Here is a 57,671-nt window from a genome sequence, read left to right as displayed (position 1 = left end):
AATCATCTGATCTGATCTCCGTGCCCTATGCGTTCTACAAGGATTATCAGGACCCTGAACCATTTGCGATGGGCGAAGGACTGACCTCCAAGGTGATACTGTCTGGCAAACCCCTGGTTTTGGGCTCGAACGAGCAACACATCGAGTTGGGCGCTCTCATGCCTACGGAGGAGGACAGGACCGAATCCTACCTGGCTGTGCCGATCATCGCCGGAGACAAAATTCTGGGCGTTGTCAGCGTACAGAGCTACGAGAAGAATGTCTTCAATGAAGATCATGTGCGTCTGTTGCAGGGACTCTCATCGGGCATGGGCGTCGCCATAGCCAACGCCCACCTTTTCGACGAAACCCAGCGACTACTGAAGGTGACAGAGGACCGCGCAAAGGAACTGGCCATTCTCAACAGCGTCGGCGAGGCGATGACGAAGTCGCTGAATCTGGACACGGTTATTCGCCTCGTGGGCGACAAAGTGCGAGAGGCCTTCGGCACAGAGGTCAGTGAAATTCTGTTACACGATAGTGAGTCCGGCCTGGTCCATGTCCCTTATGCCTACTTTAGGAAGTACCGAGTCATCGAGCCATTTCCAATAGGCATAGGAGTGTCGTCGAAAATCATCGCAACAGGTAAGCCATTGGTCTTTTGCACTCGGGAGGAAGGAATAGAGCTTGGCGCTTATTTTCCCAACGAAGTGGATAGAACCGCATCTTACATAGGCGTGCCGATCAACTCCGGTGAAAGAACACTGGGTGTCGTCAGTGTACAGAGCTACCGGAAGAATGCCTTCGACGAAAACCACGTTCGCCTGCTGCAGACGGTCGCCTCCAACATGGGCGTTGCCATTGCCAATGCCCGCCTGTTCGACGAGACTCAGCGTCTCCTTAAGGTGACAGAAGCCCGCGCCGCCGAGCTGAGCGCCATCAGCACCGTCAGCCAAGCGCTCATCGCCGAGTCGGAACTCGAAAGCACGATCCAGTTGATCGGCAACCAGATGCAGGAAATCTTCGACGCCGATATCGTCTACGTCGCTCTGCTTGACCCGGAAACCAACCTAATCCATTTTCCCTATCAGTTTGGCGAGGCCTTCACCACGCTCACCCTTGGCGAAGGGCTGACAAGCAAGATCATAGAGACTGGCGAGCCGCTGCTCATCAACCAGGATGTGGCAGAACGCGGCGCTCAGATCGGGGCGACCCCCGTCGGCAAGGATGCCTTGTCCTACCTCGGCGTTCCGATCAAAACGGCGCAAGGAACGCTTGGAGTTATCAGCGTTCAGAGTACTACGCGGGAGGGCATTTTTACCGATGACTCGCTCCGCTTGCTTTCTACCATTGCAGCCAACGCCGGCGCTGCCCTTCATAACGCGCAGCTATTCACCGAACTCAAACTGCTGTCCCTTGCGCTGCAACAGGCAAAGGAGGCGGCCGAGGCGGCAAATGAGGCGAAGAGTTCTTTTCTGGCGACGATGAGCCACGAAATCCGCACGCCAATGAACGGCGTGATCGGAATGAGCAACTTGCTGCTTGGTACAAACCTTGACGCTGAACAACGGGAGATTAGCGAGACCATCAGCCACAGCGGCGAAGCACTGCTAACGATTATCAATGACATACTCGATTTCTCCAAAGTTGAGGCCGGCAAGCTGGAGCTCGATCCAAGGCCCTTCGAACTGCGGGAATGCCTTGAGAGCGCAATTGACCTGGTAGCCTCCAAGACCGCGGAGAAGGGGCTCGACCTAGCGTACCTGGTGGAGCCCGGTACGCCTGACGGGATTGTCGCAGACAGCACCAGACTGCGGCAGATTTTGCTCAATTTCCTCAACAATGCTGTGAAATTCACCGAACGGGGTGAAATTGTACTATCGGTGACAAAAGTTCTGCCCGGAGCTGAGGGCGCGGGGATAGCCCACCGCGGAAGCGAAAAGGGCTTGTGCACCCTGCAGTTTGCAGTACGCGATACCGGTATCGGTATTCCCGAGGACCGATTGGATCGCTTGTTCAAGTCCTTCAGCCAGGTCGATGCTTCGACGACGCGGCGCTATGGCGGAACCGGACTAGGGTTGGCGATTAGCAAACGCCTGGCAGAACTGATGGGTGGGGAGGTATGGGTGGAAAGTGTTGAAGGGTCGGGTACGACATTCTTCTTCACGATCCGCGCTGCCGTTGCGCCCGCTCCCAGGCAAGCGCAAATGTCTGTGGCTAAAGTTGAACTCGCGGGTAAGCGGTTGCTGATCGTTGACGACAACGCAACCAACCGGCGCATCTTGTCTCTGCAGGCCCAATCCTGGGCAATGGTACCACACACAACTGAATCGCCTCTCGACGCATTGAGGAGGATTTCAAGCGGCGAAAATTATGACGCCCTCGTGCTCGACATGAACATGCCCGAGATGGACGGCATAGAACTGGCCAAACGATTACGTGGGCTTGGTCAAAGCGGTGACCTTCCACTGATATTGCTGAGTTCCCTCGTGCCCCTTGATGAGAGAAACAGGGCGGATATTGAGAGTATCAAATTTGCGGCCATGCTTCCTAAGCCGATCAAGCCCTCGCCACTCCTCAATGCTTTCATGTCGGTCTTTGCCGAGGCTTCGACGCGTTCGACCAAGCCTGATCAACCCAAGGGGCCATTCCTCGATAGCGAAATGGCGACAAAATTGCCGCTTCGGATCCTGCTGGTTGATGACAACATCACCAATCGGAAGATTGGCTCCAAGGTGCTTGAACGGCTTGGCTACAAGGTAGATTTGGCGGTGGATGGAGAGACGGCGATTTCGTCATTCGCCAAGGGACAACACGATGTCATCCTGATGGATATCGAGATGCCGGACATGGACGGCCTCGAAGCCACAAGGTTGATCCGCTCATCAGGCTCCGGGGATTCGCTGCAGCCTTTCATCGTGGCGCTTACCGCCAATGCAATAGCCGGGGACCGCGAGCGGTACCTGGAAGCTGGAATGGATGATTACCTAAGCAAGCCGCTGCGAGTGGAGGAGTTGGTCGCCTCGCTGAAACGCGCGCCCAAGCACAACTGACGACAAAGGTCTGGTCATGGCTGTTGCACAGGAAGCTCTGGACAAGCTCCTTGATCTCATAGGTGGGGATCAAGACTCTCTGGCCGAACTCATTGAGAGTTTTCTGAATGAATCCCCGTTGCTCGTCGAGCAGATGCGCCGCGCTGCAGAATCCGGCGACCGTTCAGGCCTTGGACGGGCTGCCCATACACTGAAATCGAGCGCACGGGACTTCGGCGCGAACCAGCTTTCCGCGCTTTGCGAGGCGATGGAAAAATCCTGCCGCGATGGTCTGCCCAGCGGGGCCACGACGGAAGTGGAACTCATCGCGGGCGAGTGCGACACGGCGAAACAAGATCTCAGCTCGCGCCTTGCCGATTTGAAAAGAGGGGGATCAGAATGAGCATAGTATCGGAGACTCAACCACCTGAGGCTCGCGCAACTGAGGCTCGCATACCTGAGGGAGCGCGCGTCCTCATAGTCGATGACTCAGGCACTGTGCGCCTGAAACTCAGCAAAGCCATCCAAACGCTCGGCCATGAAACAACAGCCGTCGCGAGCGGCAAGCTGGCGCTCGAACAGGTTGCCCAGAATTCATTTGACCTCGTTCTCCTTGATATAGTCATGCCCGAAATGGATGGTTTCGAGGTGCTCAAGGCCCTCAAGTCTTCGCGAGCCACTCGCGATCTGCCGGTGATCGTCATTTCGGCGCTCGATGAAGAAATGAGCAGCGTGATAAGCGCCATCGAGCTTGGCGCGGAAGACTTTCTGCCAAAGGACTTTGAACTCGCTCTACTCAAGGCACGTGTTGCCACCTGCATCGAGAAAAAAAGACTCCGCGACGTTGAGACGGAATATCTGCGGCAGGTGGCCAAGCTGACCAGGGCGGCCGCCACCTTGGAGACCGGGCGGTTCAATCCTTCGAAGCTTGGCATCCGCGATTTGGCAAACCGTACAGATGGTCTCGGCAAGCTCGCCACCGTGTTCGCGACAATGGCCCAGAAGGTCTACGAGCGAGAGCGAAGGATGCGGCAGAATATTCGCACGTTTCGCGGCGCTCTACTGCTGCTGGCATGTGGTGGGTTATGGGGAATCGTCGTGCCACTTTCTAAGATGGCTTCGCTCGTTGAGGCTCATCCGGTCGGATTGGCAATCTTCATTGATATCATCGGAGCTGTATTCTGCATCGGGATTAGTGTGAAGCGACAGACAATGCCGAGCCTCAAGGATCTCACGCGAGCGGATTGGAAGTTCATCCTTGGTTTTGCGTTCATTAGCTCGGTGATCAACCAGGTCCTGGTCTATTGGGTGGCAAGCAAGCTCCCAGCTTCTATCGTCTCCATTGTCATCGTGCTCGAGGGATTTGCTGTCTTCTTGTTCGCCGCTCTGATGCGGACCGAAGCTCCGAATTTGAAGCGCTTTTTAGGGCTTGGATTGGGTCTCGTCGGCATCTTCATCATTCTCCTCTACGGAGAGCCCGGAGAAATGGCCACCAGTTGGGTGTGGCTTGTCATTGCTCTTGTAGTCCCGGTCACTTATGCGGCCGAGGATATCTATCTCTCAGAGTCCAAGCCCGCCAACATCGATAACGTTGCCCTGTTCGGCATCACGCTCGTTGTCTCGGTTCTGATGCTGATCCCACTTGCCGCTTTTTATCAGGACTTCATACCGTTTGATCTATTGGCCGGTCGGCTTGGCGTCATCGTCTTGCTGATGGCTGCCGCCGGCAATTTGGCGATGCTGCTCTTCATTCTGCTGATCTCCAGCACTGGTGCTGTCTTCGCCAGCCAGAACGCCTACGCAGGGACAGCAGCCGGCATATGCTGGAGTATGCTGTTGCTTGGAGAGGCGATACCAGCTCTGACCTGGGCCTCTCTCGCACTGGTCGTCATCGGTCTCCTGATGGTCGAGCCCAAGCAGGAGGCCGAGGAAGAACCCCCGGTGCTCGACGACTCGCTGGAGGAATTTGTGCCGCGGCTTGATCTGCTGCCGTTACCCACCGAGTGAAAGATCGGAGGCCGATAAGTGATGCGCCCGCAGTCAAGCTGACAAGTGGCTCATGGCAGTTGCTGCCGCCCAGGTAAGCAGGTTGGATGCGCAGGCGGCTCTCTGGGCCAGTCATCCCGAATCCAGACCTTCGGCTTCCGGCCCCCTATCAAAACGCACAATGTGTCGCCAGTTGGCTTCCCCAGTCCGCGTTAGCCGATCCTCCTGTTTCATGCGGGCTGCCAAGTAGTTATCCCCCTCATTAACCATTCGTTAACCATTTCCTCGCTAGCGTTTACCTCTCAGTAAGGATTCGCCAGCCGTGACCTTTGCCGCCCCCCTCGAGGCCAAATCCATTCGCTTTCGGGCCCGTTCCTTCGTTGCTTTCACATTAACCCCGGAAGTGCCTTTGGCGGCTTGGCTGGAGGGGCTGGACCATTGGATCGGCAACTCGCCCGGCTACTTTGCCGGGCGCCCGGTGCTGCTCGATCTCAACGCTTTGAAGCCCGCGGCGAGCGAGATCGCGGCGCTGGTGGCGGAGCTTGGGACGCGCGGCATCCGGATCTATGCCATCGAGCTCGAAGGCGCTTCGCTCGGCGCCGAACTGCCGCCGCTGCTCGTCGGCGCCAAGGAGGCGACGACGGATGGGCTGTTGCCCGGCCGCAAGGGGGCTGGGATGGCGCGGGAGGAGGGTTCCGGCAGATCGGATGGCAAGGCCGAGGGCAGGGCGCCAGACCACGGTATGGAAGCGAGCGCGGATGCTGGCAGCGATGGCAAAGGCAAGGCTGGCGCAAGCAAGGCGGGCGAAAGCGAGCGGCACGCCGCACAATACGATTCAGGAACGCTGATGATCAAGTCGCCGATCCGTTCCGGCCAGACGATCATGCATGCGCATGGCGATGTCGTCGTGCTCGGCTCGGTTGCTTCCGGTTCGGAGATCGTCGCCGCCGGCTCGATCCATGTCTACGGCACGCTGCGCGGGCGCGCTTCGGCGGGGGCGCTCGGCGACACCGGCGCGCGCATCTTCTGCCGCAAGAACGAGGCCGAGCTTCTGTCGGTCGACGGCTGGTACGTCACCGCCGAGGAAATGGAAGGCGTTTCGCGCGGCAAGCCGGTCCAGGCCTATCTCGAAGGCGACGGGCTGCGCGTCGAGCCGCTTCGGTGAGCGGCCGGGATTTCAGTACCGGGCGGCCTGCCAGGACAACAACAAACCAACAACAACGGAGGCATTTTTCATGGGCAAGGTAGTGGTGGTCACCTCGGGCAAGGGGGGCGTCGGCAAGACCACCTCGACGGCGGCCCTCGGTGCGGCCGTGGCCAAGACCGGCAAGAAGGTGGCGCTCGTCGATTTCGACGTCGGCCTGCGCAATCTCGACCTGATCATGGGCGCAGAGCGGCGGGTGGTGTTCGACCTCGTCAACGTCATCCAGGGCACGGCCAAGCTGTCGCAGGCGCTGATCCGCGACAAGCGGCTGGAGACGCTGTTCCTGCTGCCGGCCTCGCAGACGCGCGACAAGGACGCGCTGACCGAGGAAGGCGTCGGCCAGGTCATCGAGAAGCTGCGCTCGGTGTTCGACTACGTGTTCTGCGACAGCCCGGCCGGCATCGAGCGCGGCGCGCAGCTCGCCATGCGCTTTGCCGACGAGGCGGTCATCGTCACCAATCCGGAAGTGAGCTCGGTGCGCGATTCCGATCGCATCATCGGCCTGCTCGACGCCCGCACCATGCGCGCCGAGCAGGGCGAGCAGATCGCCAAGCACGTGCTGGTGACGCGCTATGACGCGGCGCGCGCCGCGCGCGGCGAAATGCTCTCGATCGACGACGTGCTGGAAATCCTGTCGGTGCCGCTGCTCGGCATCATCCCCGAGAGCCAGGATGTGCTGCGCGCCTCCAACCTCGGTTCGCCGGTGACGCTGTCGGAGCCGCTCAACTCAGCCGCCCGCGCCTATCTCGACGCCGCCAAGCGGCTGGAGGGCGAGGATTTGCCTGTCGTCGTTCCCTTCGAGCGCAAGGGCTTTCTCGACCGTCTGTTGGGAAGGAGGGCGGCATGAACGTGTTCGACCTCTTCCGGCGGCGCTCCAGCGCGCCCGTGGCGCGCGAGCGGCTGCAAGTGCTGCTGGCCTACGAGCGCCGCAACCGCAGCCAGCCCGATCTCGTCTCCATCCTGCGCGAGGAGATCATGGCCGTCATCGCCAAGCACGTCCAGATCGACCAGGATTACCTGCAGGTATCGATGGACCGCGGCGAGACCATGTCGACGCTGGAAATCGACATCCAGATCCCGAACAAGAGCGCCGCGCCAATGGCGATCTCGGCCTGATCTTCATCTCCCCCTGCTGGGGGAGGGTCGATCCGCAAAGCGGACCGGCTGCGGCTGCGCCAGCACTGCCAGGAGCGGGTTCGTCGCCCCGCCTGGCGAGATCCAGGTTTTCCAAGGCCGCGGCAATGGTTGCTCGCGGCCCAAAACCCCTCCATTGTCCCGAACTGTCGTCCCCCAAAAGGGGGGCTTCCCCTGCGCAATCGGTGCATGTAAGGATATGTTAGCAACTCGTTAAGTGCCAGTTGGGATATGCGTAAGGAGTTCGGGCATGAACTTCAAGGCCCTGATCAAGCGTGCCGAGGACGTAGACAAAGCATTCCAGGAACTGCAGATCGAGGTGGCCGACGCGCTGGATTCCAGCCTGAGCGCCGAGGACCGGGAGCCACCAGCCGGCGACGACGTCCCGGATCCCGCGGCAAGTCTTTACGACGCGCCGCCCGAAGCGAACGCGGCAGATTCGGACAGTGCGGATGATACGGACAGTCCCGGAACCGCTCCAAGACTGACGTCCCATACCCAGACCCGGCTGGCTGCATTAAGTGCCTTCGAAGGGCTCTTCCACGACGCCAGGGACTATCTGGAGGAGATCAACGGCAAGTTGTCGGAGATCGCGACGTCACACCATCTGACACGCGAATTCCTCAACATCCTCCACAGCGACATTCTTCGCGCCAACGAGCTGGAGCTGGCGAATGCCGGCCTGACCGCGGACCAACGAACGCTGTCGGAAAAGCTGCACGACGCGACGAGAAAGCTCCGCGAGCGCGAAGGCGCTTTCGAAGTGCTGCAACAGCGCGAGGCAAGCCTGGTTCAGGACAGGGAGGCGCTTCGTTCAGCGCTTGCGGCGGTAAGGCTGGAACTCGTGGAGACAGCCAATGCGCAAGCAAAACGCGAAGCGGAGTTTGGCGACATCGCCAAGCGGCTGACCGCCAGGACGGTCGAGGCCAACAGGCGCCTGCGCGAGAGCAAGATGCTGCGGGAAAAACATGTCAGCCTGTCGATCGATCTCGACAAGGCGCTGAAGCGGGAATCCCAGGCGCGCCATAGGCTCGACGAACTCTCGACGATCCATGCCAGCGAAGCCGCGCGGCTTGCGGAACTGCTGGCCGCGCTCGGCAAGAGCGAGAAAGAGGAGATGCGGCTCCAGAAGTCGCTCGAGGCCGCGCAGGCGAAGCTGTCGGAAGTGACAGAAGAGGCCCGCATGATGGACGGCGACAGGGAAGCCGAGCAGGCTCGCAGCCAGGCGGAAATGCGCGGGTTGCGTTCCGAGATGCAGGACCTGCAATCGCGGCTGGAGCAGGCCTCGAACGAGAACAGCGACGCTGCCGCCGAAATCGCCAGGCTCAAGAGCAACCTGAACGACGCCCTGACCGAAAAGAAAGTCGCCGACGAAAGATTGTCCGCGCTCACCAGTGAGAGCGAAAACGACAGGATGAGCCTTTCGAAAGTGAACGCCAATCTTTCGCAGCTCACGCTGCAACAGGCATCGGAACAGATACAGCTCGACGTCCAGAAGCAGGAATGCGAGGATCTCAGAGCCGAAATCGTGTCACTCAACGCCAGGATCAAGGAGTTGCTGCCCTACGAGCGCCTCCACAAGGCCACTAACGGCAGGCAGCACGAGACCGTGGTCGAGATTACCGGCGCTGTGGCGAAGAAAGCCCGTGCAGCGGGCAGGCGGCGCATCCCCAGGAACCTCCGCGCGACACCGTAGCTCACTTCGCGCGATGTGCTTCCGCTCCCGCTTTGCCTGGGAGAAAGGGAAGCCGCGATCCTTCGCGCCCGCTCTGTCCTGCTGGCGTATCAATCTCACCACCCCCGCGTCCAATCACACCGCCTCGAACACCACAGTCTGCGCCAGCCCGCCGCCCCGGCGGTTCTCCAGCGTCACCGTTCCCCCGTAGCGCTCGATGATTTCCTTGGCGATGGCGAGGCCGAGGCCGGCGCCCGGGATGGATTGCTGGCGGCCGGGGTCGACGCGGAAGAAGGGCTCGAACGCCTTGTTGATGAGATCGGGCGGAATGCCGGGCCCGGTGTCGGAGATGCTGAGCACGGCGCGCCTGTTCGCCACGGCAAGGGCGATGGTGCAGGCCTTGCCGTGGGTGGCGGCGTTGACGATCAGGTTGCGCAGCGCCCGGCGCAGGCCGAGCGCGCCGGCCCGCACCGAAACCTTGTCGAGGTGCCCGACCGACACGGCACGGCCGAGCGACACCATCTCGGCTTCGATGTCGCGCACCATCCTCTCCAGATCGACCGGCTCGACGGCATCCTGGTTCACCTCTTCGCGCACCAGCCTTATGGCGCTGTCGGCGATGCGGTCGAGCTCGTCGAGGTCGTGGAGCCATTTGTCGCGCTCCTCATCGAGGAATTCGGCGCGCAGCCGCATGCGCGTCATCGGCGTGCGCAGGTCGTGGCCGGCGGCGGCGACCAGGCGCATGCGGCTCTCCATAGCGGTCTTCAGCCGGGACGAGAGCTGGTTCAGCGCATGCGCCGTCGCCTTGACCTCGGCCGATCCCACTTCCGGAACCGCCGCCAGCATGCCGTCCGAGCCGATCTTGGAGACGGCGGCCTCCAGCATTTCGAGCGGCCGGATCAATACCGAGGTGAAATAGACCGAGACGGCGGTGGCGCCGGCCACGATCAGCGAGATCCACCCGGCCAGCACCAGCCACTCCCGTCTCGGCGGGGTGATGTGGGGAACCTCCATGATCGCCCAGCGATTGTCGGGCAGGCGCACCGAGGCGAGATGGGGCTCGCCGGCTTTCTCGCTGACGACGGCCGCAATGTCGAGGCCGCGGCGGCGCAGCAAGTCGCCGAGCATTGCCGTCTCTTCGCGATCGACCTTGCCGCCGGCCGGATGGTCGCTCATCTCGACCCGCAGGACGTCCGGAAGCGGGCCGGGCAGCAGCCGCACCATGAGTTCCATCTGCTGGGCGACCCAGGGCATGGTGAGTTCCGGCGGCGGCCCGCCGCCGCGCACGCTGATGACGGCGGCGGTCGCCAGGGCGACGACGCCGACGATCGAGGCAACCAGCAAGAGGATAAGGCGCCGGCGCAGCGAGTTCACGCCTGGCCCTCCACCGTCTCGACGCGCGCGGTGAACTGGTAGCCGCCATTGCGCACGGTCTTGAAAAGCGGACCGTCGCCGGTGTCGGTGAACTTGCGGCGCAGCCGGCTCATCAGCACGTCGACCGAGCGTTCGAGCGGGTCGCGCTCGCGGCCTTGCGTCAGATCGAGCAGCTGATCGCGCGACAGAAGCCGGCCGGGGCGGTCGAGGAACACCTGCAAAAGGTCGAACTCGGCGCCGGTGAGGTCGATCGCAGCGCCTTGCGCGTCCGTCACCTTGCGGGTGTCCGGCTCCAGCCTGTGACCAGCGAAGCGGTAGATGCGCGGGCGCGGCGGGGCGGGCGCTTCCTCGGGCGCCGAGCGCCTCAGCACGGCGCGGATGCGGGCGGTGAGTTCGCGCGGATTGAACGGCTTGCCGAGATAGTCGTCGGCGCCGAGTTCCAGACCGATGATGCGGTCGACATCCTCCTTCAGCGCCGTCAGCAGGATGACGGGAATGTGCGGCTTGCGATCACGCAAGGCGCGGCAGATGTCGAGCCCCGAGCCGTCCGGCAGCATGACGTCGAGCACGACCAGGTCGAAGTTGCCCGAGGCGAGCCTCTGCTCGCACTCGCGCCGGTCCGCCGCCACCGAGACACGAAAGCCCTGGCCGTCGAGATAGCGGCCGAGCAGCGTCCTGATCTCGCGGTCGTCGTCGACGACGAGGATATGGGGTTGTGAGTGCATTGCGGGTGACCTTGCTTGGCGCCGACTATAGAGAGAGCCGCGCCCGAGCGGCATGGAAAATTGCAACGCAATGTTTCCGGCCGGGGCGCGGAAACATTCGGAAACAAATTGCCCTTTTGCGGAAACCTTCGTCAACACGCCGACGCGAAGCAGACAAAGACGCTTCCTATCCTCATGGCCATCCGAAGCATGTCGGGCTGACGGCCCGCTGTCTCAACGCAACCTTGTCCAAGTCCCGGTCGGCTACATCTTATGAACGATACCCAGCGCTGCCCGGCCGGTTCCTGGCGGAACGATCCGATGCCGGCAGCCAGGCGGCGACCGAAACTCCAGCCGAAAGCTCACTCAAGTCATGCCCATCCAGTCTTGCCAGTCTCTTCTGCCGGCCAAGCCACGCCGGCTCGCGCCCTGGGGCGCGATGCTCGTCACGATCGTTCTTCTGGCGGCCTGTTCGCAGGAGCAGGGCCAGCCTCCCGCGGGCATGGGCGGGGTCGGCAAACCGGAAGTCGGCGTCGTAACGCTGCATCCGCAATCGGTCGCGATCACGGCCGAATTGTCGGGACGCACGGCCGCATCGCTGATCGCCGAGGTGCGCCCGCAGGTGAACGGCATTATCCAGCAGCGCCTGTTCAAGGAGGGCAGCGAGGTGGCGGCGGGACAGCCGCTCTACCTCATCGACCCGGCAAGCTACAAGGCCGCCTATGACAGCGCGGTCGCGGCCCGGCAGAAGGCGGAAGCGGCGGTGCCTACAGCGCAGGCCAAGTTCGACCGCTACGCCGGCCTTTTGAAGCAGAACGTTGTTTCCAAACAGGATTATGACGATGCCGCCGCCACGCTGGCGCAGGCACAGGCGGATGTCGCCTCGGCCAGGGCCAGCGCGGAAACCGCGCGCATCAGCCTCGACCGCACCTCGATCACCGCTCCCATCGCCGGCCGCATCGACAAGTCGACACTGACGCCCGGCGCGCTGGTCACCGCCAACCAGGATACGGTGTTGACCACCATCCGCTCGCTCGATCCGATCAATGTCGACGTCACGCAGTCGAGCACCAACCTGCTCAATCTGCGCCAGGCGATCTCGGAAGGGCGGCTGAAGTTCAGCGGCCCCAATGTCAGCGTCAAGCTGAAGCTCGAGAATGGCAGCATCTATGCGCAGACCGGCAAGCTGGAATTCGCCGGCGCCAATGTCGACCAGAGCACCGGCACCTTCGCGCTCAGGGCCGAGTTCCCCAATCCCGACCGGCTGCTGCTGCCGGGCATGTATGTGCGGGCGCTGGTCGAGGAGGGCGTCGCGCAGAACAGTTTCCTGGTACCGCAGCGCGGCGTCAGCCGCAACACCAAGGGCGAGCCGACGGCCATGGTCATCAATGCGCAAGGCAAGGTCGAGACGAGGGTGCTCGCCGTGCGCAACAGCGTCGGCAACAACTGGCTGGTCGATTCAGGCGTCGGCGACGGCGACCGCGTCATCGTCGAAGGCATGCAGCTCGTGCGCCCCGGCGGCGATGCGACCGGCGTCGAAGTGACGATCGACGAGGCGACCGGCGAGATCAAGGACCGCGGGCAGACGTCGGCGGTACCCGCTCCCGCCAATGGCGCCGGCGGCCAGCAACCGGCGCCTGGCGCCTCGACCGGGAACTGAGCCGATGTCCGCATTCTTCATCAACCGGCCGATCTTTGCCTGGGTGATCGCCATCGTGATCATGCTGGGCGGCCTGCTGGCGCTGACCACGCTGCCGATCTCGCAATACCCGCAGATCGCGCCGACCACGGTCAATATCAGCGCGACCTATCCGGGCGCCGATGCGCAGACGGTCGAGAATTCGGTGACCAAGGTCATCGAGCAAGGCATGACCGGCATCGACAATCTCGACTATATGACGGCGACCTCGACCTCGACCGGTTCGGCCTCGATCACGCTGACCTTCACCAGCGCGGCCGATCCCGACACCGCACAGGTGCAGACGCAGAACAAGCTGCAATTGGTGCAGTCGCAGCTGCCACAGGTGGTGCAGAGCAACGGCATAACCGTCTCCAAATCATCGACCGGCTTCCTGATGGTCATCGGCTTCGTCTCCAGCGACGGCAAGATGAACTCGACCGATCTCGCCGACTATGTCGACGCCACCATCAACGACACGCTGAAGCGCGTCGAAGGTGTCGGCTCGACGCAGCTTTTCGGTTCAGGCTATGCCATGCGCATCTGGCTCGACCCGGACCAGCTCGCCAAATACGCGCTTATGCCGAATGACGTCGCAACCGCGATCGAGGCACAGAATACGCAGGTTTCGGCCGGCCAGCTAGGCGGCCTGCCGGCGCGCAAGGGCCAGCAGCTCAACGCGACGGTAACGGCCAAGAGCCGGCTGCAGACCGCCGAACAGTTCCGCAACATCATCCTGAAGAGCCAGACGGACGGCTCGCTGGTTCGCCTCAACGACGTCGCCACCGTCGAGCTCGGCGCCGAAAGCTATACGACGCAGGCCAACTACAACGGCAAGCCGGCGGCGGGCGTCGCCGTCAGCCTGGCGACCGGCGCCAATGCCATCAGCACGGCCGAAGCGGTGCGCACGACGATCAACCGCCTGAGCTCGACTTTCCCGCAAGGGGTCGAGGTCGTCTATCCCTACGACACCTCGCCCTTCGTGCGGCTGTCGATCGAGGAGGTGGTCAAGACGCTGGCCGAGGCGATCGTGCTGGTATTCCTGGTGATGTTCATCTTCCTGCAGAACCTGCGCGCCACCATCATCCCGACCATCGCCGTGCCGGTGGTGCTGCTCGGCACGTTCGGCGTGCTGGCGCTGTTCGGCTATTCCGTCAACACGCTGACCATGTTCGCCATGGTGCTCGCCATCGGCCTTCTGGTCGACGACGCCATCGTCGTCGTCGAGAATGTCGAGCGCGTCATGCAGGAGGAAGACCTGTCGCCGAAAGAGGCGACGCGCAAGTCGATGAACGAAATCACCGGCGCGCTGATCGGCATCGCCACCGTGCTGTCGGCGGTGTTCGTGCCGATGGCTTTCTTCGGCGGCTCGACCGGCATCATCTACCGGCAGTTTTCGGTCACCATCGTCTCGGCAATGGTGCTGTCGGTGCTGGTCGCGCTGGTGCTGACGCCGGCGCTTTGCGCCACCATCCTGCGGCGGCCCAAGGACCATGCGACGCAGACGGGTCCATTCGGCTGGTTCAACCGTGTCTTCGACCGCGGCACGACGGCCTACCGCGACGGCTCGCATGGCATCATCAAGCGGGGCAAGCGCTTCCTCGTCGTGTTCCTGGCCATCGTCATCGCCATGGGCTGGATGTTCGCGCGGCTGCCGAGTTCGTTCCTGCCGGAAGAGGACCAGGGCATATTGATCACCAGCGTGCAGCTGCCGGTCGGCGCGACGCAGGACCGTACCGAACGCGTGCTGACAGAGGTGACCGACCATTATCTCAAGGAAGAGAGGGACGCGGTCGAAGGGGTCTTCACCGCCTCCGGCTTCGGTTTCGGCGGCGCCGGTCAGAATGTCGGCATCGCCTTCGTGCGGTTGAAGGATTTCGACCTGCGCAAATCGCCGGCCTTGGCGGCGCAGGCGATCGCCGGCCGCGCCATGGGCGCCTTCGCCAGGATCAAGGATGCGCAGGTGTTCGCGCTTGCTCCGCCCGCCATCCAGGGGTTCGGCAACACCAACGGCTTCGATTTCTACCTGCAGGACGTCAACGGCACCGGCCATGACGCGCTGATCCACGCGCGCAACCAGCTTCTCGGCCTTGCCGGGCAGAGCAAGGTGCTGGCCAACACAAGGCCCAACGGCCAGGAGGACCAGCCGCAATTCTCCGTCGATATCGACCAGGAAAAGGCGAGCGCGCTGGGCGTCAGCCTCGCCGATATCAACAACACGCTATCGACCGCCTGGGGCAGCGACTACGTCAACGATTTCATCGATCGCGGACGGGTGAAGCCGGTCTATCTGCAAGCGGCTCCGAATTTTCGCATGCAGCCGGAAGACCTGAACAAATGGCAGGTCCGCAACTCCAGCGGCGCCATGGTGCCGTTCTCGGCCTTCGCGTCCAGCCACTGGACGTTCGGCTCGCCGCGGCTCGAACGCTACAATGGTTCGGCGGCGGTCGAGATCCAGGGGGCGGCGGCCGCGGGCGTGAGTTCGGGCGCTGCCATGGACGAGATCGACAGGCTGATGGCCGAGCTGCCCGCCGGCTATTCCCACGAATGGACCGGGCTGTCGCACCAGGAGCGGCTTTCCGGCAATCAGGCGCTATCGCTCTATGCGATCTCGACGCTGGTCGTGTTCCTGTGCCTGGCAGCGCTCTATGAGAGCTGGTCGATCCCGTTCGCAGTCATGCTTTCGGTGCCGATCGGCATCTTCGGCGCGCTGTTGGCGGCAAGCCTGTTCGGCCAGACCAACGACGTCTACTTCAAGGTCGGCCTGCTGACCACGATCGGCCTCGCCGCCAAGAACGCCATCCTGATCGTCGAATTCGCCATCGAGCGGCAGACGGCCGGCATGGGGCTCGTCGAGGCGACGCTGGAAGCGGCACGACAGCGGTTGCGGCCGATCCTGATGACGTCGCTGGCCTTCATCCTCGGCGTCACGCCGCTCGCGATCGCCAGCGGCGCCGGGTCGGGCGCGCAGAACTCGGTCGGCATCGGCGTCATGGGCGGCATGATCGCGGCGACGGTGATCGGCGTGTTCCTGGTGCCACTGCTGTTCGTCACAGTGCGCCGCATCTTCAAGGGCAAGGCGGCCAAGCAGGTTTCCGGGCAGGATACTGGACGGGATACAGGCGAGGCGCTGGCAACGGCCAACCAGCAATAAGGTGCTGCAAAGCCGCGTCCTTTTGGCGACCAACTACATCGGCTGGGACGGTGCGGTCGACAGCGCCAGACCCGAGATCGTCGACGTCAAGACCGGGCCACGGCTGGCCTCGAAAGTGGCGCCTTGAACGATGTTCGGCTCACGGAAGCGGCTGTCCCGTCGTGCTTTAGCGGGTTATCGCTTATCAGCCCCTGACGCCGAGCCCGTGCCTGTCATGCAGGGCCGGCGGCTCGGCGCGGCCTTCGTCGTCATCGGCATTGCGCGCCGCCGGCGGCTTCGCGAACACGGCAGCGCTGTCACTCGCCCGATGCGGGGCGTTCAGTCCGATCTGGCCTGCGGCGAGCTGCGCGAACTGGGCCCGCGAGGAGACCTGCAATTTGCGATAGATGTTGTTCATATGAATTTTCAGCGTGCCGTTCGAGATGCCGATTTCGAACGCGATCTGTCCGCCTGGCTTGTCGGATGCGGCCAGTACGGCAATTTCCATCTCGCGCCTTGTCAACCGCTGCGAGAGCTTCTGCCATTTGATGCGGCGCGACGCTTCGACTTCGAGGGCCTCGCCGACGATTTCAGCGGGCAACCAGTGGCCGCCGCCGGCGACCAGGCGGATACAGTTCAGCAGCGTCCCGACCGGGGCCTCCTTCAACACGATGCCGGCGATGCCAGCCATGACCGCATCGTAGAGCTGACCTTGCGATGCGCCGGCCGTCAACAGCACGCAGCGCGTGGCCAGCGCCTCCTTGCCGAGTTCGACGGCAACGTCGAGCCCGCTGAACCCCGGCATGTTCAGGTCGATCACCGCGACATCGGGCGGCTCTTGCCGGATCATCGTCAACGCACTCCTGCCATCCAGCGCCGATCCGACGACCCTATAGCCGGGGGCGCCGCCAATCAGGTTCTCAAGGCCATGCAGGACCAGCGGATGATCGTCGACGATGAATACCGTGGTGACCATCGTCAGTCCTCTTGAAGCCCGATTGCCGGGGAGGGCGGAAGCCTGCCGCCATCGCTCGGAATGGCAGGAAAGGCAATAATGCCGCCGGGCGTTAGGTACGAGCCAGGCATGGAACGGCCGGGTTTCAACCGCAGCGGCCGCCGGACAGCAAAACGCGATGCCGGATCAGGGCCGTTTTCATCCAGTCGAGGCGACGGTCGCCTATGCTCGATCTCGAACAATTTTCCTCCTCCCCGGAGCGGACATGGCCCAGCAGCGCCTTGCGCCCTGATCGCTTCCTGGACGGCAACGACCTCGAACGCGGCTCGCACCTCCTCATGCGAGAGCACATCCCAGCAGCAGCATCGCGCTTCCAACAAATATTAGCAAACACTAAATGAATTCCAGCGCTTTGCCGGCAGCAGAGGTATCGGCGCCGGAGTGAAAGCAGGCGCGATGCCGCGGCATCATTGCCAGTCTGTCGCTCTGTGATATTACGGAAATGTTGGCAATATCCTCCTCAACCAAGTAAAACTCGAAAGATGTTTCGACAATTACGACATAATTCAAATTCTGATCCTTATTATGTTAGCTTTCTACGACGTTAAATTTGCCCTCCCATCTATAACCACGGTTATATGGACGGACCATTTGCAACCTGCGTAATATGGTTAGGGGAATATTAAGGCTCAGGCGATCGGTGTCGATCGCGCGAGTCTGGGGTGTGGGGCGTGAGCGTGACAGGCAGTTCGACGGCATGTGGTCTGTCATCAGGCAATAGTTGGCGAAGCGAGTTCAGACCTCGCCGCCGTGTCGTGGGTTTCCAAATTCGCCCCCCTTCTTTCACCAAAGCGCTTGCTTGTCGGCATGCCGCGTCCGCGGACGCGGCTCGAAGCTTGTGATCAACCGGGGTAGACGGCGGCGGCTCGACCGCTGACCGGACAACAATGTGGAGGAAACGACAGTGGCAGATCTGGGCGATGGCGTCATTCTCGAGGCAACGACCATTGGGTCGGGAACCGGCAATTACGATTCCTTCCTGCGGCTGCAGGCGACGGGTATCGAGGAGGGCTTCAATACCGATCAGAACGGCAACGTTCTCGACAACAAATCGTCCTTCACGAACGACCTGCAATACGGCGATATTCAATCAATCAGTATCGGCGGCGTCGACTACATCGAGTTTCGGCTGGACCTCAACGAGAGCAACAATCAGGCAAACGGCGACATCAGCCTAACCGGGCTGGACATCTATCTTTCCGGCACTGGGGCGACCCTTGCCGACTACACTGCGGACTTTGCAGGATTTACCTCCGTCTTTCATCTGAGCGCCGACCAATTGCTGATCGATGCCAACCATGGATCGGGAACGGACGACTATCGGGTGCTCATCCCGGTCAGCGTCTTTACGGCAGCCGGCGCCACAGCCGGATCCTATGTGACGCTGTTTTCCAGCTTCTCCGGTTCCAATGGCGGCTTCGAGGAGTGGCGCACCACGACGGCGCCTGGTTCCGTTCCCGATACTCCTGGAATCGGCATCGACAAGGTCACGATCGACGACTCGGCAATTGGCGATGACCTGACGGTGTTCGCCGGCGAGGCGATCAGCTGGCAATATACGGTGAGCAACACCGGCAATGTCGCCCTGTCGAACATCTTGGTAACCGACGACCAGGGTGTGCTTGTCTCCGCCGTGCTGGGGGTCGACCACCAGCACAATATCGGCGACGTCAACAATGACGGCAAGCTCGACACCACCGAGACCTGGACGTTCACGGGCAGCGGCACGGCCATTGCTGGCAACTACGCCAATATCGGCCACGTTTCCGGTTCGGCCGGGGCGGTTAGCGTTACCGACGATGACGGCTCCAGCTATTTCGGCGCCGATCCGCATATCACGCTCGACAAGAAGACCAACGGCGCCGATCACGACCTCAACCTCTTCCAGGGCCAGCCCGTGACCTGGACCTATGATGTCAATAACGACGGCAATGTCGCGCTCAACAATATCGTCGTGACCGACGACAACGGCACCGCGGGCACCGGCGACGACATCCATCCGCTGGCGATCCTCAGCGGCGGCTTCAACAGCGGCGACACCGACATGGACGGCGTGTTCGACATCGGCGAAACCTGGCATTACCAGGCGACGGGCATCGCGCAGCTCGGCAGCTACGTCAACAATGCCACGGCCGTCACCGATCCTTATGTCGACACGGCCGGACATTCACGCACGCCGACCAGCACCGATAGCAGCGACTATGAGGGTTTCTCCAACAAGGCTCTGACCCAAGGTTTCTGGGGCAGCCATGCCGACGCATGGGACAATATCGCCGGCAACGAAGGCAATCCGACCAAGAGCACGGTCGCCAGTGGCGTGCTGTCCGGTCTCGACGTCAACCCGAGCGTGGACAATCCAGCCACTGCCGGTGTCGACGAGAGCAAGTATCTGTTGCTCGGGGATTCGAACCACAATGGGCTGGTCGACGACGCCCATGATCTATGGATTTCGATCGCGTTGGCGAAATCCATCGAATCGAGTTCGACCGGCGGCGATGCGCGCCTGATCATGTTGCAGCAGGCAATCGCCACCCAGCTCAACATCGACAATGGCGTAACGCAGCCCAACGACCTGATCGACGAGGCCGTGACGTGGCTTAAAGGGCAGGGCGCATGGGCCGGGCTTGGCGTCAATGTCGACGCCAACAACGACGGCTTCATCGATACCAACGCCGGCGGCACGGCGCTGGCGGGCAGTGCCGTCAAGACGACCACGAATGCCTGGATCAAATATGTCGACGTCACCGATCCGAGCTCCGGCATCACCGACTGGAGCAACGGCAAGGAAGCCGACGGCGAGGGCCTGAAGAACGCATTGATGTGGTTCAACCAGGATCAGCTGGTGACGTCCGGACCAGGCGGCCATGTCGCTTGGTTCGATGGAACCAACATCATCGACGAGCATCTCAACACGCTCGATCAATTCTGGCTGACGTTGCATGAAGTGGGAGGCCTGACAGGCATCGCCTGAGGCAGGCTTCCGGCCTTCCAGCCGGGTGCTTGCCGCAGCGCTGCCCGCGCGAACTGGCATGGGAAGTGGCTTCATCTTCAGCTCGAAGCAGGCAAGGGCCAGGTCCTTGGGTCTGGTCTTGATTGCCTGCGCCGTTTTTCCTGGACTGGGCGGGGTGCTGCCGGCATCGCCGGGTGTCTGGCTGCTCTGCCTGGCGCTCGCGGGGTTCGGCGGCCTTCTGCTGTTTCGTGCACGCAGCCGCACTACCGAAGAAACCGGCCGGGGTGCCGGCGTTGCGCCGACGGCGCGCGGGGCCGCCAACTCCGGTGCCCGGCAGCAGGGTTCGGAACTTACGGCGGCGGTCAAGTCCTGCCGCTCGGCATTCCTCGCCATCGCCCTGTTCAGCGGCGTCCTCAACGTGCTGATGCTGTCCAGCTCGATCTACATGCTCGAGATCTACGATCGCGTGCTGCCGAGCCGCAGCATGCCGACGCTCATCGGCCTCAGCCTGCTCGTCGCCATCCTCTATGCCGGGCAGGGCGTGCTGGATTTCATTCGCGGCCGCATCCTGGTGCGCGTCGGCGGCGCCCTCGACGAGGCGCTCGGCGCCCGTGTCTATTCCAGCGTCCTGAGGCTGCCGCTCAAGATCGGACGCAATGGCGACAGCATGCAGCCGGTGCGCGACCTCGACAGCGTGCGCACCTTCCTGTCGGGCACCGGTCCGACCGCATTGTTCGACCTGCCCTGGCTGCCGCTTTATCTGGCCATCATCTTCATGTTCCACATGGTTCTCGGCCTGACCGCCCTGGCCGGGGCAATCGTGCTGGTGCTTTTGACCGTCTTCGCCGAGCGGCTGACGCGCAAGCCGGTTACGTCAGGCACCCAGACCGGCATCATCCGCAACGGCCTGACCACGACCGGCAACCGCAACGCGGAAGTGATCGCGGCTCTCGGTATGGGCGGCAGGATGGCCAGGCGATGGGAGGACGCCAACCGCGACTATCTCGCCGAGCAGCGCAGTGTCAGCGACATCGCCGGCGGCTTCGGCGCTGTGTCCAAAGTGCTGCGCATGCTGTTGCAGTCGGCCATGCTCGGTGTCGGCGCCTGGCTGGTGATCGAACAGCAGGCGACCGCCGGCGTCATCATCACCGCATCGATCCTGAGCGGCCGCGCACTGGCCCCCGTCGACCTGGTCATCGCCAACTGGAAAGGTTTCCTGACGGCGCGGCAAGGTTGGCAGCGGCTGACCCGGATTCTCGCGGCGTTGCCGCCGGACGCCGCGCCGATGGCGATGCCGGCGCCGAGCAGCCACGTGTCGATGCAGGCCGTCAGTGTCGCGGCACCCGGCACGCAGCGGCTGCTGATCCAGGACGCCGGTTTTGCCCTTGAGGCGGGGCACGCCGTCGGCATTATCGGCCAGAGCGGTTCCGGCAAGTCGACGCTGGTGAGGACGCTTGTCGGAGCCTGGCAGCCCGCCGCCGGCAGGATCCGGCTCGACGGTGCCGACCTCGATCAATGGTCGCCGGAGGATCGCGGCCGCTTCATCGGCTATCTGCCGCAGGACGTCGAGCTGTTCGCAGGCACGGTCGCCGAGAACATCGCGCGTTTCGAGCCCCACGCCGATCCCGCCTTGATCATTGCAGCGGCCAGGGCGGCCGGCGCGCATGAGCTCATCGTCGGCTTCCGCGACGGCTACGAAACCCAGATCGGTGAACTTGGCGAGGCCGTCTCCGCCGGCCAGCGCCAGCGCGTCGCGCTGGCGCGCGCGCTCTATCGCGACCCGTTCCTGGTGGTGCTCGACGAGCCGAATTCCAACCTCGACGCCGAAGGCGAGCAGGCGCTGTTCCAGGCGATTTTCTCGGTGCGGCAGCGCGGCGGCATCGTCGTGCTGGTGGCGCACCGGCCGAGCGCGCTCGGCACGGTCGACTTCATCCTCGCCATGAGCCAGGGCCGCGTTCAGGCGTTCGGCCCCAAGGACGAGATCCTGGCCAAGCTGTTTCCGCGGCCGCAACCGGCGGTAGCCGCCGTGCCCCGGCTCAGGCTCGCCGGCGAAGAGCCAACGGCGCCTGGCGCGCAGGCGGGCGAGTGAAAGGAGGAAGGATGTCCGGTTCTTCCCATCAATCCATCCAGCGCTACATGCGCCTGGGCCTCGTCGCGGTCGCGCTGCTGGTCGGCGGCGTTGGCGGCTGGGCCTCGCTGACCCGGATTTCGGGAGCGGTCATCTCGTCGGGGGTTCTCGTGGTCGATTCCCACGTCAAGGACGTCCAGCATTCGACCGGCGGTATCGTCGGCGAGATCGCCGTGCGTGACGGCGACCGTGTCGAACGCGGCGCGCTGCTCGTTCGGCTCGATTCCACCATGCCGGCGGCCAATCTCGCCGTCGTCACCAAGGCCCTCGATCAGTTGTCGGCGCGCCAGGCGCGCCTCGAGGCCGAACGCCAGGGCGCCGACGCCATCGTTTTCGCCAAGGATATTCTCGATCGTCGCGGCGATCCGGCGATCGCCGAGATCATTGCCGGCGAGGAACAGGTCTTCGCCACCCGGCGGGCGGTTCGTTCCGGCCAGAAGAGCCAGTTGCGGGAGCGCATCCTCCAATTGCAGAAGGAGATCGGCGGCGACACGGCGCAGGCGGATGCCAAGTCGCACGAAATCGCGCTCGTCGAGGACGAACTGGCCAGCATACGCGCGCTGTGGACGAAACGGCTGATCTCCATCGACCGCCTGACGGCGATGGAGCGGGAGTCGGCGCGGCTCGACGGCGAGCGCGGCCAGTTGACGGCGGCTTTGGCGCAGGCTCAGGGCAAGATCGCCGAAATCAACTTGCAGATCATCCAGATCGACCTCGAACTCAGCACCGACGTCAACAAGGATCTGCGCGAGATCGACGCCAAGGTCGGCGAACTGACGGAACGCAAGATCGCCGCCGAGGACCAGCTCAAGCGCATCGACATCCGCGCGCCGCAGGACGGTGTCGTACAGCAGTCCATCGCCCATACGATCGGCGGCGTCATCACTCCCGGCCAGACGATCATGCAGATCGTGCCCGACAGCGACAGCCTGGCGGTCGAAGCCAAGATCGCGCCGAGCGATATCGACCAACTCTGGGTCGGCCAGCCGGCGGCGCTGCGCTTCTCGGCCTTCAACCAACGCACCACGCCGCAGATCAACGGCACCGTCGAACGGACCTCGCCGGATACGACCACCGACCAGCGCACGGGCATCAGCTATTACACCGTACGCATCTCGACGACGAGCGCCGAAGTCGCGCGCCTTGGCGAGCTCAAGCTGGTTCCAGGCATGCCGGTCGAATCCTTCATCAAGACCGCCGACCGGACGGTGATCTCCTACCTCCTCAAGCCGCTGGAGGACCAGATCAGCCGCGCCTTCAGGGAATGAGGATCGCAACCTTTCGATCTGCTTTATCGGGATGAGCGGCATAGTCGATACCGCAAAGCCGGCCGTGCCCCATCAACCCGTCGGTGCTGCCTCACGACGGGCAGGCAGGTTGCCCTTATTTCCTCTGCCCAGGCGCGTTCGCGCCGGGCGGCATGGAGGATGAAACCAAGTGACATCGACGCCGGTTATCAGTCGCGAAGCGGCGCCATTGCCCGTCGCTGCCTTGATGGGCGCCATGGTGTCTATCCAGATTGGCGCCACCTTTGCCAAGGGCCTGTTCCCGCTGATCGGCGCGCAAGGGACGACAACGCTGCGGCTAGTGGTCGGCGCGCTGATGCTGATCGCGGTGCTGCGGCCCTGGCAAATGCGGCCCTCGCGCGCCACCATGCCGTGGCTGGTCGCCTATGGGGTGACGCTATGTGCGTTGAACTTGTTGTTCTATGCCGCGCTTGCGACCATCCCGCTCGGCATCGCGGTGGCGCTGGAATTTTCCGGGCCGCTGCTGGTGGCGACGCTGACCTCGCGGCGTGCCAGTGACTTTGCCTGGATCGCGCTTGCGGTTGCCGGGATCGTCTTGTTGTCGCCCTTCGTCCGCTCTCTCCAGCCGCTCGACCCGGTGGGCGTGATGCTGGCGCTGGCGGCGGGCGGCTTCTGGGCGCTCTATATCGTGCTCGCCCAGAAGGCGGGCGCGGAGCTTGGCACCCGCACCACGGCCTATGGCATGGCGATCGCCGCCGTGCTGGTGCTGCCCTTCGGCGTGGCGCAAGCCGGAACCGCGCTGCTCGCGCCGTCGATCCTGGTCAGCGCGCTCCTCGTCGGACTGTTTTCGAGCGCGCTGCCGTTCTTTCTGGAGATGGTGGCGCTGACCCGGATGCCGGCCCGCATCTATGGCACTCTGACCTGCCTTGAGCCCGGACTGGGCGCGCTGGCCGGCTTCCTGTTCCTGCACGAAAGCCTGACCATGCCGCAACTGGCCGGCATCGCCGCAGTGATTACCGCCGCCTTCGGCGCGGCGCTGACATCGAAGCCGCCGGTGCCGTCGCCGGAGTAGGGACGGTAGACAGGCTCATGCCGCGAAGCCGGTTCGGCGTTCTCCCTGGCCGCGAGCGATCCGGCCGTTCGCTGTTTCGTCGTCAGAACTTCACGCCGAGATTGACCTTCGCGCCCTGGTCGACCGTGCCGCCGCCGAACTGGCCGGTATAGGACAAGCCGAGCGTGGCATTGGCCGACATGTTCAGGTCGAGACCGGCCTCGACCACAGCCGCGTCCCTTGCGACAGGCACGCCGGCGATGGTGAAGAGATCGCCGCCGGCAAAGGCGAAGGTGGAGGTCGGCGTCGCATCGCCGAAGGCATGGCGCCAGCCGAGCATGCCGCGCGCCGTCGCCCTGATCTCGCCGAGGCCCAAATCGGTGGAAGCACGCAGGCCGAGCGTGGTGAAGGTGGCGTCGGTGGTCGAGCCGGCACTCGTCAGCGCCGCGGCGCCACCCGTTTCGCTGAAGCCGTCGGTATGCACGCTGACATAGGCGAGATTGGCGAAGGGTTCGAACTTGAAACGCCCGGTATCGGCCTTGTAGGCGAGTTCGCCGAAGACCTGCGCGGTGCCGGCATCGTAGTCGGCCGACAGCCCATCCGTGAATCCGCCGAAAGCGACGGCGCGTTTGGTCGAGAGGCTGTTCCAGCTGTAGGCCGCACCGGTGCGGAAGGCGATGGCGCCCCAATTGGTGCCGCCATAGAGGCCGAGATGGTAGTTGTCGCTCTTGCCCGAGGAATTGCGATCGTCGGCGTCGAAGCTCGAATGGCTGTAGCCGCCGATCAGGCCGACGCGCCAGCCGCCGACCAGCGTGTCGGCGCCGGCCAGCAGGCCGCCGGTCGAGCGGTCGAAGGCGGCGGCGTTGCCGTCGCTGTCGGTATTGCTCCACGAACCGAACGCCTGGCCCCAGACGGCGAAACGATCGGTGTCGGCGGCGACCATTTCAGGCCCGCCTTCGCCATAGGCCATGACGGGCAGGGCAGCAGTGCCGCCGGCCTCGCCGAAGGCGGCGCTGATGCGGCTGGTGGCGGCGTCGCGGATGAAGCGGCTGTCCTCGATCAGCATTCCCTTGGCCGAGGCGTGGATCTCGCCCGAGAGCTGGTCGAAAGCCGCCTGGGCTGTTGCTGCGTCCGGCAACGCAAAAATGGCATCGTAGAGCGGATCGCCGCTGCCAAGACTTTCAGCGCCGCCGCCGGTCGCGATCTGGTTGGGCGTCAGGCCGACCGAGGCGAAGGTGTTTTGGACAACATCGAGATAGACGTGATTGAGGTCGTAGCTGTCGACCAGGCCGAGGAAAGCCGACCCGGTGTTGCCGCCAATCGTATATGTCCCGGTGACGCCGCCATCAGCTTGCAGCACCGTGTAATGCGTGCCCACTACATAGGGTGCGCCGTCGAGTTTGACCACGTCGATTAGCGCGCCGCTGTCGATCGTGGCGGCGCCCGTCGCATGGAGGAAGTCGGAGGTGCCGGTCGAGGTCAGCTCGACCAGGTAGATCGAGCCCGCCGCCTGGTCGACATTGCCCGCGACATTGAGCGTGCCGATCGAATTGCCCGGTGCGATGATGCCGCCCGACTTTGCCGCGATGCCGCCCACCGTGCCGTTGCCGCCCAGCATGCCGCCGGTGATGGTCACAAGCGAACTCGCCAGCGATCCGTTCACGGCCAGCCGTCCGCCGCTCACATTGGTGGCGCCGGTGAAGCTGCTCGAATCGGCCGTCAGGTTGGTGTTGCCGGCGATCTGGTTGATCGTCCCCAGTCCGCTGATCGTGGCATCGAACGCATAATTTGTATTGGTATGGTTGAAATTGAGCGCGCCGGTGCCGAGGCCGAACTGCAGCGTGGCCGAGTCGAGGATGCCGGCGCCTATCGCCGCGGCGCCTGCCGCGCCGCCGATGTTCAGCGTGCCGGTCGAGCCGGCCTGGCCAGCGATCACGGTAGCGAAGTCCACCAGAGCGGTGCCGCCGTTGGACAGCGTCACCGAAGCCGTGCCGCCGACACCGATCAGCAGGTCGCCGTGCATCTCCCACAGCGAAGTCTGGCCGTCGACCGTTGCCTGGGCCGTGGCGTCGGCACCAATCGCCATCGCGGTGATGCCGCCGGAGGCGATGCCGCCATTGGTCACGGCAAGAGTGCCGCTTCCAAGACCGCCAAGGAGCAGCCCGTTCTTGTTGGTCCATTTCGAATCCGTGCCGTCGACGGTTACCGCGCCAGCGCCTGTTGCTCCCCCGCCCACAAAGACGGAATCAGCATCCGCTGAACCGCCGTTCGTGATGGAAAGCGTCGCGTGACCGCTCGAGCCTACGGTAAGACCGTCATCGGTGCTCCAGGAGGATCCTGGCCCGTCCACCGTCACGGTCGCCGTCGCGGTATCGAACTCGCCGAGCATCGCTGCCTGGTTGAGGACTTGGCCCTTGTTGGTGATCTGGAGCGCCCCTGCGCCCTTGAAGCCGACAAACAGGTCGCCGGAATTCGTCCAGGTCGATCCCTGTCCATCGACCGAGACCCCGCTGGACGAACCGATTTCGAGCGCGACATAGCCACTGGCGTTGCTGACAGCGCCGCCGCTTGAAATCGTCAGCATGCCGCTCCCGCCGTAGCCAACAACGAGATTTCCGCTGTTCGTCCAGGAGCCCGCGCTGTTGATCTCCGCAGTACCGATCGAGCCGGCGTCATAGCCAAGGTAGCCCGAGTCATTGCTGACCTTGCCGCCGTTCGAGACTGTCAGCGTGCCCTTGCTGGCACGGCCGACGTAGAGATTGCCGTTATTCGTCCACTTCGATCCCGTACCGTCGACAGTCACCGCGCCGGTCGAACCCGCCGTATTGCTGATATAGCCCCAGTCATTGCTGACAACACCGCCGTTGGTGATCGATAAAGTGCCGTCGCCGAGATCGCCGACACCCAGGTTGGAACTGTTGGTCCAGGTCGAGCCGGCACCGTCGACGAAGACCATGCCGGTCGAGCCTGCCTTCGCGCCAATAGCCCCCCAGCTGTTGCTGACAACGCCGCCTTGGAGGATATGCAGAGCGCCATTGCCGAAATCGCCGACGATCAGCGATCCGCTGTTTGTCCAGGTTGAGTTGTCGACGATTACGATGCCCGTCGAACCCGCCAACGCGCCAACATAACCTGAAGCATTGCTGACCTTTCCGCTGCTCGAGATCATCAACGTGCCTGTCCCGTCGAGGCCGACGGACAAATTCCCGCTGTTGGTCCAGGTCGAGCCGGCGCCATCGACCGTCACCTTGCCGGTTGAATCGGTGCTGTAGCCCACTATGGCATCAGCATTGCTAGCCACACCGCCGTTCTTGATTTCCAGCGCGCCGTCGCCATCATGGCCGACATAGAGCGTTCCATTGTTTGTCCAGGTCGCATCATCGATCGTCGCCGAGCCGGTCGAACCTGAATACAGGCCGATGTAGGCGCTGTCGCTGCTGACCTTGCCGCCGCTGGAAACCGTCAGCGCGCCAACGCCGGAACTGCCGATCGTGAGGCTACCAGTGTTAAGCCACGTCGAACTCCCGCCATCGACCGTCACCGCACCATTGGAGCCTGCATGCCAACCGATGGTGCCCGTGGCATTGTTGACCGCACCGCCATTGGTGATGTCCAGCGTGCCGTCGCCAAATTCGGCGATATAGAGGTCCCCACTGTTGGTCCATGTCGAGCCGAAACCGTCGACCGTCACCGTGCCGGTGCCGTAGCCGTAGCCGACATGACCCCCAGTGTCGCTGACAGCGCCGCCGTTCGAGATCGTCAGGGTGCCGTTGCTGTTGTTGCCCAAAGCAAGGAAAAGGTCCGAACTGTTGCTCCAGAGCGAGCTTGGTCTAACGACGCTTACCTCGCCGCTTGCGTCCGAAGCGTAGCCGAGAAAGCCGGCGGTGTCGGCGAGCGTGCCGCCGTTCGTAATCGTTAGCGAGCCTGAGTAACTCGCAATGGTGCCAATAAACAGACGTTGCGCAACTGCGTTCGCCGCATCTATCACGGCCGGATGTGGGAACGTCGGATCGAGAATAACATCGTCGCTCGATGTCGGAACGGTGGCTGGGCTCCAGTTTCCGGCGGTAAACCAATTCGTGGAGGCAGCGCCGGTCCAGGTCTCGGCTGCTTTGGCGGCGATTGGCTGACCAAGACCGACCAGTGCGGTCGAAGCCAGCAACAGATACTTCATCCCCGTCGCCTTGCGGCCTGCAAATGTGTTCTGCGGCATCCAAACCCCTGACATGATAGTCGTTTCACCCTGAGGCTGACATGTCATTGGAGCCCGGGCTTGTCTTGGGCAGGGCCGCACTGGAATTGGACTGGAGCGAAGTGCCGTATTTTTCCGCGCACTGTGGCAGTTTGGCGCCATCGACCGCCGCGGGATCTCGGCTTTTGACGGAGAGGAATCGGAAAGCGCGTGTCCGGCTTCCGGGTATCCAGATCTACCTGACGCTCGTCGGCGTGTAGCCGAAGCGGCGGCGAAAGCAGCGATTGAAGTAAGACACGTCGCTGAAGCCACTGATCATGGCAATTTCGCTGACGCGCATCTCGCCGTTCTGTCTCTGCGAGAGCATCCTGTGGGCCCTCTGCAGGCGCAGTTCGAGAACGCGCTCGGAGAAGCTGATACCCGTCTCCTGCAGGAGATCGTGAACATAGCGCGCCGATAGGCCGAGTTCTTGCGCGACGTTTTGCGCCGAGATGCCGGGGTTGGAAAAGTTGTCGGCGATCTTCGCCAGCACCGCCTGCAGCCTGGCTGCCGGCAACCCCCGCAAGCCGGCCAGTTCGGCAGGCTCGCCCTTGGCGCCTGTCACCAGGCCGATCAGGTCGACGATCGTTTCCGTCGCGTGTGCGATCAGATCGGGCGAGACGAGAGGGCGGCCGGTTTCAAGAAGTTGGCAATAACGCTTGAGAAGATCGAGAGCTTCGTTCTCGGCGCCGATCTTCAACGCCAGCCTGTCGTCGATCTGCGGGAAGGCCTGTGCGAGGACAGCACGGGGGACCACCACGTTTGTCCACATATTGCTGTCGGCGCCGGCCATTTTCAGCGCTTCCGATGCCGTGACCAGCACCGCTTCTCCTTGCCCGACACCATAGTCGCGGCCGGCCTGCGCGCCGGTCAACAGCGTGTCGGATTTGTTGATCAGCAGGAGATAACCGTCATTGCCGTCATCGGCGATATTGCTGGCCTTCCTCGTTGCGTGCTTGATCGTTCCGGACATCTGGCCAAGAACCAGTGATCCGACAGCCGTGGCTTCGATCGCGGCTTCGAAAGGCAGCTTTTCCGATATGCCGTATTCGACCGACCAAATCTGCGCGACATGGATGTCCTGCCAGAGGGAAAATCGATCGCTATCATTGAGATGCGACGGCAGTTGAGCCGATGAAAACACCGTCTTTCGCGACAATCGAACACCCCGATAACCCGCAGCTTCAGAGAATATCGAAACGAAATGTTTCCTGATCCTGGAACATTGATCGTTTGGCGTTCAACTGATCGAATTAAATATATAATCCAGTATGATCAGGCATGGCGTCACCCGGAAGTATGACGCGGCGAAATCCTTGAGGTGAGATCGACCTCTTTTACAACGAGCGGCTGCCCGCCATCCGGGGAGGTGGGCACGTCAGGAAACAGGGGGCGTGGTGGAGAGACTGAGCGGCGAAGTCCTTTCTTCGATCATCGGCGATATCTACGATTGTGTTTTGAATCCGGAAGGCTGGGCCGGGGTAATGACCCGGATCACGGAGGCCGTCGACGCGGCCTACACCACCATCGCGCTTGCCAGCACTGCCGGCAACCATGGCCGCTTCGCGGCTCAATCGCCCTGGGATCCCGTGCAAATGCGCGTGCTCCAGGAGGACTATGACTTCGACGCAATTCCCGGACTGAAGGCCGCGGTCGTCGGCGACATCGACACGCCCGTCGCGACGCTGTCGCATATGAGCGAAGCCGAACTTCAGCAGACGCCATTTTTCCAGAATTGGGCCAAACCGCAGGGATTGCGCGAAGCCTGCATCACCAAATTCGTCCATACGCCGGACCGGATCGGGCTGATGGGCTGCACCACGCGGGCCGACAGGGGCATCATCTCAGCGGAAGAACAGCGCTTCCTGGCATTGCTCTCGCCGCACCTGCGCCGTGCGTCCTTGATTGGAGATCTGCTCGATCAGGCTCGCGTTGCCGCCAATTTTTACCGCCAGGCGCTGGATCATCTCGCCGTCCCTGTCGTGCTTACCGGCGCGAACGGAGCGATCCTGCATGCGAATGGGGCTGCCGAACGGATGTTTTCGGCGCAAGGTCCCATTCTTTCCAGGAACGGCCTGCTCCAGGCGCAGAACCCGGCGACAGCCCGCGCCTTGCTGGAGGCGATCGCCGGTGCCGCGAGCGAGGATGCTGCGCTCGGCTCTCGCGGCATAGGCCTGCCCATTTCGGGCCCGGGCCAGCCGCCCGCCGTCGCCTATGTATTGCCGCTGACCGAGGGAACCGCTCGCGCGGCTTTCCGGCCGGCCTGTGCCGCGGTCTTCGTTTCGACCACGACGTCTTCTTCTCCACTCCCGGAAGCCGTTCTCACCGCGCTGTTCGACCTTACGCCCGCGGAGGCGCGGGTCCTGCTGCGCATCGGCGGCGGATTGTCCGCGTCGAAGAGCGCGCTGGCGCTCGGAATCGGCGAAAACACCTTAAAGACCCACCTCAACCGCATCTTCGCCAAAACCGGCACGAGACGCCAAGCCGATCTCGTCAAACTCGTTTCGGACATAGGCACGCCGCTGGCAGCTCAGCAAAGCTGAAGGCGCCGATCGTCGGGGGACTCGACATCCTCGTCGATGCGCGCCTGATAAAACGCCCCAGCCGTAGCGGGAATGTCGTCAGGCTCGGAAGCCGGGCAGTGCCAACTGGCTGTCATCGGCTGCGGCGAACGCATGGCGGCGCCGATCGACTGAGGCTTAACGGCCACACCGGCCGAAAAAGCGCGGCATTGCATTCCAGGACAATTCGCGTGCGGCCCAGCCCAAGACGTAGCCGGCGGACAATGCGACATCGGGGCGACGACAACACCGGATCTCCGCGAGATATTGTGGCGGGGACCACAACATTCTCGGGGCGGCAGACAAACATGAAAAAGATTCTACTCGCAACGGCCTTCATTCTCGCGCCGGTCGGCATGGCATGCGCGGCTGACATCAACGAGGTTTCGCCTGTTGCCGGCTACGATTGGTCCGGCCTCTATGCTGGCGTGGACGCCGGCTATGTGGCCGGAAAATCCAATCTTTTCATCGCCGACGGCTTCGGCGGCGGGGCGGACCTCAACAGTTCGCTTGATCCGAACGGTTTTGTCGGTGGCATCCATATCGGCGCCAATTACCAGATGGCGAACAGCTTCGTGATCGGCGCCGAGGCTGACATCGCCTACAGCAATGCCGATGGACTGACGCCTCTCGATACAGGTGGCGGTGGCGTCAGCGCGCTGCTCAAGAGCGAACTCAAATGGTCGGGATCGGCGCGGCTACGGGCGGGCTATGCGTTCGACCGGACCTTGCCCTACATCACCGCCGGCGTCGCAGCGGCCAAATATGAGGTGACCGCGATCAGCGCTGGCGCCGGTGGTGAAATACCGTTCCACGACGAGAGCCATGTCGGCTGGACGGTTGGAGCCGGCATCGAGCATGCCTTCACCGACAGATGGATCGCGCGAGCCGAATATCGCTACTCGGATTTCGGCAGCCAGGACCTGTCGTTGGCAGCCGGTCTACCCACGGAGACGAATGTCGACCTCAAGGCGCACGATATCCGGGTCGGACTCAGCTACAAGTTCTGATCCGCGGACCTGACACCCCTGCGCCGGAGTTTCCACGCGGGGGATGCAATGCTTTTGGGGCAGCGAACGAACGATGAAAACCATTCTTGTGGCGATGGCCTTCGTCCTCGTGCCGGCCGGCCTGGCATGCGCGGCGGATGCCACCGAGGTTCTGCCGGTCGCCGCCAGCTACAGCTGGTCGGGGGGCTATATCGGCGCGCAAGCCGGATACGCCTGGGGAGACGCAAGGGTCGGGCAGACCTTTGCGCCGGGCAGCTTCGACGATTATGGCTGGGGTTACGGTTCGTCCGGCGGCTTCGGCGGGCTGTATGCCGGCTATGCCAAGCAGTTCGACGGTGGACTGGTTCTTGGCATCGAGGGCGACTACAGCTTCGCGGGCGTGAAGGACACCACGCACTATCGGGCGCTCGGCGTCGACGATCCAGACTTTGGCGGCGAGCTGGAGCTGGATTCGGTTGGCTCCCTGCGCCTACGGGCCGGCTACGCGATGGATCGGTGGTTGCCATTCGTCACCGGCGGCCTGGCGGTGGCAAGCTATAAGCACGCCACTGTCGACATTCCCGGCGGTCCCTACGCCGACATCAGCGATACCGTAACGGGCTACACGCTGGGTGCCGGCGTAGAATACGCCGTTACCGACAATTGGCTGGTTCGCGGCGAATACAGGTTCGCCGATTTCGGCCGCCATACGTCTCAGCGCCATATGATCGACAATGGCGCTCCCCTCAATCCGGACGCGATCGACCTGACGACGCACGATATCCGCGTCGGCATTGCCTATAAGTTCTGACCGTCAAAGCTGCCGATCTCCGGCGCCGGGGGAGATCGGTCGTCATTCGGCCTTCCCCGATCGCCGCCGTCGGACCCCTCATGGACTTCGCTGAAATGGAACCCATATTGAGTCCATGGAGCGTTGAGCGTGTCCTTCGCGCGGGTGGCCCTTCTTGCCGTGGCCTTTGTCGTCGCGGCCGTCGTTTCTCCCTTCTCGTCGGCCGGGAGCGAGAGAATCGCGCTGAGCGTCGCCATTGACGGCGCCATCGGGCCGGCAAGCACCAGGCAGTTCGAGGAAGCGCTCGATGCCGCCGTCAAGCGGGACGCAGCAGTCCTCATCCTGAAGCTGGACACGCCCGGCGGGCTGGTCACCTCGATGCGCGAGATGATCGCCGACATCCTGGCCTCGCCGGTGCCTGTTATCGGCTATGTCGCGCCGGCCGGCGGCCACGCGGCGAGTGCCGGCACCTACATCCTCTACGCCACCCATGTCGCGGCGATGGCGCCGGGCACCAATCTCGGTGCCGCGACACCGGTCGAGATGGGCGGGCTGCCGTCGCTTCCGGGCGGCGAGGAGGACAACGGCCCGACCAAGGACCAGAAGGACGCCACCGGGCGGCCGGCGGGCGACGCGATGATGGCCAAGGTCACCAATGACGCGGTCGCCTTGATCCGCTCGCTGGCCGAACTGCGCGGACGCAACGGCGACTGGGGCGAGAAGGCCGTGCGCGAGGCTGCAAGCCTGTCGGCCAACGCGGCGCTGCAGGAACATGTGATCGATTTCGTCGCTCGCGATCCGGCAGAGTTGCTGCTGCTGGCCGATGGGCGCACCGTCGATGTGGCCGGCAGGAAACAGGTGCTGGCGACAAAGGGCCTACCGGTCGAGACCTTGGAACCCGGCTGGTTCATCCGGCTGCTTGCCGTGATCACCGATCCCAATACCGCCGTCATCCTGATGCTGGTCGGCGTCTACGGCATCGTCTTCGAGTTCACCAGCCCCGGCGCCGTCGCGCCCGGCGTCATCGGCACCATCTGCCTCGTCCTCGGCCTCTATGCGCTCAACCTCTTGCCCATCAATTATACTGGCCTTGCCCTGATGCTGCTCGGCATCGCCTTCCTCGTCATCGAGGCCGTCAATCCCACCGTCGTTCTTGGGCTGGGAGGCGTGGCCGCCTTTCTCCTCGGCGCCGCTATGCTGCTGAGGATCGAGGGGCCGGGCTTTGCCTTGTCCTGGGCCGTCATCGGCCCCGCCGCCGCGCTGACGCTGGGCCTGGCACTGCTGACAGGCACCTATGTCTGGGCGGCGCGCCGGAATCCGCCACGCATCGGCGGCGAGGCCATGCGCGGCCTCCCTGTCGAGATCCTCGACTGGCAGGGCGGCGAGGGGCATGTGCTGGCTCTGGGCGAGCGCTGGCGGGCGAGGGCCGATGAGCCCGTGGGGCCTGGCGACCGCGTCGAGGTGACCGATGTCAGCGACCTGGTGCTGACGGTGCGGCGGCGCGACGCGGAAAACAATGGAGCAAGACAATGATGGTTGGCTATATCGCCTATCTGATCCTGGCCCTGGTCGTGATCATGTTCCTGTCCGCGGCGATCCGCATCCTCAGGGAATATGAGCGCGGCGTGGTCTTCACGCTTGGCCGCTTCACCGGGGTCAAGGGCCCCGGCCTCATCATCCTCGTTCCCTTCATCCAGCAGATCGTTCGGGTCGATCTGCGCGTCGTGGTGCAGGACGTGCCGCCGCAGGACGTCATTTCGCGCGACAATGTCTCGGTGAAGGTCAACGCCGTGCTCTATTTCCGCATCGTCGATGCCGAACGGGCGATCATCCAGGTCGAAGATTTCATGACGGCCACCAACCAGCTGGCGCAGACCACGCTGCGCTCGGTGCTCGGCAAGCACGAACTCGACGAGATGCTGGCCGAGCGCGACAAGCTCAACAGCGACATCCAGGAGATTCTCGACCTGCGCACCGATGCCTGGGGCATCAAGGTGTCCAATGTCGAGATCAAGCATGTCGACCTCAACGAAAACATGGTCCGCGCCATCGCCAAGCAGGCCGAAGCCGAGCGGCTGCGGCGTGCCAAGGTGATCAATGCCGACGGCGAGCAGCAAGCGGCGGCGAAACTGGTCGAGGCGGGCCGGATGCTGGCGGCCGAGCCGCAGGCCATGCAACTGCGCTATTTCGAGGCCCTGCACGACATCGCCGGAGAGCGCTCGTCCACGGTGGTGTTCCCGCTGCCGGTGGATCTGCTTGGGCAGTTTTTGAAAGGGCAGGGGAAGTGAGAGGAGAGGTCGTGCTAGCTTTCTTTCAAAGCCGCCACGGCGGCTCCGGCGCGAAGCGCTTGCCGATCCAGTCGGCGAAGGCGCGGGTCTTGGCGGCCTGGCCCTTGGCCGAGGGCATGACGATGTAGACCGCGCCTTCGTCGGCAAGCGTCCAGTCCTCCAGGACCTGCACCAGCCGTCCGTCGGCGAGTTCGCGGCCGACCAGCCAGTCGGTGCTCATCATCAGGCCGACGCCTCGCACGGCGGCCTCGACCAGCACCTCGGCGTCGTCGGCGACGAGCGGACCGGAAACCTCGACGCGCGCGTGCCGTCCCCGGCGGTCTGTCATCTCCCAGGCCGGAAAGGTCTGGAAACCGGTGAAACCAAGGCAATCGTGATCGAGCAGCGCTTGCGGCGTTTGCGGCCTCCCTCTTCGGGCGAGATAGGAAGGTGCGGCGCAGAGCAGCCTGCGCCGCGTCGCTACCTTGCGCGCCACCAGGCGCGAATCCTCCAGCGCACCGAGCCGCACGGCGACATCGAAATTCTCGGCGACGAGGTCGGCGAAACGGTTGGAGAACTCGGCTTCGATGCGGATCTCGGGAAATGCCGCGAGGAATTCCGGCAGCAGCGGGCCGATCCACATGCGCCCGAAGGTGCCAGGCAGCGCCAGCCTGAGCAGGCCGCGCGGCGTGCCGCCGGCATGCGCGGAAGCGGCCGCCTCGGCCTCGTCGACCGCGGTCAGGATGGCGCGCACGCGCAGCAGGAATTCAGCGCCCGCCTCGGTCAGCGACACGCTGCGCGTCGTGCGGGAGAGCAGCCTGACCCCCAGCCGATCCTCCAGCGACCGCAGGCGCCGTGACAGCACCGTCGCGTCGCGGCCAACCAGCACGGCTGCCCGGGTGAAGGAGTGCGCCTCGGCGATGGCCGCGAAGGCCGCCATTTCGGCAAGTGCCGCCGGCTCGTGGGATTGCTGCATAAAACACAGAACTCAAATGCGAATGGCAAGGATTATCCAGAAATAGCGCAACAGATAGTTTCACTCAACCCATCAATCGTCCCAACCCGGAGTGAAACCATGAAAGCCATCGAACTGAGCCAGCCCAGGCTGGACGCCTTCCGCGCCGCCACCGTCGCCACGCCCGAACCGCAGCGCGGCGAGGTGCTGATCCGCCAGCGCGCGGCGAGCCTGAACTTCGTCGATGTCGCGGTGGCGAGCGGCAACTATCCCGGGCCGAGCTTCCCGCTCATTCCCGTCGCCGACGGCGCCGGCGAAATCGTCGCGCTCGGCGAGGATGTCACCGGCTTCGGCATCGGCGATCGCGTCGTCGTCCACGCCAAGCCGCGCTGGATCGGCGGCCCGCCACGGCCTTACGAGATGACGCAGATGCGCGGCGTCTCGCTGCCGGGGTCGCTGGCCGAATATGTCGCGCTGCCGGCCAATTCGGTCGTGCCGGTGCCGGCGCATCTCTCCTTCGAGGCGGCATCGACGCTGCCGATCGCCGGCACCACCGCCTGGAACGCCATCCGCGCCGCCAATGTCGGGCCGGGCTCGGTCGTCGTGCTGCTTGGCACCGGCGGCGTCTCGATCTTCACGCTTCAGCTTGCCAAGGCGGCCGGCGCCACCGTCATCATCACCTCGTCGTCGGACGAGAAGCTGGAGCGGGCAGGCGCGCTCGGCGCCGATCATCTCATCAATTATCGCGCGACGCCGGACTGGGACGGCAAGGTGCTGGAACTGACCGGCGGCCTCGGCGCCGACCTCGTCGTCGAGACCGGTGGCACCGCCACCTTCGCCCGCGCGGTCAACGCCACCGCTCCCGGCGGCACGCTGTTCACCATCGGCTTCGTCACCGGCGCCGAGGCCACGGTCAACCTGCTTCCGATCATCATCAAGGCGCTGAAGGTGGTCGGCAACAACACCGGATCGGTATCCGACCTGCGCGACGCCACCCGCGCCATCGGCGCTGCCCGGATCGAGCCGGTCGTCGATAAGGTATTTTCACAGGACGAGGCGGCCGAAGCCTACGCACACATGGCTGCCGGCGGCCTGCATTTCGGCAAGCTGGTGTTCGGGCTGGAGTGGTGAGTGGAAGATGACGAGCGAAATCTCCCCCCTCGAGGGGGAGATGTCGCCGTAGGCGACAGAGGGGGTCGGTTCGACCGGGCTCGGCCTGCTGCGCGGCAGATGGAGGTTGGCGCCTCACGCGAGAAGACCCCCTCTGGCCTGCCGGCCATCTCCCCCTCGAGGGGGGAGATTACGCACGGCCTCTAGATCAGCTTCTCCAGCGTGATCGGCAAATCCCGCACTCTTTTCCCCGTCGCGTGGAACACCGCGTTGGCGATGGCCGGCGCGACGCCGACGATGGCGAGTTCGCCGACGCCCTTGCCGCCGAGCACCGAGGAGTGCGGGTCGGGGATGCCGACCGAGATCACCTCGATATCGGGAATGTCGGCATTGGTCGGCACGAGATAGTCGGCGAGATTGTTGTTGATGATGCGGCCGTGGCGGCGGTCGACGATGCCTTCTTCCAACAGCGCCTGGCCGATGCCCATGATGATGCCACCCTTCCACTGGCTTTCGGCGAGTTTCGGGTTGTAGAGCCGGCCCGAATCCAGCGCCGAGACCACGCGCGACACCCGCACCGTGCCGAAATCCTCATCGACGCGCACCTCGATGAAATGCGCGCACCAGGAGTGGCGGGAATAGTCGCCCTCGGTGTGCGGCAGCGCCATGGCGATGGTGGTGTAGTTCTTGTAGCGATCCTGCGCCGTCGAATTGGCCGGCATGGTGTCGCCGGTCGCCTCGATCTGGTCGCGGCCGACGCTTTTGAGCAGCTCGGCGATCGGGACAGCCGGGCCGTCGCCGCGCGGCGAGGCGATGCGGCCGTTGGCGACCACCAGCGTGTTGGCCTGCAACGCGTGGAAGGGCGAGCGCGGATCGCTGATGGCGAGCCCCACCAACTGGTTGAGCGCCGAGGTCGCCGCTTTATGGACCGCACCTGTCATCACGCCGGCCAGCCGCGAGCCGCCGGCGACACCGGCGCGGGGGAAGCGGGAATCGCCGAGCTTCACCACGACGTTGTCGGCCGGTACGCCGACCGTCTCGGCGGCGGTCTGCGCCAGGATGGTGTAGGTGCCCTGGCCCATGTCGATCGAGGAGCTTTCGACCTCGACCGAGCCGTCGGCGAGGATGCGCACGATTGCCTCGCCATAGGCGCGGCGCACCGGATAGGTGCCGGCGGCGACGCCCCAGCCGACCAGATGGTTGCCGTCGCGCATGGAGCGCGGCTCCGGCGTGCGCCTGGACCAGCCGAAGCGCTCGGCGCCCGCTGCGAAAGCCTCGCGCAACTGCCTGGTCGACCAGGCTTTTTTCGCGTGCGGGTCCTGTTCGGCATAGTTCCGCAGCCGGATCTCCAGCGGATCGATGCCGATCTCGTAGGCGAGCTCGTCGATGGCGCTTTCGATGCCGAAGGCCGAGGGATTTTCGCCCGGCGCGCGCATGGGGCCCGGGATCACCGAATTCACCCGAACCACATTCTGCCTCGAGGAGAAATTCGGCGTGGCGTACATGATCGAGGTGACCGACCCCAGCGGCTCGACCCACATGCCGTCGATCGATGTCTCGTTGACGCCACGATGCACGATCGACTGGATTATTCCGTCGCGGTCGGCGCCGATGGTCACCGTCTGGCGGGTCGCGGCGCGGCCGCCATAGCCGGTGAAGGTTTGCGGCCGGGTCATCACCAGCTTCACCGGCCGGCCGAGCATTTTCGCCGCGCTGGTCGCCACCGCGCCGTGGCCGAGCGCCAGCGCCTTGGAGCCGAAGCCGCCGCCAATATAGGGCGAGACCAGCCTTACGTTCTCGAACGGCACGCCGAACCACTCGGCATAGGTGCGGGCCATGCCGTCGAGCCACTGGCTCGGCTCCCACACGGTGAGCTTGTCGCCCTCCCAGCGCGCGATGAGGCCATGCGGCTCCATTGGCGCCTGGTATTCGCGCGGCGTGTTGTAGGCGGCGCAAACCCGGACCGGAGCTGCGGCGAAGGCACCTTGCGCGTCGCCCCATTCCTTGGTCATGGCGTCGATTGGAATGCCGTCGCCGGCGTTGCCGTCGCTGAGGTCTACGACGGCCGGTGCCTCGTCATAGGCGACCTTGACCAGGGCCGCCGCGGCAACCGCCTGTTCGAAGGTTTCCGCCACGACGGCGGCGACATGCTGGCCACTGAAGGTGATGTCACGCGCGAGCGGGCAATAGGGTTTGTCCGGCGGCGGCGCGCCGAACCAGTCCGAGGCGGTTTTGAGGCTGATGATGGTGTCCGGCGTCAGCACCTTGAGCACGCCGGGCGCGGCTTCGGCGGCAGTGCCGTCGATCGAGCGCACCTTGCCCGATGCGATCGTGCTTTCGACCAGCACGGCGTAAACGAGGCCTTCGAGCTGCTGCTCGAAGGCGTATTTCGCGGCGCCGGTGATCTTGGCCGGACCGTCGACGCGCGACAGGCGGCCGCCGACGGCTTCCGCCAGCGCGCCGTCGGAGGCATCGCCATGTCTTGCGTTGTGACCATGTCTTGCATTGTGACCATGTCTTGCAGTGTGAACGGTCATGCCGTCTCTCCCAATTTGAGGATGGCGCGCGCGACGACGCGCGGCGCGAGCTCGATCTTGTAATGGTTGGCGCCATGGTCGACGGCGCCTTCGACGGCGAGCAGGCTGGCGGCCCGGACGGTCTCCGGCTCCAGCACCTTGCCTTTCAATGCGGCCTCGACGGCCCGCGCCCGCCACGGCTTGGTCGCGACGCCGCCGAGCGCCACGCGCAGGTCGCGGATGGTGCGCCCGTCCGCCTCGAATTCGACGCCGACGGCGGCACTTGCCGCGGCGAACTCATAGGACTGCCGGTCGCGGATTTTCAGATACGTGGAATTCCGCGCGGCGGCGGAGCCGGGGATCTCGATGGCGGTGATCATCTCGCCGGGTTCGATCGCGTGTTCCCTGTCCGGCGTGATGCCGGGCAGCAGGAAAAAATCGTCGACCGAGACCTGGCGCTCGCCGGAGATGGACGATCGCGTCGAAGGCGACCAGCGCGGTGGCGAGATCGCCGGGGTACATGGCGATGCAGGCCTCGCTGGTGCCGAGCACCGCGTGTCCCCTTGTGACGCCGCCGATCGCCGAACAGCCGCTGCCGGGCTGCCGCTTGTTGCAGGCGGAAAAATTCGACGGATCGCGGAAATAGGGGCAGCGCGTGCGCTGCATCAGGTTGCCGCCGATGGTCGCCATGTTGCGGATCTGCGCCGAGGCCGCCTGCCACAGCGCTTCCGAGACGGCGGGGAAGCGGCTCTTGATGTCGGCGTGGTCGGCGACATGGCCCATCCTGGCCAGCGCGCCGATGGCGGCGCCGCGCTCATCCACCTCGATCCGGTCCAGCCCCTTGAGATGGGTGATGTCGACCAGCGTCTCGGGTTCGGCGACGCCGCATTTGGCGAGGTCGATCAGCGTGGTGCCGCCGGCGAGCAGCATGGCGCCGGGAAGGGCGGCCGCTTGCCGTGCCGCGTCGGGCGTGGTGGCGCGCAGGTAAGAAAAATCCCTCATGACGCGGCCTCCAATGCTGCCTGGCGAACGGCGGCGACGACATGTGGATAGGCGCCGCAACGGCAGAGGTTGCCGGCCATGTATTCGCGGATTTCTTCGTCGGAGCCGGCATGGCCCTCGCGGATGCAGGCCACCGCCGACATGATCTGGCCGGGCGTGCAATAGCCGCATTGGAAAGCGTCCTGTTCGAGGAAGGCGGCCTGCACGGGATGCAGTTCGCCCTCCCGTGCAAGCCCCTCTATGGTGGTGACGGCGCGGCCCTGGGCTTGCGCGGCCAGCGTCAGGCAGGCCAGCACGCGCTCGCCGTCGACATGGACGGTGCAAGCGCCGCACTGGCCGTGGTCGCAGCCCTTCTTGGTGCCGGTCAGGCCGAGCCGCTCGCGCAAGGCGTCAAGCAGCGTGACACGCGGTTCGAGCTGCAGCGTGTGGCGCTGGCCGTTGATGTCGAGATGGACGGGGATTGTGGTTTTGGTCATGGGCGTCTGGCTCCAGTTGCTTGACGCTGAGGGGATTGAAGTGGTGTCGAGGGGGAGATCACGCTCTCGGCGGCCTTCGCCAGTCTCCATAGATTCGAAACACGTGACATGCCGGTTTCCCTGATTATATGATAAAGGTGCTCCACTAAAACGGAGGCGCCTCCGTTTATTAGGTGGTGGCTGACCCGGCAGGGTTCAAGCCCCGAATTCAACGTGGAGAAAAAATTGGCCGTGGAGCCGCCCATCGAACAAAAGGCCGCAGAGGCAAAGCCGCTGCGTGCGGATGCGCAGCGCAATCGAGACCGGCTGGCCGAGGTGGCGGGCGCCGTGTTCGCGGAACACGGCATCGACGCCTCGCTGGAGGAGATCGCGCGCCGCGCGGGTGTCGGCATCGGCACGCTCTACCGGCATTTCCCGACGCGCGAGCATCTGGTCGAAATGGTCTACCGGCGCGAGGTCGAAGCGCTGTGCGCGGCCGCCGGCGAGCTCGCCCAAAAACATCCCTCCGATGTCGCGCTGGAGGAATGGATGCGGCGCTTCGTCGACTACATCGCCACCAAGCGCGGCCTGGCGACCAGCCTGCGCGTCCTGCTCAACACCAATTCGACGCTGTTTTCCGACACGTCGGGAAGAGTGTCGCAGGCGTTGCGGCAGCTGGTCGAGGCGGCCGTGGCCGACGGCACCATCCGCGGCGACGTCGATGCCTCCGACGTGCTGCATGCATTGGGCGGCATCTACTCGGCACCCGACACCAAGGACTGGCGCGACCGTTCGCGCAGGCTGGTGTCGCTGCTCATGGACGGCTTGCGGTTCGGGGCGGCCAAGGCGCGGTGAGGGCGATTTGGATTGGCTCTCCAGCCTGTGCAAGCGACCTCGCGGTGTCCCGCTTCATGCCATTCATGGTGAGCGCGCCGTATGCTAGAGGCGTGATTGCGGGACGGTGCTGATTTGCATGCCGTCCACGATTTGAGGGGCATCCGATGTATGTAGGCCGTTCCTACAAGGTGATCGATTTCGCGCTCTGGTCGCGGCGCAGCGTCATCTACATGGTGGTGGTGAGCGGACTGGCCGTGGCGGCCTACCGTCTGCCAGGGGTCACCGGCTTCTCGGTGCCATGGTCGGTGGTGCTCGTGCTCGGCACCACCGTGTCGCTCGTTGCCGGGTTCAAGAATTCGCAGGTTTTGACCCGCAGCAGCGAAGCGCTGCAGGCCTTTACGCAAATCACCGCCAGCAGCCGGTTGTGGTCCAATTTCTGCCGGGACTTCATCGACGCGCCGACGGCCCGGCAACTCATCTACTGCCATATCGCCTGGATGACGGCGTTGCGGTTCGCGCTGCGGCGGCCGATGCCATGGGAATCCATGGAGCGGGCCGCCAATGTCGAATACCGGCGGCGCTACCATGTCCAGGAGGATGCCGGCTCGATGGCGGACGAAATGCGTCCGCTGCTGGCCGAGCAGGCCGAAGGGGTCCTGAAGTCGGCTCAGCCGGCGCTAACGCTGCTCGAAATGCAGTCGGTCCAGGTCAATGCGTTGTTCAAGGACGCCAAGATTCCTCCGCAGATCTATGTCGAGCTGACGAAGCTGATCCGCGATTTCCATGACCAGCAGGCGCGCTGCGACCGCATCAAGAACAATCCGTATCCCCGCCAATACGCCATCGTCAGCTCGATGTTCGTGATGATCTTCTGCACGCTGTTGCCGTTCGGCGTCGTTCCGGTCTTCGCCGACATGGGCAAACTGGGCGGCGCGCTCGGCCCGGTCGCGATCTGGTTGACGATCCCGTTCAGCACGCTTCTGGGCTGGGCCTACATGTCCCTCGACCAGGTCGGCGAGAGCAGCGCCAACCCTTTCGAGGGCAACGCCAACGACGTTCCGATCTCGCAAATCTGCCGCGACATCGAGATCGAACTGCGCGCCGGGCTTGGCGAGGCCAACCTTCCCAAGCCGTTGCTGCCGGTGAATGACATCGCGACCTAGGCAAGGGCATCGGCGCCCTGCAAGCCCATTTTCACGGTCATTATGGGCGTTAAATGCATGCGTGCGTGCATGTAATCGGGAAACTGGCCACCGAGGCGGCACGCGCCGCCCGTGAGACCATTGCTGGAATGGTCCATCTGTATCGGGTGACCGCTATTGCCGGTCCGGCTGGATTTGCCGGCCGGAGATCGCCCTCAGCCAGGGCGCCAGGTGGAAGGCGCTCATCAGGAGGTACATGGCCGGCATGCCGGTAAGGGGCGAGGCGTTGGCGCCCATGCATAGCATGGCGCCGTCGCCACCCTGGACGCAGGAGAGCAGCGCCATCAGCGCGAAGGTCGGCGCGGCGGCTAAGCACAGCCAGCCGGCGACGCCGGGCGTGGTCGTGTTTTCGGGGAGGGCACTGCCGCCGCTTATGTGGATATCGCTCATGATGCTTGTCCGTTGATGGTTGGGCCGGTGCCGCGGCATGTGGGCATACCCCTCACCCCGACCTGCGGTCCGACCTCCCCACGAGGGGGAGGTACGGGGGGATCGCGCTGTCGCCAGATCCTTACTGGTCGTCCTTGTCGCGGAAGGCGGCCTCGCCGGCGGCGGACACTTCGGCCCACTTCTTGTCGGCGCCGGCCTCGTAATTGTCGTGCCAGTTCCACCACTGGTAGGTCGGGGTCTGGGGATAGCCTTCGGGCGAATCCTCCCAGACCTCCTGGCGGCCGAGCGGCGTGGCGTCGAGATAGCTCCAGACGGTGCCCATCTGCTCGTCGCCGCGGGTGTTGATGAAGTAGGTGCGGAAGACGCGCTCGCCGTCATGGATGAACACGTTGTGGCCATGCCATTCGTCGACGCCGAAATCCTTGTCGAAGCTGTCGGTGATCGTGTACCAGGGCATCTTCCACTCCATCCGCTTCTTCAGCCGCGCAATGTCGGCCTGCGGCGCGCGCGAGGCGTAGGCCAACGTGGTGTCGCGAGCGTTGAGATGGGCGAGGTGGCCGACCTGGTCGGCACCGAGCGAACAGCCGCGGCAGGCGTGGTCGGGCCAGCCATAGACGCCCGGCTCGAAGAAGGCGCGGTAGACGATCAGCTGACGGCGGCCTTCGAACAGGTCGAGCAGGCTGGCCTTGCCGTTGGGACCCTCGAACACATAGGCCTTGTCCACTTCCATCCACGGCATGCGCCGGCGCTCGGCCGCAAGCGCGTCCTTGGCGCGCAGCGTCGCCTTTTCCTTCACCAATAGCTGCTCGCGCGCGGCCTCCCAGGCCTGCGGGGAAACGATCGGCGGGGTTTTCATCGTGACGTGCTTGTTCATTGATCTTCTCCTTTGCCAGTCATTGAGCCGTTATGTGTCGTTGCTTGCTGTTCGAGGGGTAGAGTAGGGCGGTGAGGCGGAGAGGTGGGAGTTACAAGTGTGACGGGATTTGCGTCGGCCGGCCCGGCGCAGCAGGGATGGCGGGGCCGTGATGTGTGCTCGAGGTCATTGGAGGCAGGCATTTCAATTATCCCTTATGAGATGCTTAATAATAATACCTGAGATGCTCAGGCTAGCGAACGCCGACATTGGCGTCAACGGCGGTCACGCCGCCTTGGCCAGATGGCCAGGTCAGTATCGGCCGGTATGGCTTGCCGGATGGCGGTGTTGACTTAAGTTAGGGCGGCGCGGCGCGGGGCGGGAGTTACAAGTGTGACGGGATTTGAATGGACTCGCTGATCACGGCGGCAGGGCTGGCGCTGGCCGCGGGCGATCCGCTCGGCGCGCTCGACCGTGTCGCGTTGCGCGAGGACGCGCCGGCGCTGGCGTTGCGCGGCATCGCCATGGCGCAGCTCGGCGATTTCGACCGCGCCAAGGCGCTGCTGCGGCGGGCCGCGCGGGGCTTCGGCCCGAAAGAAGCGGTGGCGCGCGCCAGATGTGTCGTCGCCGAGGCCGAGATCGCGCTGGTCTCGCGCGCTCTCGGCTGGCCGACGAAGGCGCTCGACGCGGCGCGCGCGGCGCTGGAAAAACATGGCGACCGGCTGAACGCGGCGCATGCAGGGCACCTCAAGGTGCGGCGCCTGCTTCTGCTCGGCCGTCTCGACGAGGCCGAGCACGGGCTGGCAGGTCTCGATCCGGCGCTGCTGCCGCCGGCCTCGCGCGCCGCGCACGAACTCGCCATCGCCGGGATCGCGATGCGGCGGCTCAGGACGAAGGCTGCACGCGCGGCGCTGGAGCGGGCGCGGCAGGCGGCACGGCTCGCCGGCATTGCCGGACTGTTGGCGGAGGTCGACAGCGCCTTCCTGGCGCTTGAGGCACCCGCCGCGCGGCTGATCGCGCAAGGGGAGACGCGTCCGCTGCTGCTCGAAGAGGTCGAGTCGCTGCAGGCGTCGCCGTCGCTGGTCGTCGATGCCTTCCGTCATGGCGTTCGCGCAGGGGAAACCACGGTCTCGCTCGCGACGCGGCCGGTGCTGTTCGCGCTGGCGCGTTCGCTGGCCGAAGCGTGGCCGGGGGACGTATCGAGGGAGGAGCTCGTGGCGCGTGCCTTTGGCGGCAAGCATGCCGATGAATCGCACCGCGCGCGGTTGCGCGTCGAGATCGGCCGGCTGCGCGGCGAGCTGCGCGCGCTGGCGGAAATCAGCGCGACCAAGCGTGGTTTTATGCTTTCGCCGCACCAGGGGCGCGCGACAGTGGTGCTGGCGCGGCCGATCGAGGAGCGGCATGCGGCGGTGCTGGCCTTGCTCGCCGACGGCGAAGCCTGGTCGAGCTCGGCGCTGGCGCTGGCGCTCGACAGCAGCCAGCGCAGCGTGCAGCGCGCGCTGGAGCCGCTGGCCGAGTCCGGCAAGGTGCAGTCGTTCGGCCACGGCCGGGCGCGCCGCTGGATGACGCCGCCGGTGGCGGGTTTCACGACCACCTTGTTACTCCCGGCGCCGCTGCCGAATGGCTAGGAAGGACCAAGACCATGATCGAGGATCAGGACATGAAACATTCAGCGGCCGAAATCCTGCGCGAATACGGGCCCTTTCCGGGGGTGGACAGGGTGCACGGGGTGAGCTTCGACGGCAACGATGTCTGGTTCGCCTCGGGCGACAGGCTGAACGCCTTCGACCCCGAAAGCGGGCAGGCGCTGCGCTCGATCGATGTCGCGGCGCACGCCGGCACCGCCTATGACGGCCGGCATTTCTTCCAACTCGCCCAGGACCGCATCCACAAGGTCGACCCCGACACCGGCCAGGTACTGGCCAGCATTCCGGCACCCGGCGGCGGCCGCGACTCCGGACTGACCTGGGCCGAGGGAACACTCTGGGTGGGGCAGTACCGCGAGCGCAAGATCCACCAGATCGACCCCGAGACAGGGGCAATCCTGCGCACGATCGAATCCAACCGCTTCGTCACGGGAGTGACCTGGGTCGACGGCGAGCTGTGGCACGCCACCTGGGAAGGCGACCAGAGCGACCTGCGCCGCGTCGACCCGCAATCAGGCAAGGTTCTGGAGAAGCTCGACATGCCGGCCGGCATGGGCGTGTCGGGGCTGGAATCCGACGGCGGCGACCGCCTCTTCTGCGGCAGCGTATCGGACGGCGTGGTGCGGGCGGTGCGCCGGCCGAGGTAACGCCGCGGTCACCTCAAATTTGTCCATCCGCCGGCTGGCCGTTGCCTGCCGCCGGGCCTAGATAGCTGTCCGGCGGGCGGCTCGCCCTGGACATTTTGCAAAGGACCAACCATGCCCGAACAGATCACCTTGAACGACGGCGCCGCCATTCCCCAGCTCGGTCTTGGCGTCTGGCAGGTCGACCAGGACATCACCGCGCAGGTGGTAGGCTGGGGGATCGAGGCCGGCTACCGCCTGATCGACACCGCGCAGGGCTACCAGAACGAGGAGGGCGTGGGCGAGGCGATCCGCGGTGCCGGCGTGCCTCGAAGCGAGCTGTTCATCACCTCGAAACTGCGCAACGGCGCGCATCAGTCCGACGCGGCCCGGCGCGCCTTCGACGAGACGATGAAAAAGCTCGGCATCGACGAGATCGACCTGTTCCTGATCCACTGGCCGGTGCCCAGCCAGGACAAATATGTCGAGGCCTGGAAGACGCTGATCGAGCTGAAGCAGGCCGGCCGGATCAAGTCGATCGGGGTTTCGAATTTCAACCGGGACCATCTGGAGCGGATCATCGGCGAGACCGGCGTCGTCCCGGCGGTCAACCAGATCGAGCTGCATCCGCGCTTCCAGCAGCGCGGGATCAGGGAGTTCCACGCCCGCCACGACATCCACACCGAAAGCTGGAGCCCGCTGGGCAGCGGCCGGCTGCTCGCCGACCCGATCATCGCCGGCATCGCCCGCAAACACGGCAAATCGCCAGCGCAGACGATCATCCGCTGGCATCTCCAGCAGGGCCTGATCGTCATCCCGAAGTCGATCCACCAGGACCGCATCGCTGCAAATTTCGACGTCTCCGATTTCGAACTGGACGCGCAGGACCTGGAAACCGTCCGCGGCATGGATTCGGCCAGCGGACGGGGCGGACCGGATCCGGCGACCGCCGCGTTCCTGTTCTGAGGCGCGGGTCCTGGTTAGCAAAGCCGCCGCCGCCCCAACAGCCGATCTCCCCCCTCGTGGGGGAGATTGGCCGCTTGACCGCTTTCGCCAATATCAAACGGTTGCAGGAGTGAGCGGAACGCTGAAGCGCTCAATCTCCCCCCTCGTGGGGGAGATGCCCGGCAGGGCAGAGGGGGGCGCTGTCCCGCCGGCGTATCAGTCTGCCAAACCCGCCGCGATAGAAATACGTTGGCAGACATTGTCGATGTCATGAACGTCGGCCCCTGCGAGAATCGGCACTGAGGCTGGCGCTCTACGGCGCCCCCCTCTGTCCTGCCGGACATCTCCCCCACGAGGGGGGAGATCGGTTGTTTGGCCGCTTTCGCCAATTGCCAAACGTTGCAGGAGTGAGCGGAGCGCTGAAGCGCTCGATCTCCCCCCCTCGTGGGGGAGATGCCCGGCAGGGCAGAGGGGGGCGCTGTCCCGCCGGCGCATCAGTCTGCCAGACCCGCCGCGATGACAATGTGTTGGCAGACATTGTCGATGTCATGAACCGTGTCGACCCCATCGGCACTGGCTGTTGCTCTACGGCGCCCCCCTCTGTCCTGCCCGTCCTCCGCAGCAGCTGCGCTGCAGCTGCGGAGGGTGGACCGGACATCTCCCCCACGAGGGGGGAGATTGGCCGCTTGGCCGCTTTCGCCAATTGCCAACGTTGCAGGAGTGAGCGAGCGCTGAAGCGCTCAATCTCCCCCCTCGTGGGGGAGATGCCCGGCAGGGCAGAGGGGGGCGCTGTCCAGCCGGCATATCAGTCTGCCAACCCCGCCGCGATGACGATGTGTTGGCAAACATTGTCGATGTCGTGAATCACATCGTCGTTCCAGAACCGCAGCACGATCCAGCCATCCTGTTCCAGACGTTTCGTCCTGATCGCGTCGGCCATTGCAGGGTCTGCGTCGCCGTGCTGCGACCCGTCGACTTCCACGACAAGCTTCTTCTGCGGGCAGGCGAAATCGATGATGTAGCCTGCGATTGGGGATTGCCGGCGGAAGCCAAGGCCCATGAGCCTGTGAGCGCGAAGCTCGTTCCAGAGCTTCAGTTCGGCATCGGTCATGACCTTGCGCATCGATCTGGCGTTTGCGCGGTTCTGCGGGGGCAATGGTGTGTGAGGCATGGCTGTTTTCGATGCTGGCGGGCTTCGATTTGATAGAGGCTGGCGCTCTACGGCGCCCCCCTCTGTCCTGCCGGACATCTCCCCCACGAGGGGGGAGATTGGCCGCTTTTGCCGCTTTTGCTAATCTTCGTCCTCGCCTCTAAATCCCAGAGCCATCCAGCTGCTGGGCGTCGTCGCCTTCCCAGGGGGCGGGCATGGAGGCGCGGCTGAGGTTGGCCGAGGGGAGCGGCATCCAGCATTTCAGCTCCGGTTCGGCGTATTCGATAACGCGGCCGGGCGAGGAGTCCGACGCTCGCCAGCCTTCGCTGGCGAACTGGTCGCCGCGCGCCCAGTAGGCGAGGTCGACTTCGGCCGGCCCCTGTTCGGATGGGCGGACCGTGACCAGGATCCGGCTGCCGTCCCTCGGCGCCGTCGACATGTGGCGCCAGCGTTCGGGCTCGTCCATTGCATTTCTCCTCAGATGCCGATGCACTCCAGGCTGCGAGTGTCGCCTCGCGTCCGGGAGCGGTCAACCCGGACTTTCCGCAACAACGAGCCGCCGGCCGTTCCCTGCCGCGAACCGCGGCCGCCGTCGGTGAATTGGCTGTGCGAAATGTTGCCCGGGAATACGGCGCGTTGTCGGCTTCCGCCGGCCACATTCGTCCTCGGCAGGGCAGTGGACGCCCGGAACTGACGACCGACGCATACATCAGGGGAACTTGAAAACGTCGGTCGCCATCGGGGGCGTTGGGGCGCATCGTGTTGGGGACGCGATGCAAGGTCAGGCTAGGCGGATACCGGCCGTCTTCAAGCGGAACGCCGGCCCATGGTGAACGAAAGGTTACTATCCACAGGCATGCCTCGCTCCGGACCGGCGTGCGGCCAGCTGTGCGCAACAGGGCGCTGCCGGCCATCGGCGCTCGACGGGCCGCAGTCCGGTTGATAAGCCCGTCTGCGAAGGAGCGCCTGAGTCGAAATGACCGTTGCGATCGAGATGGGAAACACGACGGCGGGCGCCCCGGCGACGCTGGATCTCGAGGAATTGCTGGCGACGCGCCTGTTGGTGCAAGGCAATTCGGGTTCCGGCAAGTCGCATCTCCTGCGCCGGCTCCTGGAACAGAGCGCGCCCTGGGTGCAGCAGACCATCATCGACCCGGAAGGCGACTTCGTGTCGCTGGGCGAGCGTTACGGCCATCTGGTGATCGACGCCGAGGAGCATACCGAGCGCGGCCTGCAAGCGGCCGGCGAGCGGGCGCGCATCCACCGCGTCTCCACCGTGCTCAATCTCGAAGGTCTCGACGCCGAGAACCAGATGCGGCGCGCCGCCGCCTTCCTCGGCGGGCTGTTCGAGGTCGCCCGCGACCATTGGTATCCCCTGCTGGTGGTGGTGGACGAGGCGCAGCTGTTCGCGCCGGCGGTGGCCGGCGAGGTTTCGGACGAAGCGCGCAAGCTCTCGCTCGGCGCCATGACCAATTTGATGTGCCGGGGCCGTAAGCGCGGGCTTGCCGGCATCATCGCCACCCAGCGGCTGGCGAAGCTCGCCAAGAACGTCGCGGCGGAAGCGTCCAACTTCCTCATGGGCCGCACCTTCCTCGACATCGACATGGCGCGCGCGGCCGATCTGCTGGGCATGGAGCGGCGTCAGGCGGAGGCTTTCCGCGACCTGGAGCGCGGACAGTTCATGGCGCTCGGCCCGGCGCTGTCGCGCCGGCCGCTGGGGCTGCGCATCGGCCCGACGGATACGAGCCCGCGCAACGGCACGCCGCGGCTGATGCCGCTGCCGGAAGCAGCGCTTGAAGATGCGCGCGCCATCATCCTGGCTGCGCCACCGCCCGAGACGACGCGGCCGCAGCGCCGGGCGGCGGCGTCGCCCGACCTGCTCGACCAGCTGATGGCGGCGAAGTCGGCGGCTCTGGAAGTGCGCCCCGGACCGGCGGAGCCGACAATCAGCGCCGAGGACCTGGCGGAGCGCCGCGAGCGCGTCGACCGCGTGCTGCGCGCCGTGCTGGCCGAACCCGATGCGGGATTTCGCGTCATCGGCGTGCTCTACCAGGAATTCGTGGTGCGCTGCCGCATCGAGGGCCTCGCTTCCGTCGTGCCGGACCTGGCCGAGTTCCGCCGCATGCTGACGCGTGCCCGCGCCGGCCTCGGCTCCGAGACGACGCAGGACGACGCCTGGCGCGACGTCTCGGTGCGCGCCTCGCTGCTGCCCGAGGACATGCAGGGCGTGTTCATGATGATCGCCCGCGCGGCGAAGGAGGGCTGGCCGTGCCCGAGCGACGCGGCGATCGCCCGCGCCTATGGCTCGCATTCGCTGCGCCGCGCCCGGCGCCTGCTGACCTATATCGAGGAGCAGGGCCTCATCGTCTGCCAGCTCGACGGCACGGGAAAGCGCACCGTGACGCTGGTCGAACTCGCCTGGGCCACGGCGGCCGGCGACCCCAACGCCGGGGAGGCGGAGCAGGGGAGCCTGGCACTGTGAGGCAGTGAAGCGGCGCGCTGAGCACCCCAAACAGGCCGAACTCCGGCCCCGCATACCGAGGCAATGTCGGTCAGGCCGCAGATTTTGTAGAAATATACGAGGGACGCGATTTTTTACTAGAACAAAACGAGAACATGTGCTAGTCTATCCCACTGGTTGATATGGCGCATTCGAGCGGCTCATCATTCCCTGGCATCGCGGAGCCGCTCTAACTCTTTGTTTTCATGAAATTCCGGACGGGATAAACCGTTTCACGCTTGTCCTGGAATTGCTCTTTTTCCGGCAATTGCTCTAGGGTCGACAGATGGCAGAAGTTTCACAGATTCGCCTGTCCGGTTCGCCCGATGCGGCGCCGTCCGCGCTGGGAGCGCGGGCGTTGAAGGCCGCGCGTGACATGCTGTCGAAGGCGCGCCTGCTGGCTCGCGCCTGGAGCGAGACGATCGACGACGATGATCGCGAGATCCACGCGGTTTCGCTGACCCGCCGCGCGATGCTGGCCCTGTCCAGGGCCATCGGCGTTTCCCCGGCATTGTGTCCATCGCTCGCCTTCGAGACGGATGGACTGGACGAGCCCGCTTCGGCGCTGGCGAACAGCATCGGGGAAACCGCCGCCCGGCTGCCGATGCTCGAGGCCCTCCATCTCGTCACCAGCCTCTATCCGGTGCTGCTGCCGGCCAGGGCGCGCGGCGAACGCGGGGCGTTCTACACGCCGCCGGCGCTCGCCAATCGGCTTCTCGACCAGGCCGAGGAAGAGGGGCTGGACTGGCGCACCGCGCGGGTTCTCGATCCCGCCGCCGGCGGCGGCATCTTCCTGTTCCATGCCGCGCGCCGCATGATCGCGGCGCTCGGCGATTGCGAGCCGGCCTTCGCGCTGAGCCACGTCGGCACCAGGCTTGCCGGTTTCGAGCTCGACCCTCACGCCGCCGGGCTCGCGCAAGGCGCTATCGAGATCGCTCTCGCCGATGTCGCGGCCAAGGCAGGCCGCGCCGCCCCGACAATCGTGACGGCCCGCGATACGCTCGAGGCCGAGCCGGAGCCCGCCTTCGATCTCGTCGTCGGCAATCCGCCCTATGGACGTGTTTCGCTGTCGCCGGAGCTCCGAGCGCGCTATGCGCGTAGTCTCTATGGGCACGCCAATCTCTACGGCGTTTTCACCGATGCCGCGCTGCGCTGGACCAAGCCCGGCGGCCTGATCGCCTTCCTGACGCCGACCAGCTTTCTCGGCGGCCAGTATTATTGTGCCTTGCGCGGTCTTCTCGCCGGCGAAGCGCCACCGGTGGCGATCGATTTCGTGCATGCGCGGCGCGGCGTTTTCGAGGACGTGCTGCAAGAAACGCTGCTCGCCGTCTACAAACGCGGCGCCGGGGCGCGGCGGGCGCAGATCCACTATCTGACCGTGACCTCGGAAATCGAGGCCAAGGTCACCCGCAACGGCACGATCGCCCTGCCGGCCGACCGTGCCGCGCCCTGGCTTGCCCCGCGCACGCCCGCGCACAGCCGGCTGATCGCCCGGGCCGAGGCCATGACGCATCGGCTTGCCGATTGGGGCTATGAAGTGTCGACCGGCCCGCTCGTCTGGAACCGCTTCAAGGGCCAGTTGCGCGACCGCGCCGGCGGCAAGGGCGTGCACCCGCTGATCTGGGCGGAATCCATCACCGCCGACGGCCAGTTCACCTATCGCGCGCGCAAGAAGAACCACGCCCCCTGTTTCAAGCTGGAGGCCGGCGACGGCTGGCTGCTGGTCGAGCAGCCCTGCGTCCTCGTCCAGCGCACGACCGCCAAGGAACAGGCCCGCCGCCTGATCGCCGCGGAACTTCCCGAGACGTTCATCGAGGCGCATGGCGGCGTCGTCGTCGAAAATCACCTCAACATGGTCCGCGCGACAGGCGCGACGAAAGTGCCGGCGGCGGTCGTCGCGGCGCTGCTGAACAGCCATGTCGCCGACGATCTTTTTCGCTGCATCAGCGGCAGCGTCGCCGTCTCGGCCTTCGAACTCGAAGCGCTGCCGCTGCCGCCGCCGCGAAGCACCGGGGCGCTGGCCAGGCTCGTCGCGGCCGGTGCCGCGCGGGAGCGGATCGAGGCGGAATGCAATCGCCTCTACGGCGAGACCGGATGACGGCGCGTCCGCCCTATGCGAGCCGCGATCTCATTGCCGGGCGGCTGCCGCTGATCTTTCCCGAAGGCACGCCGAACCGCCTCTATTGCACAAGGGAACTTGCCGCCAGCACGGTGTTCGCCGCCCTCTATATCGGCGCCGTCGAGGGGTCCGGACGATATCTCGGCCCGGTCCATGTCTATCGCATGACCCGCGAGCAGGCGGCGTTGGCTGACGATGCCGACCGCGATGCCTATGCCGCGAGCGTCCTGCGCAAGAACGGCATCGTTACGGGAACACGCTGGTACGCCGACAACACGCGCGAGCCGATCCGCGACGAGACGCTGCGCGACGGCCTGGTGGCGATCGGCGCCATCGCGCGGCGCGAGGATCTGCCGACGACATCGGGCCAGCCGCGCTATGCGCTGAAGGCGGATTTCGCCGCTTTGTTCGATCCGGCGCTGGAAGGCGAGGCGCTGGAGGCGGCAATCGCCAATTTTCAGGAAACGCATCTCAGCAAGGGCGCGCTGGCCCGCGTGACCATCATGCGCGCCGGCGCCGCCGCCAACTCCGCCGGCATCCGCGTCACCTTTCCGAACGGCGAAACCAGGCTGCTGGCGCCAGGGCCGAGCTCGGTCATCGCGCAAGCCGTTATCGAAGTGTTCGCCAAGCGGTTCCTCATCGCTCCCGCCATGCTGTGGCTGAGCGAGAGCGGCAACAAGGTGGTCGTGCGCGACGACGCCATCGCCAGCGCGATCGGCCTCAGGATCGAGGCCGACAAGAACCTGCCCGACATCATCCTCGCCGATCTCGGCCACAAGGAGCCGCTGATCGTGTTCGTCGAAGTGGTGGCGACCGACGGCGCCATCACCGACCGCCGCCGCGACGCCATCCATGCCATCACCGACGCGGCCGGCTTTGCCCGAAAACAGATCGCTTTCCTCACCGCCTACCAGGACCGCCAATCCGCCGGCTTCAAGAAAACCGTCGCGCAACTCGCCTGGGGTTCGTTCGCCTGGTTCGTATCCGAACCCAACCAACTCCTCGCCCTGCACGACGGCACATCAGGGGCGCGCTCACTCGGAAGCTTGGGCTGGAGCGCGTAGGGCTAGTCTGGCGCTGGAGGTAGGCCGCATCTGCGGCGGCGAGGGCTGCTTTGTGCCACGAGTGGTGTCACCGAGCAGATATTCTGATGTCGCTTTTGGGGCCGCAACCTGATCGTCCGCGATTGGGAGCCACATGGGCTAAAGCAGCTGTTCCGGCCTTTCTGTCGGTTCTGTGATTCAATTTTATGACATCTTGCATGTCCGTTGCAACGCGAGCGGACTTTCGATGCCAGAGCAGAAAGATGCCGCCGAGCCTTGCGGCAGGGCGGCGTCTTTTGCTTTTCGCGATGTTGTCCCGATCAGGCCTCCAGGATAGCCACGATCTCGTAGGTGTCCGGATCGACGATGACGATGCGTCCGTCGGCCAGCACGAAATACTCGTAACGTTCATAAGCCGGGACGATCTTGACGATACGGGGTGGCAGCCGATGCAGGCGGATCTTATGCCGGGGCACCTCGACGCCGACCGAGATGTCGAAGCCGACATCGCGAACAGGCTGGACGTGGGTCTCGTGGATGATCTGCGTGATCTGCGTCTTCTGCTCGACCGTCACGTTGTTGATCGAGGCCGTCTTGTTCTGGTCGGTCTGGACGTTGGCGTTGCCCTGGGCGTTCTGCTCGGTGGCTGTACCGGTCTTACCTTGGGCATTCTGCTGGGTCGGCATCTTGGTCGTGCTCTGGGCGTTCTGCTCAGTGGTGGTGCCGGTCTTGCCCTGGGCGTTCTGCTGGGTCTGCATCTTAGTCGTACCCTGGGCGTTCTGCTCAGTGCTGGTGCCGGTCTTGCCCTGGGCATTCTGCTCGGTGGTCTTCATCTTGGTCTTGCCTTGGGCCTGCTCATTCGTCTTCGAACCCTTCGGGCAGTTGGCCATGCCGGTCTGGCACTTGGCCGTACCCTGAGCCTGCTCCTCGGTTTTGGTGCCAGCCTGACCCTGGGCCTGCTCATCGGTCTTCACCTTGGCCTGACCCTGGGCCTGCTCCTCGGTGTTGGCGCCAGCCTTGCCCTGGGCATTCTGCTGGGTCTGCGACTTCATCTTGCCTTGGGCCTGCTCGCCCGCCTTGCCGCCCTTCTGGCAATCGGCCTGGCCGGCGGCGCAATTGTCGCCTCCGCTCGGCTGCGCGGATTCGGTCTGCGCCATCGCGGCGCCGCAACCGACACCGAGCGCGATCATGCTCGTGATCAGAAGATGTTTCATCTGATTTCTCCTTGGACCTAGGTCCCTTCATTCCATAAACTGCAGGCGAAAGGCATGGTTCCGAATTCGCCCGCAAAACCCGGTGATGTGAAAACGCAGACAGCAATTTTGTCAGGAACAAGGCCCGGCCAATCCGCCGCCTTCAAGAAAACCGTCGCGCAACTCGCCTGGGGTTCGTTCGCCTGGTTCGTATCCGAACCCAACTCCTGGCGCTGCACGACGGCGCAGCCGGGGGGCAGTCCCTCGGAAGGTTGGGCTGGAGCACGTAGGGGCCTGGTTTGGGCTGGAGATGGACCGCGTATGCGGCGGGAGGCCTGCTTTGCGCCGAGGAGCGAACACGCTGCGGACCTGGCAGCACAAACGATCTCCATTGGCGATGGCTCAAAGCCTAGCGGTCTGGCATCGCGTTGCTCGCCAACAGTAACGATCCGATGTCTCCGTCAAGCGCAAAACGCTCGCAGTGCTCGCCGTCGGACTCGTCGATGAAGCTGTCGATGTGTTTGAAGCCGAGCTTCGCCAATATCCGCAGCGACGCGAAATTGCGTGCCGCCGCCTCGGCCGTCACCTGCTCAAGCGCCAGGGTTTCAAAGGCGTAGCGGAGGACTTCGCGCGCCGCCTCGCTGCCCAGTGCGTGCCCCCAATGCGTGCGCGCCAGCACAAATCCCAATGCGGCTGCCTTGGCGCCGGCTGCGCCGAAGGACAGGGTTATCGTCCCGATCGCGTCCGATACGCCTGCTTGGTCTATGGACCACTGGATCGCCTTGCCGTCAGCGAACCGCCGGCGCGAACGAGCGAGCCATCGCTCGCCTGCGCTTATGTCGTCGGGAACGGGATCGCCGGCAAGGGAGGCGGATTCGACATCCGTCGCGCGCGCAAACCATGCCGGAATATCCCGTTCGCGCGGCGCCCGAAGCACGAGCCTTGGTGTCGTAAGCTTGGGAAATCGGACTGCTTCCATTGGGGCATTTTCGACTGAGGCGGCGCCAATGCAACGGCTCTGGCAGACCGCGTCCACTAACCATCAATGACGACCGTAGTGCCGAGAGGTCACCACAATAATGCGCGGCTTCGAATTCGTCACCACCGATAAACTTCGCGGCACCGATTGCAAAGCTGCACACGTGGTGAGGGGGCGCGAGGGGGCTCGCCCGCATAAGAGGCAACAATGCATCCACAGAAACCGAGTGCTCCTCCAAAGGACGCGCCGAATTGGATTGATCTTCCCCGACACGACAAGACTGTGGCGAACACGGTCGTTCTGATTGATCAAGAACCGAACCTGATTTTCGTCTGGTGACCCGCTGAGGTCGGGACCGGGAGCAACGAAGCGAGTTCGACCTTGGCTGTCGCTTATGGTCGGCGAGCAGGGTGATCGCCACCAATCTTGGCGCTTGCCGCGAGGATTCCGGCGGCCTGTGCGGTCTGAACCAATTCCCAAACGCGATTGCCTAGCTAGGTTGATGGGGCCAATGTGGATGAAGCCCCATCCGTCTGCATTCAAGGCATGCTGCGATACAGATCCGCGGCCCAGTGGGGAACGCTCACCACTTGACCCGCAACCCCAGCGAGCCGGTCAGCGCATGACTATCGCCAAAGTCTTCCAGTGCCGTCCGGGCGATGGCTTCGCCGAATACCGAAAACCTGTCGTCGGCCCAGTTGATCGTGCCGCCGATGCCGAGGCCGCCCCACAGTTGCTGGTTGCGGTTCGAAAGGCTGCTGCCGGCGAGGTCGACCGAGGAGCCATCCTCGAAGTCATAATAAAGGTTGGCTAAGCCGTAGAGGTTCGTGTGGCCGGCGCGGCCCGAGCGGTCCTGCCATTGCGTCTGGTGGTCGAGCGAGAGGCCGAGGCGGCCGAGCAGGCTGTCGTTGCTGCCGGGGGTGACCCTCGCGCCGAAGGCGTCGGTAAAGGCGTCGAGGTCGACCGACGACCAGGCAAGCTGCGCCTGCGGCGTCAGCGACCAATTGGGATCGAGCATGATACGC

General features: G+C 64.5%; 46 protein-coding genes (1 of these 46 running past the window's edge). 28 read left to right on the top strand and 18 right to left on the bottom strand.

Features of this window, described 5'->3' with window-relative positions:
* The 7 genes from NKI49_RS06230 to NKI49_RS06200 all read left to right on the top strand — a co-directional run.
* Positions 1–3,032, top strand: the 3' portion of a protein-coding gene (locus tag NKI49_RS06230) for a GAF domain-containing protein (RefSeq protein WP_352601581.1). The gene continues 811 nt to the left of window position 1, outside the view; 3,032 of the gene's 3,843 nt are visible here — the last part of the coding sequence; its start codon lies beyond the left edge, outside the window; it ends in the stop codon at positions 3,030–3,032.
* A 16-nt stretch (positions 3,033–3,048) separates the two neighbouring features.
* The gene (locus NKI49_RS06225; RefSeq protein WP_352601579.1) at positions 3,049–3,414 is read left to right on the top strand and encodes an Hpt domain-containing protein; all 366 of its coding nucleotides are present in this window, start codon (positions 3,049–3,051) and stop codon (positions 3,412–3,414) included.
* The gene (locus NKI49_RS06220; protein WP_352601577.1) at positions 3,411–5,018 is read left to right on the top strand and encodes a response regulator; all 1,608 of its coding nucleotides are present in this window, start codon (positions 3,411–3,413) and stop codon (positions 5,016–5,018) included. Before NKI49_RS06225 ends, NKI49_RS06220 begins: the two co-directional genes overlap by 4 nt.
* 301 nt (positions 5,019–5,319) lie before the next feature.
* The gene (gene minC / locus NKI49_RS06215) at positions 5,320–6,162 is read left to right on the top strand and encodes a septum site-determining protein MinC (RefSeq protein ID WP_352601574.1); all 843 of its coding nucleotides are present in this window, start codon (positions 5,320–5,322) and stop codon (positions 6,160–6,162) included.
* Positions 6,163–6,232: 70 nt separating this feature from the next.
* Positions 6,233–7,048 carry a septum site-determining protein MinD gene (gene minD / locus NKI49_RS06210; protein ID WP_352601572.1) on the top strand — a complete coding sequence of 272 codons (816 nt, stop codon included), beginning with the start codon at positions 6,233–6,235 and terminating at the stop codon, positions 7,046–7,048.
* Positions 7,045–7,317 (top strand): cell division topological specificity factor MinE, encoded by a 273-nt coding sequence (gene minE, locus NKI49_RS06205; protein ID WP_352601570.1) that lies wholly within the window; start codon positions 7,045–7,047, stop codon positions 7,315–7,317. The genes minD and minE overlap by 4 nt, the downstream gene beginning before the upstream one ends.
* 268 nt (positions 7,318–7,585) lie before the next feature.
* Entirely contained in the window at positions 7,586–9,031 is a 1,446-nt protein-coding gene (locus tag NKI49_RS06200; protein ID WP_352601568.1) for a coiled-coil domain-containing protein, read from the top strand.
* Between the two features lie 114 nt (positions 9,032–9,145).
* Here NKI49_RS06200 and NKI49_RS06195 read toward each other — a convergent pair whose 3' ends face one another.
* Complete coding sequence (locus tag NKI49_RS06195; protein ID WP_352601566.1) at positions 9,146–10,384, bottom strand: ATP-binding protein; 1,239 nt, start codon at positions 10,382–10,384, stop codon at positions 9,146–9,148.
* Positions 10,381–11,109, bottom strand: coding sequence for a response regulator (locus NKI49_RS06190; protein ID WP_352601564.1), 729 nt, complete (start codon positions 11,107–11,109; stop codon positions 10,381–10,383). The genes NKI49_RS06195 and NKI49_RS06190 overlap by 4 nt, the downstream gene beginning before the upstream one ends.
* Positions 11,110–11,461: 352 nt before the next feature.
* Between NKI49_RS06190 and NKI49_RS06185 the strand changes: the two genes are divergently transcribed.
* The 3 genes from NKI49_RS06185 to NKI49_RS06175 are packed head-to-tail and all read left to right on the top strand — an operon-like array spanning position 11,462 to position 16,047.
* Complete coding sequence (locus NKI49_RS06185; protein ID WP_352601562.1) at positions 11,462–12,748, top strand: efflux RND transporter periplasmic adaptor subunit; 1,287 nt, start codon at positions 11,462–11,464, stop codon at positions 12,746–12,748.
* 4 nt (positions 12,749–12,752) lie between these two features.
* Positions 12,753–15,920 carry an efflux RND transporter permease subunit gene (locus NKI49_RS06180; RefSeq protein ID WP_352601560.1) on the top strand — a complete coding sequence of 1,056 codons (3,168 nt, stop codon included), beginning with the start codon at positions 12,753–12,755 and terminating at the stop codon, positions 15,918–15,920.
* Between the two features lies 1 nt (position 15,921).
* On the top strand, positions 15,922–16,047 hold the full coding sequence (locus NKI49_RS06175; RefSeq protein ID WP_352601558.1) for a hypothetical protein: 126 nt from the start codon (positions 15,922–15,924) through the stop codon (positions 16,045–16,047).
* 57 nt (positions 16,048–16,104) lie between these two features.
* Here the strand turns inward: NKI49_RS06175 and NKI49_RS06170 are convergent, their stop codons facing one another.
* Both NKI49_RS06170 and NKI49_RS06165 read right to left on the bottom strand, forming a co-directional pair.
* Positions 16,105–16,875 carry a response regulator gene (locus NKI49_RS06170; RefSeq protein WP_352601556.1) on the bottom strand — a complete coding sequence of 257 codons (771 nt, stop codon included), beginning with the start codon at positions 16,873–16,875 and terminating at the stop codon, positions 16,105–16,107.
* 372 nt (positions 16,876–17,247) lie between these two features.
* Positions 17,248–17,424 (bottom strand): hypothetical protein, encoded by a 177-nt coding sequence (locus NKI49_RS06165; RefSeq protein WP_352601554.1) that lies wholly within the window; start codon positions 17,422–17,424, stop codon positions 17,248–17,250.
* A 394-nt stretch (positions 17,425–17,818) separates the two neighbouring features.
* Here NKI49_RS06165 and NKI49_RS06160 point away from each other — a divergent pair, with 394 nt between their 5' ends.
* The 4 genes from NKI49_RS06160 (at position 17,819) to NKI49_RS06145 (ending at position 24,311) form a co-directional block, all read left to right on the top strand.
* Positions 17,819–19,885 (top strand): CLIPPER-2 domain-containing protein, encoded by a 2,067-nt coding sequence (locus NKI49_RS06160; RefSeq protein WP_352695573.1) that lies wholly within the window; start codon positions 17,819–17,821, stop codon positions 19,883–19,885.
* 154 nt (positions 19,886–20,039) lie between these two features.
* Complete coding sequence (locus tag NKI49_RS06155) at positions 20,040–21,953, top strand: type I secretion system permease/ATPase (RefSeq protein ID WP_352601550.1); 1,914 nt, start codon at positions 20,040–20,042, stop codon at positions 21,951–21,953.
* Between the two features lie 11 nt (positions 21,954–21,964).
* The gene (locus NKI49_RS06150; protein ID WP_352601548.1) at positions 21,965–23,260 is read left to right on the top strand and encodes an HlyD family type I secretion periplasmic adaptor subunit; all 1,296 of its coding nucleotides are present in this window, start codon (positions 21,965–21,967) and stop codon (positions 23,258–23,260) included.
* A gap of 169 nt (positions 23,261–23,429) precedes the next feature.
* Positions 23,430–24,311, top strand: coding sequence for an EamA family transporter (locus NKI49_RS06145; RefSeq protein WP_352601546.1), 882 nt, complete (start codon positions 23,430–23,432; stop codon positions 24,309–24,311).
* Positions 24,312–24,393: 82 nt separating this feature from the next.
* Here the strand turns inward: NKI49_RS06145 and NKI49_RS06140 are convergent, their stop codons facing one another.
* On the bottom strand, positions 24,394–28,464 hold the full coding sequence (locus NKI49_RS06140; protein WP_352601544.1) for an autotransporter outer membrane beta-barrel domain-containing protein: 4,071 nt from the start codon (positions 28,462–28,464) through the stop codon (positions 24,394–24,396).
* Positions 28,465–28,717: 253 nt separating this feature from the next.
* A complete protein-coding gene (locus NKI49_RS06135) occupies positions 28,718–29,680 on the bottom strand; it encodes an AraC family transcriptional regulator (protein WP_352601542.1) in 963 nt (320 codons plus the stop codon).
* Between the two features lie 235 nt (positions 29,681–29,915).
* Here NKI49_RS06135 and NKI49_RS06130 point away from each other — a divergent pair, with 235 nt between their 5' ends.
* The 5 genes from NKI49_RS06130 (at position 29,916) to NKI49_RS06110 (ending at position 35,149) form a co-directional block, all read left to right on the top strand.
* Positions 29,916–31,064, top strand: coding sequence for a helix-turn-helix transcriptional regulator (locus NKI49_RS06130; RefSeq protein WP_352601540.1), 1,149 nt, complete (start codon positions 29,916–29,918; stop codon positions 31,062–31,064).
* A gap of 326 nt (positions 31,065–31,390) precedes the next feature.
* Positions 31,391–32,092, top strand: coding sequence for an outer membrane protein (locus NKI49_RS06125; RefSeq protein WP_352601538.1), 702 nt, complete (start codon positions 31,391–31,393; stop codon positions 32,090–32,092).
* 73 nt (positions 32,093–32,165) lie between these two features.
* A complete protein-coding gene (locus tag NKI49_RS06120; protein WP_352601536.1) occupies positions 32,166–32,882 on the top strand; it encodes an outer membrane protein in 717 nt (238 codons plus the stop codon).
* A 129-nt stretch (positions 32,883–33,011) separates the two neighbouring features.
* Positions 33,012–34,394, top strand: a complete 1,383-nt coding sequence (locus tag NKI49_RS06115; protein ID WP_352601534.1) for an NfeD family protein — start codon at positions 33,012–33,014, stop codon at positions 34,392–34,394.
* Positions 34,391–35,149 (top strand): slipin family protein, encoded by a 759-nt coding sequence (locus tag NKI49_RS06110; RefSeq protein WP_352601532.1) that lies wholly within the window; start codon positions 34,391–34,393, stop codon positions 35,147–35,149. Before NKI49_RS06115 ends, NKI49_RS06110 begins: the two co-directional genes overlap by 4 nt.
* 25 nt (positions 35,150–35,174) lie before the next feature.
* Here the strand turns inward: NKI49_RS06110 and NKI49_RS06105 are convergent, their stop codons facing one another.
* Entirely contained in the window at positions 35,175–36,104 is a 930-nt protein-coding gene (locus tag NKI49_RS06105; RefSeq protein ID WP_352601530.1) for a LysR family transcriptional regulator, read from the bottom strand.
* Between the two features lie 99 nt (positions 36,105–36,203).
* Between NKI49_RS06105 and NKI49_RS06100 the strand changes: the two genes are divergently transcribed.
* The gene (locus NKI49_RS06100) at positions 36,204–37,214 is read left to right on the top strand and encodes a zinc-dependent alcohol dehydrogenase family protein (protein ID WP_352601528.1); all 1,011 of its coding nucleotides are present in this window, start codon (positions 36,204–36,206) and stop codon (positions 37,212–37,214) included.
* Positions 37,215–37,396: 182 nt separating this feature from the next.
* On the opposite strand, the gene NKI49_RS06095 is transcribed toward NKI49_RS06100, so the two are convergent.
* From NKI49_RS06095 to NKI49_RS06080, 4 genes are read right to left on the bottom strand one after another with little or no spacing between them, the layout of a single operon-like run.
* The gene (locus tag NKI49_RS06095; RefSeq protein WP_352601526.1) at positions 37,397–39,730 is read right to left on the bottom strand and encodes a xanthine dehydrogenase family protein molybdopterin-binding subunit; all 2,334 of its coding nucleotides are present in this window, start codon (positions 39,728–39,730) and stop codon (positions 37,397–37,399) included.
* A complete protein-coding gene (locus NKI49_RS06090) occupies positions 39,727–40,089 on the bottom strand; it encodes an FAD binding domain-containing protein (protein ID WP_352601525.1) in 363 nt (120 codons plus the stop codon). The genes NKI49_RS06095 and NKI49_RS06090 overlap by 4 nt, the downstream gene beginning before the upstream one ends.
* Positions 40,007–40,711: an FAD binding domain-containing protein gene (locus tag NKI49_RS06085; protein WP_352601524.1), complete on the bottom strand. Its 705-nt coding sequence runs from the start codon at positions 40,709–40,711 to the stop codon at positions 40,007–40,009. The genes NKI49_RS06090 and NKI49_RS06085 overlap by 83 nt, the downstream gene beginning before the upstream one ends.
* Positions 40,708–41,187 (bottom strand): (2Fe-2S)-binding protein, encoded by a 480-nt coding sequence (locus NKI49_RS06080; RefSeq protein WP_352601522.1) that lies wholly within the window; start codon positions 41,185–41,187, stop codon positions 40,708–40,710. The genes NKI49_RS06085 and NKI49_RS06080 overlap by 4 nt, the downstream gene beginning before the upstream one ends.
* A 225-nt stretch (positions 41,188–41,412) precedes the next feature.
* Here NKI49_RS06080 and NKI49_RS06075 point away from each other — a divergent pair, with 225 nt between their 5' ends.
* The gene (locus NKI49_RS06075) at positions 41,413–42,021 is read left to right on the top strand and encodes a TetR/AcrR family transcriptional regulator (RefSeq protein WP_352601520.1); all 609 of its coding nucleotides are present in this window, start codon (positions 41,413–41,415) and stop codon (positions 42,019–42,021) included.
* A gap of 146 nt (positions 42,022–42,167) precedes the next feature.
* Positions 42,168–43,166: a bestrophin family protein gene (locus NKI49_RS06070; RefSeq protein WP_352601518.1), complete on the top strand. Its 999-nt coding sequence runs from the start codon at positions 42,168–42,170 to the stop codon at positions 43,164–43,166.
* 153 nt (positions 43,167–43,319) lie between these two features.
* Here NKI49_RS06070 and NKI49_RS06065 read toward each other — a convergent pair whose 3' ends face one another.
* Both NKI49_RS06065 and NKI49_RS06060 read right to left on the bottom strand, forming a co-directional pair.
* Complete coding sequence (locus tag NKI49_RS06065; RefSeq protein WP_352601516.1) at positions 43,320–43,595, bottom strand: hypothetical protein; 276 nt, start codon at positions 43,593–43,595, stop codon at positions 43,320–43,322.
* A gap of 121 nt (positions 43,596–43,716) precedes the next feature.
* The gene (locus tag NKI49_RS06060; protein WP_352601514.1) at positions 43,717–44,469 is read right to left on the bottom strand and encodes a DUF899 domain-containing protein; all 753 of its coding nucleotides are present in this window, start codon (positions 44,467–44,469) and stop codon (positions 43,717–43,719) included.
* A gap of 386 nt (positions 44,470–44,855) precedes the next feature.
* Here NKI49_RS06060 and NKI49_RS06055 point away from each other — a divergent pair, with 386 nt between their 5' ends.
* The 3 genes from NKI49_RS06055 (at position 44,856) to NKI49_RS06045 (ending at position 47,683) form a co-directional block, all read left to right on the top strand.
* A complete protein-coding gene (locus NKI49_RS06055) occupies positions 44,856–46,076 on the top strand; it encodes a winged helix-turn-helix domain-containing protein (RefSeq protein ID WP_352695571.1) in 1,221 nt (406 codons plus the stop codon).
* 32 nt (positions 46,077–46,108) lie between these two features.
* Positions 46,109–46,741, top strand: a complete 633-nt coding sequence (locus NKI49_RS06050) for a Vgb family protein (RefSeq protein WP_352601510.1) — start codon at positions 46,109–46,111, stop codon at positions 46,739–46,741.
* 111 nt (positions 46,742–46,852) lie between these two features.
* Positions 46,853–47,683: an aldo/keto reductase gene (locus tag NKI49_RS06045; protein WP_352601508.1), complete on the top strand. Its 831-nt coding sequence runs from the start codon at positions 46,853–46,855 to the stop codon at positions 47,681–47,683.
* A 784-nt stretch (positions 47,684–48,467) separates the two neighbouring features.
* Here the strand turns inward: NKI49_RS06045 and NKI49_RS06040 are convergent.
* Positions 48,468–48,833 carry an endonuclease domain-containing protein gene (locus tag NKI49_RS06040; RefSeq protein ID WP_352601506.1) on the bottom strand — a complete coding sequence of 122 codons (366 nt, stop codon included), beginning with the start codon at positions 48,831–48,833 and terminating at the stop codon, positions 48,468–48,470.
* A gap of 139 nt (positions 48,834–48,972) precedes the next feature.
* A complete protein-coding gene (locus NKI49_RS06035; protein ID WP_352695569.1) occupies positions 48,973–49,278 on the bottom strand; it encodes a hypothetical protein in 306 nt (101 codons plus the stop codon).
* Positions 49,279–49,788: 510 nt separating this feature from the next.
* On the opposite strand from NKI49_RS06035, the gene NKI49_RS06030 reads away from it, so the two are divergent.
* From NKI49_RS06030 to NKI49_RS06020, 3 genes are all read left to right on the top strand, one after another.
* On the top strand, positions 49,789–51,294 hold the full coding sequence (locus tag NKI49_RS06030) for a helicase HerA domain-containing protein (RefSeq protein ID WP_352695567.1): 1,506 nt from the start codon (positions 49,789–49,791) through the stop codon (positions 51,292–51,294).
* Between the two features lie 304 nt (positions 51,295–51,598).
* The gene (locus tag NKI49_RS06025; RefSeq protein ID WP_352601502.1) at positions 51,599–53,410 is read left to right on the top strand and encodes an HsdM family class I SAM-dependent methyltransferase; all 1,812 of its coding nucleotides are present in this window, start codon (positions 51,599–51,601) and stop codon (positions 53,408–53,410) included.
* On the top strand, positions 53,407–54,495 hold the full coding sequence (locus tag NKI49_RS06020) for a BsuBI/PstI family type II restriction endonuclease (protein WP_352601500.1): 1,089 nt from the start codon (positions 53,407–53,409) through the stop codon (positions 54,493–54,495). The genes NKI49_RS06025 and NKI49_RS06020 overlap by 4 nt, the downstream gene beginning before the upstream one ends.
* Before the next feature lie 299 nt (positions 54,496–54,794).
* On the opposite strand, the gene NKI49_RS06015 is transcribed toward NKI49_RS06020, so the two are convergent.
* The 3 genes from NKI49_RS06015 to NKI49_RS06005 form a co-directional block, all read right to left on the bottom strand.
* A complete protein-coding gene (locus NKI49_RS06015) occupies positions 54,795–55,688 on the bottom strand; it encodes a DUF1236 domain-containing protein (RefSeq protein WP_352601498.1) in 894 nt (297 codons plus the stop codon).
* 388 nt (positions 55,689–56,076) lie between these two features.
* On the bottom strand, positions 56,077–56,604 hold the full coding sequence (locus tag NKI49_RS06010) for a GNAT family N-acetyltransferase (RefSeq protein WP_352601496.1): 528 nt from the start codon (positions 56,602–56,604) through the stop codon (positions 56,077–56,079).
* Between the two features lie 625 nt (positions 56,605–57,229).
* On the bottom strand, positions 57,230–57,671 hold a 442-nt coding region (locus NKI49_RS06005), incomplete at its 5' end, for an autotransporter outer membrane beta-barrel domain-containing protein (RefSeq protein WP_352695565.1).

It is taken from the genome of Mesorhizobium sp. M0587 (assembly GCF_040320945.1).
In the GTDB taxonomy this organism is placed as follows: Bacteria; Pseudomonadota; Alphaproteobacteria; order Rhizobiales; family Rhizobiaceae; genus Mesorhizobium.
This window is presented reverse-complemented; position numbering and strand designations above follow the sequence as displayed.

What these genes read in the sequence shown, in the direction of transcription:
- NKI49_RS06105 (WP_352601530.1), bottom strand. Translation starts at nt 36,104, where the DNA reads ATGCAGCAATCCCACGAGCCGGCGGCACTTGCCGAAATGGCGGCCTTC.
- NKI49_RS06125 (WP_352601538.1), top strand. Translation starts at nt 31,391, where the DNA reads ATGAAAAAGATTCTACTCGCAACGGCCTTCATTCTCGCGCCGGTCGGC.
- NKI49_RS06095 (WP_352601526.1), bottom strand. Translation starts at nt 39,730, where the DNA reads ATGACCGTTCACACTGCAAGACATGGTCACAATGCAAGACATGGTCAC.
- minE (WP_352601570.1), top strand. Translation starts at nt 7,045, where the DNA reads ATGAACGTGTTCGACCTCTTCCGGCGGCGCTCCAGCGCGCCCGTGGCG.
- NKI49_RS06185 (WP_352601562.1), top strand. Translation starts at nt 11,462, where the DNA reads ATGCCCATCCAGTCTTGCCAGTCTCTTCTGCCGGCCAAGCCACGCCGG.
- NKI49_RS06020 (WP_352601500.1), top strand. Translation starts at nt 53,407, where the DNA reads ATGACGGCGCGTCCGCCCTATGCGAGCCGCGATCTCATTGCCGGGCGG.
- minD (WP_352601572.1), top strand. Translation starts at nt 6,233, where the DNA reads ATGGGCAAGGTAGTGGTGGTCACCTCGGGCAAGGGGGGCGTCGGCAAG.
- NKI49_RS06190 (WP_352601564.1), bottom strand. Translation starts at nt 11,109, where the DNA reads ATGCACTCACAACCCCATATCCTCGTCGTCGACGACGACCGCGAGATC.
- NKI49_RS06180 (WP_352601560.1), top strand. Translation starts at nt 12,753, where the DNA reads ATGTCCGCATTCTTCATCAACCGGCCGATCTTTGCCTGGGTGATCGCC.
- NKI49_RS06140 (WP_352601544.1), bottom strand. Translation starts at nt 28,464, where the DNA reads ATGAAGTATCTGTTGCTGGCTTCGACCGCACTGGTCGGTCTTGGTCAG.
- NKI49_RS06065 (WP_352601516.1), bottom strand. Translation starts at nt 43,595, where the DNA reads ATGAGCGATATCCACATAAGCGGCGGCAGTGCCCTCCCCGAAAACACG.
- NKI49_RS06170 (WP_352601556.1), bottom strand. Translation starts at nt 16,875, where the DNA reads ATGGTCACCACGGTATTCATCGTCGACGATCATCCGCTGGTCCTGCAT.
- NKI49_RS06100 (WP_352601528.1), top strand. Translation starts at nt 36,204, where the DNA reads ATGAAAGCCATCGAACTGAGCCAGCCCAGGCTGGACGCCTTCCGCGCC.
- NKI49_RS06220 (WP_352601577.1), top strand. Translation starts at nt 3,411, where the DNA reads ATGAGCATAGTATCGGAGACTCAACCACCTGAGGCTCGCGCAACTGAG.
- NKI49_RS06050 (WP_352601510.1), top strand. Translation starts at nt 46,109, where the DNA reads ATGAAACATTCAGCGGCCGAAATCCTGCGCGAATACGGGCCCTTTCCG.
- NKI49_RS06225 (WP_352601579.1), top strand. Translation starts at nt 3,049, where the DNA reads ATGGCTGTTGCACAGGAAGCTCTGGACAAGCTCCTTGATCTCATAGGT.
- NKI49_RS06045 (WP_352601508.1), top strand. Translation starts at nt 46,853, where the DNA reads ATGCCCGAACAGATCACCTTGAACGACGGCGCCGCCATTCCCCAGCTC.
- NKI49_RS06060 (WP_352601514.1), bottom strand. Translation starts at nt 44,469, where the DNA reads ATGAACAAGCACGTCACGATGAAAACCCCGCCGATCGTTTCCCCGCAG.
- NKI49_RS06080 (WP_352601522.1), bottom strand. Translation starts at nt 41,187, where the DNA reads ATGACCAAAACCACAATCCCCGTCCATCTCGACATCAACGGCCAGCGC.
- NKI49_RS06035 (WP_352695569.1), bottom strand. Translation starts at nt 49,278, where the DNA reads ATGGACGAGCCCGAACGCTGGCGCCACATGTCGACGGCGCCGAGGGAC.
- NKI49_RS06085 (WP_352601524.1), bottom strand. Translation starts at nt 40,711, where the DNA reads ATGAGGGATTTTTCTTACCTGCGCGCCACCACGCCCGACGCGGCACGG.
- NKI49_RS06200 (WP_352601568.1), top strand. Translation starts at nt 7,586, where the DNA reads ATGAACTTCAAGGCCCTGATCAAGCGTGCCGAGGACGTAGACAAAGCA.
- NKI49_RS06150 (WP_352601548.1), top strand. Translation starts at nt 21,965, where the DNA reads ATGTCCGGTTCTTCCCATCAATCCATCCAGCGCTACATGCGCCTGGGC.
- NKI49_RS06040 (WP_352601506.1), bottom strand. Translation starts at nt 48,833, where the DNA reads ATGCCTCACACACCATTGCCCCCGCAGAACCGCGCAAACGCCAGATCG.
- NKI49_RS06055 (WP_352695571.1), top strand. Translation starts at nt 44,856, where the DNA reads ATGGACTCGCTGATCACGGCGGCAGGGCTGGCGCTGGCCGCGGGCGAT.
- NKI49_RS06090 (WP_352601525.1), bottom strand. Translation starts at nt 40,089, where the DNA reads ATGATCACCGCCATCGAGATCCCCGGCTCCGCCGCCGCGCGGAATTCC.
- NKI49_RS06120 (WP_352601536.1), top strand. Translation starts at nt 32,166, where the DNA reads ATGAAAACCATTCTTGTGGCGATGGCCTTCGTCCTCGTGCCGGCCGGC.
- NKI49_RS06070 (WP_352601518.1), top strand. Translation starts at nt 42,168, where the DNA reads ATGTATGTAGGCCGTTCCTACAAGGTGATCGATTTCGCGCTCTGGTCG.
- NKI49_RS06025 (WP_352601502.1), top strand. Translation starts at nt 51,599, where the DNA reads ATGGCAGAAGTTTCACAGATTCGCCTGTCCGGTTCGCCCGATGCGGCG.
- NKI49_RS06015 (WP_352601498.1), bottom strand. Translation starts at nt 55,688, where the DNA reads ATGAAACATCTTCTGATCACGAGCATGATCGCGCTCGGTGTCGGTTGC.
- NKI49_RS06030 (WP_352695567.1), top strand. Translation starts at nt 49,789, where the DNA reads ATGACCGTTGCGATCGAGATGGGAAACACGACGGCGGGCGCCCCGGCG.
- NKI49_RS06110 (WP_352601532.1), top strand. Translation starts at nt 34,391, where the DNA reads ATGATGGTTGGCTATATCGCCTATCTGATCCTGGCCCTGGTCGTGATC.